The organism is Paracoccus indicus (assembly GCF_003056335.1).
Classification (GTDB): Bacteria; Pseudomonadota; Alphaproteobacteria; order Rhodobacterales; family Rhodobacteraceae; genus Paracoccus; species Paracoccus indicus.
In genome coordinates this window covers 111,676-167,229 of record NZ_PYWA01000004.1, presented here as the reverse complement: position 1 = coordinate 167,229, position 55,554 = coordinate 111,676, and the positions used below count along the sequence as shown (strand labels likewise).

Sequence of the window (55,554 nt, the reverse complement as noted above, 5' to 3'; positions counted from 1 at the left end):
TCGCCAGGTTCCAGACCGAGAAGATCGTCTGCCCGGTCGGCATCACCCCGATCTGGCCTTCGGTGAAATGCCCCGGCGTGGCGATGGTCAGCGGGATGGACCCCGAAAGCCCGCCATGCCAGATCATGAATCCCGAATAGGCCGAGGCGACCAGCAGGCGGTAATCGACGCGGATCTGGCGCGCGACCTCCTTGGCGAAGATCGCGCCGACGACCAGTCCAAAGCCCCAGTTGATCCATGCCGCCGCCAGTGACACCAGCGTGACCAGCACGATGGCCGAACCGCGGCTGCGGGCCAGCCCGGCGATGCGCGACAGGATGCGCCGCACCGGGGGCGAGGATGCCAGAATGAAGCCCGTCACCAGGACCAGCAGCATCTGCATCGCGAATTGCAGCAGCTCCCAGAAGCCGTTGCCCCACATCTGCACCAGTTCGGTGGGGCCGGTGCCTTGGGTCAGCATGGCGGCGGCGGCGGCCACCAGCGTCAGGACGATGACGAAGATGAAGGCGTCGGGCAGCCAACGCTCCATCATGCGGCTGGCGGGCCGGGACAATATTCTCAGCATGGGTTCCTCCTCTTGGTGGGCGCAGGCTGCGCCACCAGGGAAGGGTTGGCAACCGCGCCCGTCAGCTTTCGCGGAAGGCGCGGTTGAAGTAATCGGCCAGCGGTTTCAGCAGATAGGCCATCGGGGTGCGGTCGCCGGTCTGGATATAGACCTCGACCGGCATGCCGGGGACCAGCGCCAGATCGCCCAGCTTCTCGATCTCCTCGGGGGGGATGGACACCTCGGCCCGGTAATAGGAGGTGCGCGTCGCCTCATCCAGCAGCGCATCGGCGGACACGCGGTCCAAGCGCCCATCGATTTCCGGCGTGGTGCGGGATGAAAAGGCGGCGAAGCGCAGGACGACGGGCTGGCCCACCATGACCTCGTCGATATTGATGGTCTGGACGCGCGCGCCGATGACCAGCGGGCGATCCTGCGGGATCAGATAGAGCAGCGGGTCCGCCGGACGGATCACCGAGCGCGGCGTCGTCACTTGCATGTTGTAGACCAGCCCCGAGACCGGGGCGCGGATCTCCAGCCGGCTGATCTGCTCGACCAGGCTGCGGCGGCGTTCGGCCAGTTCCAGTTCCCGATAGCCGAGGTCGCGCAGCTCGGTCTCGGCCTGTTCGCGGCGTTCGGCGGCCAGTCGCAGGCGCTGGATCTCCAGCTCGGTCTGGCGGATCAGGGCGGATGCGCGGTTCGCCTGCAGCGACCCCAGTTCCCCGTCCATGCGCGCGGCCTCCCGCTGCAGGCCCAGCACGCGCGATGCCTGCGCCAAGCCGCGATCCAGCAGGCTCTGCTGGTCGGTCAACTCTTCCCCGATCAGGTCGCGCTGCGTTGCAAGGGCGTCGATCTGGGCGTCGATGCCTGCTATTTCGGATGTGATCTGCTCGCTCTGCTTGCTCAGCTGGTCCAGCGACTGGCGCAGCGTGTCCAACCGGGTGCGGAACAGGCTGGCCTGACCTTCGACCAGATCGGCCAGGGCCTGGTCATTTCCGGCAGCCTCGACCAGTTCGGCAGGGAAGGTGACGCTGTCGCCATCGCCGCGTTCGGCTTCCAGCCGGCCACGGCGGGCCAGAACCTCGAAATACTGACCCTCGACGATGGTGTGTTCGGTGCGCAGCAGCGTGCCGTCCAGCGCCAGCAGCAGGTCGCCCGCCTTGACGTCCGATCCGTCCTTGACGGCGATCGTCTCGACCACGCCGCCGTCGGGATGCTGGACGATCTGGCGCTGCTGTTCGACCTCGACCTGACCCGAGGCGACGACCGCCCCCGAGATCTGGGACATCACCGCCCATGCGATGAAGCCGCCGACCAGGACGATGATGGACAGAACGCCCACGATGACGGGGGTGCGCACGGACCAGCGCGTGTCCTTCCGGTCGGTCATGCGACACCTCCGACGCGGTTGCCCGCCTGCGATTGCATGATCTGGGCCGAGTTCTTGACCATCTGTTGCAGCACCTTGTCGCGCGGGCCGAAGGCGCGGACCGTCCCGCCTTCGAGCACCAGCAGATTTTCGCATTCGTTGATGGCGGCGGGGCGGTGGGCCATGATGACCACGGCACCGTTCTGCGCCTTCAGCCGCCGGATGGCTTGGTTCAGCGCCTCGGACCCCTGGTTGTCCAGGTTCGAGTTCGGCTCGTCCAGGACCAGCAGGACCGGGTCGGGATAGAGCGCGCGGGCCAGTCCGATGCGCTGGATCTGGCCACCCGACAGGCGCCCGGCGGTCTGGCTGATGCGGGTGTCATAGCCCTGCGGCAGGTCCAGGATCATCTGATGGGCGGCGGCGGCCCGCGCGGCCTGCACCACGCGGGCGGGGTCGGGTTCCTTGGCCAGACGGGCGATGTTTTCCGCGATGGTGCCGTCGAACAGCGTCACCTGCTGGGGCAGATAACCGATCAGACCGCCCAGCACGTCGGGGTCGTATTGATCCAGCGTCGCGCCACCAAGCCGGATGAAGCCGCCACCCACCGGCCAAGCGCCGATCAGCGCCCGCGCCAATGTGGACTTGCCCGCGCCCGAAGGCCCGATGACCCCGACCGCGGTGCCCGGCTCGACCTTGAAGGTGATGCCGCGCAGGGTGGCCGTCTGTTCGCCCGGGGGCGCGACCACCAGGTTGCGGACGTCGATTGCAGCCTCGGGGCGGGGCAGGCGGGTGCGCGCGGCCTCGGGGGGGCGGCGGGCCAAGAGGTTCCCCAGCCGTTGCCATCCGTCCTGCGCGGCTTGGATCGCGGGCCATCCGCCGACCAGCTGATCGACGGGCGCCAAGGCGCGACCCATCATGATGGAACTGGCGATCATCGCCCCCGGCGTCAGTTCCTGGCGGAGGACCAGCAGGGCGCCGGTCGCCAGCATGGCGCTTTGCAGGAACAGGCGGAAGCTTCGGGAGAACACGCCGAAGCCGCCCGACAGATCGCCCGCCCGGACGGTGTTGTCCTGGGCATCGCGGCGGAACTTCTGCCAGCGGTCGTGGGTGGCACCGCGCATGCCCAGGGCGCAGATCACCTCGCCCTCGTCGCGATAGAGGTCGGCCATGCGCTGCGCCTGCGCCGAGGCGCGCGCCGATTGCTGCAGCGGCAGCTTGGTCATCGTGCGGTTGGCGATGGTGGCCACGACCAGGATCAGACCGCCCGCCGTCGCGACAAGACCCAGCAGCGGATGGAAGATATAGATCGCACCCAGGAACAGGGGCGCCCATGGCAGATCGAAGAAGGCCAGCATGACCGGCGATCCGATCAGCCGCTGAACCGAATCCAAGTCGCGCATGCCGCTGGCGGTCGCAGCCGATTCGTCGCCCCGGACCGCCCCTTCGCGCAGGGCGGCATTGAAGACGCGCGGCTCGATCCGGTCCTGAAAGCGGGCGGCGACGCGCTGCATCACGCGGTTGCGGATCAGATCGACCACGCCCATCAGCAAAAACAGGAACATCACCAGCACGAAAAGCGCCGTCAGCGTCTCGACCGATCGCGATGCCAGGACGCGGTCGTAGACCTGCAGCATGAACAGCGGTCCGGTCAGCATCAGCAGGTTCACCACGGCCGAGAAGACCGCCACCGCCATGAACAACTGCCAGCCGGTCGCGCGGGCCTGCCGCAATTCGCGCAGCCCGTCATGATTACCAGTTCCTACCGCCATCTTTACGCCTTCGTTTCCCGGTTTCGCAGCCGGGGCTTGCCACATGAACGCGACAACCATATCACCACCCCAAGCTTATGCCAGCCTGTCGCGATGCCCTGTTCCCAAGGTGTCACAGCCCCAGTGGCATCGGATGCGGGGCCATGGTGACACCGAACCGTTAGGATTTCCCTTGCGCCCATTGATCTTGACGGCACTTGCCGCGCTGACCCTGCTCTCCGGCTGCGCCGATGCCCCGGTCCGGCAGGATGGAATCACCATCAACGACCCCTACGAGGCGCAGAACCGCCGCGTCCACGCCTTCAACAAGGGGTTGGACGCCCATGTCATCGGACCCGTCGCCGGTCTGGCGCGCGGCAAGGACGACCCCGATGCCGCCAGCGCGCCCGTGGACCCCGATGCGCCCATCGGGCTGTTGCAGATGGTCATCAACGCCGGGCGCAACCTGTCGCTGCCGGTGAAATCGGTGAACGGGTTGCTGCAGGGGCGGCCGGGGAATGCGGGGCAGAACCTGTCGCGCTTCGCCATCAACTCGACCCTGGGGCTGGGCGGCGTCTTCGATCCGGCCATGGACAACTTCGGCATCTCGGAACGCGACACCGATTTCGGCGAAACGCTGGCGGTCTGGGGCGTCCCCGAGGGGCCCTATCTGGAACTGCCGGTACTTGGCCCCTCGACGCGGCGCGATGCGGCGGGGCAGGTGGTCGATCTGCTGATCGATCCGCTGTATCACCTTCTGCACGGTCAGGATCGCGCGGTGGCCTTCGGGCTGCGCGTCGCCTCAAAAGCCGGTGATCGGGCGCGCTTTGGGGACACGGTGGATGGCATCCTGCAGGGAAGTGCGGATAGCTATGCGCAGACGCGGCTGATCTGGCTGATGAACCGCCGCCATGATTTGGGAGAAGAGCGTGCAGATTACGACCCCTATGACGACGCCGATGTTATCGACCCCTATGCGGACTGACCGCCGGGGCATGCTGGGGCTGCTGGCCTGCTCGGGCTTGGGAACGGTGCTGCCTTTCCACCCGGCACTGGCCCTGGATGCGAACGGCGCACGTGCGCTGATCGACCGGTCCCTGGGCGAGGTCTATCAGGTCATCAACTCGGGTCAGGCGCCCGCCGTGATGTACCAGCAGTTCGAGGCGATCTTCGCCCGCTATGCCGATGTCGACGTGATCGCGCGATCCGCCCTTGGGCCTGCCGCGCGCCAGACCGACCCGGCGACCTTCGCGGCCTACAAGCAGGCGTTCCAAGAGTATATCGGGCGCAAGTACGGCAAGCGGTTCCACGAATTTGTCGGCTCGCGCATCGAGGTCACGGGCGCGCGGCAGCTGAAAAGCTTCTATGCCGTCACCTCGGTCGCCTATCTGAACGGACGGGCCCCGATGGAGGTCGAGTGGCATGTGTCCGATCGTTCGGGCAAGGACCTCTATTTCAACATCATCATCGAGGGCGTGAACATGCTGGCCAGCGAACGCGCCGAGATGGCGGCGATGCTGTCGCGCCGCAGGGGCGACGTGGCCGCGTTGGCCGCGGATCTGCAACAGGCCGGATAGGCAGCCACGGTTGACGGACATGAAAAAGGGCACCCCGCGGGGTGCCCTTTTCCTGTTCCCGGCGCCTGTCAGTTCCCCGACAGGATGCCGTTCAAGGCGCGGCTGAGGGCATCATCCGAACTGGCGCTGCTGCTGTCGCCTGGCGTGGCCGCCGGGTTGCCGCCGCCTTCACCCGGCGCGGTGATCGTGCGGCCACCCTGATCCTGACCGTTCACGCCGTTCATCACGCCTGCCAGCGCGGCGGCCAAGGGATCGTCGGGCGATCCGCTGGTCACGACCTTGGGGGTGGTGCCGCCGCTGGACATGATGATGCCGCTGCCGTCCGGCGAAACCGTCGAGAGGGGCAGCTCGGGCAGGCCGTCGTGGATCTCAGACATCACGCCCTGCCAGATCTCGGCAGGCAGACCGCCGCCGGTCACGCCGGTCAGGGGCTTGTTGTCGTCATTGCCGATCCAGACGCCGGTGACATATTGCTCCGAGAAGCCGACGAACCAGGCATCGCGATAGCTGCTGGTGGTGCCGGTCTTGCCCGCCACCGGGCGCGACCCCAGCTTGGCGCGACCGCCGGTGCCCGAATCGATCACCTGCTGCATCATGTAGATCAGCTGTCCCGCCGCCCGCTGGCTGATGACGCGTTCGCCGAAGCCGCCGGTCTGGCCCATCAACGGGTGATCATCGCCCTGCACGTTCAGTTCCACCAGGCCATAGGGCGCGACCGACGTCCCGCCGTTGCGGATGCCCGCATAGGCGCCCGTCAGTTCCAGAAGCGTCGCCTCGGATGCGCCAAGGCCAAGCGAGGGGCTGCGGGTCAGGTTGCTGACGATGCCGAAATCATGGGCGACGCGGATGACCTCATCGCGGCCGACGACCTCCTGCAGGCGGATGGTGGCGGTGTTCAACGACCGCTTCAGCGCGTCAGTCAGCGTGACCTGACCGTAATAGCGGCGGGTATAGTTCTGGGGCGACCAGTTCTTGCCGCCCGGAATGCGGATGGTCAGGGGGCCGTCCTCGATCCGGTCACTGGGCGAATAGCCTGCCTCGAGCGCGGCCGCATAGACGAAGGGCTTGAAGCTGGACCCCGTCTGGCGCTTGGCCTGAGTGGCGCGGTTGAAGGCGCCGTTCACCGTGGTGTCGCGCCCGCCGATCATGGCGCGCACGGCCCCGTCGGCGGACATGACGACGACGGCGGCCTCGGCGGTCGAGCCGTCCTTGACCTTTTCGTCGAAGACCCGCTTCAGCGCACGTTCCGCCGCGCGCTGGATGCGCTGGTCGAAGGTCGTGGTGATGGTGACATCCTCGGTGGTTTCGCTGGTCAGGAAGCCCGGACCCGATTCCATCAGCCAATCCGCGAAATAGCCCCCCGCGCGGGCCTCGGCTGCCTGTGACAGTTCGGCGGGATTGGCGCGAGCCTGCGCCAGCTGCTCGTCGGTCAGATAGCCTTCCTCGTGCATCAGGCCCAGAACGGTGTCGGCCCGTTCCTGGCTGCGCGCCAGGTTGGCGGTCGGCGCGTAATAGCTGGGCGCGCGCAGCAGGCCCGCCAGCATCGCGGACTGCTGGGCATTCACCTCGCTGGCGGGGCGGTTGAAGTAACGCTGGCTGGCGGCCTCGAAGCCGCGCGCGCCGGCACCCAGATAGGAGCGGTTCATGTAGATGTTGAGGATGTCGTCCTTGCTGTATTTCGCCTCCATGGCGAAGGCATAGGGGACTTCCTTGATCTTGCGCCAGACGCCGCCCGACCGGCAGTCGGCCTCGAACTCGGCCTCGTTCTTGAAGCGGGTGGGATCGAAGGTCTCGCCCAGGCACAGCAGCTTGGCGACCTGCTGGGTGATGGTGGACCCGCCGTTGCCCTCAAGCGGCCCGCGTCCTGCGGCCAGGTTGATCTTGATGGCGCTGGCGATGCCGCGCGGACTGACGCCGAAGTGGCGGAAGAAGCGGCGGTCCTCGGTCGAGATGACGGCCTGCTTCAGCACCGGCGCGATCTTTTCGCTGTTCACGGCGCCGAAGGTCTCGCCGCGCCAGGCGAAGACGCGCTTGTCGCGATCCAGCATGGTGACGCTGCCCCGCGCACGTCCGTCGAACAGGTCGGACGCCTCGGGCAGGGTGACATAGAAATAGGCCGTCGCTGCGCCGATGATCAGCGCGACCACCATGGCCAGCCGCCAGACCGATCCCCAGACGATGCGCCAGACCAGCGTGACCAGCGCCGCGATCCAGCCGAAGATGCCACCCCGACGGGGTTTGCGGTTCTTGTGACGGGTCACCTTGCGGCGCGTGGTTCCGGTCTTGTCGTCCGCCAGGTTGCGCTTGTCGGCAACAGGGCTCTTGCCCGTGCGGGTCGGGGTTCCGGTGGGTCTTTTCATGCCTAGGATGCCTGCGTCTTTGCCATGCCGGTTGATCCGGCCGAGATTGCGCCCAGCCTACAGCATGTTTGCCGACAGGGGAATTGGGGTGACCAATCCGTGATGACGGGGGGCGGAACCCGGCTGCGGTCCGCACATGCGCCTTTGCACAGGGTGAAGGCAGCAGGGGCCTTCATGCGGACACAGACTGCCTTTTTCATGGGCTTTTGCCTGATTCCGCGCCTGCGGAACGGGCAGTGGCGATTTCCCGGCCATCCGACCCTGCGCCAATCTTTGCCGACGCGGCGGAATTGCACATGAAAGGGGCGATGGCAGCCGGACCGGCGGCTGCGGCACGAAGCGAGGTTTAATCACATGAACAAGACCCTTCCGCTCATCGCGACACTTGCGACGCTGGCTGCGTTTCCCGCCGCCGCGCAGGATGCCGCGGCGCCCGCGGAGGCGGCTGCCGCAGTCAGCGCGGATGTCGTCTATATCTTCAACACGCTGCTGTTCCTGATCGGCGGCTTCCTGGTCATGTGGATGGCCGCAGGCTTTGCCATGCTGGAAGCGGGCCTGGTGCGTTCGAAGAGCGTGACGACGCAGCTGTTCAAGAACATCTCTCTGTTCGCGATCGCGGGCATCATGTACTGGGTGATCGGCTACAACCTGATGTATCCGGGCGACTGGACCGTCAACGGCATCATCGGCGAGATCTTCAGCCCCAAGGGGCTCGACGGCGTCGGCGCGGGCGTGGCCGATGACGGCTATTCGGCCGGGTCGGACTTCTTCTTCCAGCTGATGTTCTGCGCCACGACCGCATCCATCGTCTCGGGCACCTTGGCCGAGCGGGTCAAGCTGTGGCCCTTCCTGATCTTCACCGTCATCCTGACCGGCGTGATCTATCCGATCGAGGCCAGCTGGCAGTGGGGCGGCGGCTTCCTGAGCGAGATGGGCTTCTCGGACTTCGCAGGCTCGACCCTGGTCCACGCGGCAGGCGGCTTCGCGGCCCTGGCAGGCGCCATCGTGCTGGGCGCACGCACCGGCAAGTATCGTCCCGACGGCCGCATGCAGCCGATGCCCGGTTCGAACCTGGCGCTGGCGACCTTGGGCACCTTCATCCTGTGGCTGGGTTGGTTCGGCTTCAACGGCGCGTCGCAGCTGGCCATCGGTTCGGTCAATGATGCCGCCGACGTCAGCCGCATCTTCGTCAACACCAACATGGCAGCCTCGGGCGGTGCCGTTGCCGCGATCATCGTGACGCAGCTGCTTTACGGCAAGATCGACCTGACCATGGTGCTGAACGGTGCGCTGGCAGGCCTGGTCGCCATCACCGCCGAGCCGCTGACCCCGACCGTCTTCGCCTCGATCCTGATCGGCGGCGTCGGTGGTGCGCTGGCCGTCTTCGTGGTTCCGATGCTGGACAAGCTGAAGATCGACGACGTCGTCGGCGCCATTCCGGTCCATTTGGTCGCGGGCATCTGGGGCACGATGATCGTTCCCGCCACGAACGACGGCACCAGCTTCGTTACGCAGGCCATCGGTGTCTTCTCGGTCGGTGCCTTCGTCTTCGTCGTCAGCTTCATCGTCTGGACGGTGCTGAAGGTGACCATGGGCATCCGCGTCAGCAAGGAAGCCGAAATCAGCGGCTTGGATATTTCGGAAATGGGCATGGAGGCCTATCCCGACTTCGTCCAGGCCAAGTAATTCAAGGTCTCTTCCCGGAGAGGGGGCGGGTCGCGCAAGCGGCCCGCCCCTTCCGCGTTTCAGTGGACAATGAAAAACGCCCGGACCTTTGCGGGTCCGGGCGTCGAAATTCACTAGGGGCGGCTGTCAAGTGACGCGGCTGACCACGAAATCGGCCAGATCGGTCAGCATATCGCGGATCGGATGTTCCGGCAGCACGCGCAGGGCATCCTTGGCCTTGGCGGCCCAAGCCAGCGCATCGGCGCGGGCGGCATCCATCGCGCCATGGCGGGCCAGCAGGGCCAGTGCCTGTTCCAGATCGCCATCGCGCTGGTCGCCCTTTTCGATGGTCCGCGACCAGAAGGCGCGTTCCAGTTCGTCGGCCTTGGCCACGGCCTTGATGACGGGCAGGGTCAGCTTGCGTTCGCGGAAGTCGTCGCCGACATTCTTGCCGATGGTTTCCGTCGCCCCGCCATAGTCCAGCAGGTCGTCGACGATCTGGAAGGCGATCCCAAGCGCGTCGCCGTAATCGAACAGCGCCTGCACCTGATCGGCGGGGGCACCGGCGATGACGCCGCCAACCTCGGTCGCCGCCGAGAAGAGCGCCGCCGTCTTGCCGCGCACCACCTGGATATAGATGTCTTCGGTCGTTGCCAGATCCTGGGCGGCGGTCAGCTGCAACACCTCGCCCTCGGCGATGGTGGCGCTGGCGTTGGCCAGGATCTCCAGCGTGCGCATGTTGCCGGGTTCGACCATCAGCTGGAAGCTGCGCGCGAAGAGGTAGTCCCCGACCAGCACGCTGGACTTGTTGTCCCACAGCAGGTTCGCCGTCGGACGCCCGCGCCGCTGGCTGCTTTCATCGACCACATCGTCGTGCAGCAGCGTGGCGGTGTGGATGAATTCCACCGTCGCCGCCAGATGGATGTGATAGGGCCCGCCATAGCCGACCATCCGGGCCGCAGCCAGGGTCAGCATTGGGCGCAGGCGCTTGCCGCCGGCCTCGATCAGATGGGCGGTCACCTCGGGGATGCGCGGGGCGTGGCGGCTGGCCATCCGGTCCCGGATCAGGGCGTTCACCGCCCCCATTTCATCGCTCAGCGCTTCCGACAGCCGGTCCAGCGGTTTGCGGACGTTTTCCTGCAAAGTCATGGCATAATCCCGTATCTGCGGCCCTGCATTGCCATGCCATCGACAATTTCGCAACCGCGGCTTAACGTCCCTGCCATGAAAGAGCTTTTTCGCAGCAATGATCCCGTGCGCATGTCCGCAGCCACCAGCCTGCTGGAGGCCGAGGGCATTGTCCCCTTCCAGATGGACCAGCACATGAGCGTGCTGGAAGGCTCGATCGGGATCCTGCCCGCGCGGCTGATGGTCGCGGACCGCGACGAATTCGCAGCCCGCGCGATCCTGCGCGACAACGGGCTTGACGACTGACCCGCGGGTCGGCGGCTTTCCGGATCATCATCGGTATAGAAGGGCAGGGGGATGTCGGCCCGGCCCGACCAAATCGGCTGCGCAGCCCGATCGCCATGCAGATCCTGCGCGAGGCTGCGCTGATCGGCCCGTGAATTGCAAAAGTCCCGTGACAGAATCGACGCGCTGTGCTGCAATCAAGATGTTCGACGAACATATCCAAGGAGGATGTAATGACGGTTGCTTCTCATGTTGAGGAACTTCGCAGGAAACACCAAAACCTCTCCGATGCCGTTGAAAGGGCACAGAAAAGTCCCGGAACTCAGGATCTGGAAATTGCCCAGATGAAACGCCAGAAACTGCGCATCAAGGAAGAGATCACCCGGCTTGCCAATTGATCCCGTTGAACTGAGACCTATTCATGACAAGGCCCGCGCAAAATGCGCGGGCCGCTTTCGTTTCGATGCCCCTTACACGAAGAACTGACCGCCGTTCGCGCTGAGGGTCGAGCCGGTGATGAAGCCTGCATCCTCGGCCGCCAGGAAGACGACGGCGCGGGCGATCTCCTCGGGTTCGCCAAGGCGACCGACGGGGATCTGCGGGATGATGCGTTCGTTCAGGACCTTTTCGGGGATGGCGCGGACCATCTCGGTCCCGATATAGCCGGGGCAGATGGCGTTGACGGTGATGCCCGCGCGCGCACCTTCCTGTGCCAGCGCCTTGGTGAAGCCCAAATCGCCCGCCTTGGCCGCGCTGTAGTTGGCCTGACCCGCCTGGCCCTTCTGCCCGTTGATCGAACTGATGTTGATGACGCGCCCGAACTTGCGATCGCGCATGCCGGTCCAGACAACATGGGTCATGTTGAAGACGCCGGTCAGATTAGTGTCGATGACCTCTTTCCATTGCTGCGGGGTCATCTTGTGGAACATCGCATCACGGGTGATGCCCGCATTGTTGACCAGCACCTCGACCGGGCCAAGCTCGCTCTCGACCTGCGCGATGCCGGCGGCGCAGGCCTCGTAATCGGCGACCGACCACTTGAAGGTCTTGATGCCGGTTTCATCGGTAAAGGCCTTCGCCGCATCGTCGTTGCCGGCATAGTTGGCCGCAACGACATAACCCGCATCCTGCAAGGCCTTGCAGATAGCAGCGCCGATTCCCCGCGATCCCCCAGTGACCAAAGCGACTTTCGACATGGATACCCCCCAGTAGTTACAACAGTTAAAATATTGCTAGCTATTCAATGACCGGCGCGCAAGAAAATTGCGCGCCGATGCTGGCCTCAGCGTTCCAGGCACATGGCGACGCCCATGCCGCCCCCGATGCACAGCGTGGCCAGGCCCTTCTTGGCGTCGCGGCGCTTCATTTCGAACAGCAGGGTGTTCAGCACGCGGCACCCCGAGGCGCCGATCGGATGGCCGATTGCGATCGCGCCGCCGTTCACGTTCACGATGGAGGGGTCCCAGCCCATGTCCTTGTTGACGGCGCAGGCTTGCGCAGCAAAGGCCTCGTTCGCTTCGACCAGGTCCAGATCGCCTACCGACCAGCCGGCCTTTTCCAGCGCCTTGCGGCTGGCAGGGATCGGGCCGGTGCCCATGATGGCCGGGTCCAGACCGGCGGTCGCATAGGAGGCGATGCGGGCCAGCGGCGTCAGGCCGCGGCGGTTCGCTTCCTCTTCCGTCATGACCATCACGGCGGCCGCGCCGTCGTTCAGACCCGAGGCATTGGCGGCCGTCACCGTGCCGTCACGGGTGAAGGCGGGGCGCAGTTTCTGCATCGCGTCCATTGTCGCGCCGTGGCGGATGTATTCGTCCTGATCGACGACAGTCTCGCCCTTGCGGGTCTTCACGGTATAGGGCGCGATCTCATCGGCGAAGCGGCCGGCCTTCTGCGCGGCCTCGGCCTTGTTCTGCGAACCAACAGCGAATTCATCCTGTTGATCGCGGCTGATCGACCAGCGATCCGCGACGTTTTCCGCTGTCTGCCCCATGTGATAGTTGTTGAACGCATCCCACAACCCGTCGCGGATCATGGTGTCGATCATCTGCATGTCGCCCATCTTCTGACCGGCGCGCAGATAGGCGGCGTGCGGGGCCAGCGACATGCTTTCCTGACCGCCGGCCAGCACGATGTTGGCATCGCCAAGAATGACCTGCTGGGCGGCCAAGGCCACGGCACGCAACCCCGAACCACAGACCTGGTTGATGAGCCAGGCGGCGGATTCCTGCGGCAGGCCCGCATTGATATGCGCCTGGCGGGCAGGGTTCTGACCCTGAGCCGTCGTCAGGACCTGGCCCAGGATGGTCTCGCTGATCTCGCAAGGATCGACCCCGGCGCGGGCGACGACCTCCTTCAGGACGGCGGCGCCCAGATCATGGGCCGGGACATTCGCGAATGCGCCCAGAAAGCTGCCGACAGGGGTGCGTGCGGCAGAGACGATGACGGCTTTGGACATGGTAGGCTCCTTCCCAAGGCGGTCGGACGGGCCGACCTTCAGGGGTCAGGATGCTGTTTCGGAACGTAACGTCAAGCGTCGATGCCGCGAACCCTGTCAGCGCGCCGCACGCGAGGGCGGTTTCTTCCAGGGCGGTGCGATGGTCGGCGCACCGAAGTAATAGCCTTGCAGGCAGTCGATCCCCAGATCGATCAGGAAGCTGGCGTCATCGGCGGTCTCGACCGATTCGGCGACGGTGAACATGTCGAAATGATGGGCGATGGATTGCAGTGCCCGCGTCAGGATCTGATTGTCGGGGTTGGCCGCGATGGCGCGGATGAACTGCCCGTCGATCTTGATCATGTCGAAGCAGAAATCGCGCAGATAGCGGAACGAGGTATAGCCCGCGCCGAAATCGTCCAGCGCCAGGCTGATGCCGTAACCCTGCACCTCGGCCATGAAGTGCTGCACCTCGTTCGGCATGCCCATGGCCGAGCTTTCGGTGATTTCCAGGATCAGCCGTTCGCCCACCATCGGGTCGTCCGAAATGCCCCGCCGCAGCGTGTCGATCCAATCCGGATACTGGATCGAGCGGGCCGACATGTTGATCGACAGCCGCAGCGAGGGATCCTCGACCAGTGTCTTCAGGCCAAGCGACAACGACAGGCAATCGATCTTGCGGCCCAGTTCCGTGGTTTCGGCCTGAGGCATGAAGTCGCGCAGCGGCACAAGCCTGCCGCTGTCGTCGATGATGCGGATCAGCCCTTCCCAGAAGGCGGCGGCCTTGGGGCTTTGGGATTGCACGATCGGCTGGAACGCCAGCACCGCGCTGGCCTTTTCCACCGCCGCCGCCACGGCCGAAAGGGTGACGCGATCCTGAAGTCGGATTGCATCTTCCAGCGGCGAACTGTTGTTCTGGTATCTGTCGCTCACGGCGGGCCCCATCTGTCTGCTCTGCTTGCAGTTTGGCCATGATGACTTAATCTGCGGTGAATCGTCAGTGTTTTCTCAACTCAGGGTTAACGGATGCTTGCTCGTTGCAGCTGGTGCGGCAGTGACCCGCTTTACGTCGACTATCACGACACAGACTGGGGCGTGCCAGAACATGACAGCCGCGCGCTGTGGGAAAAACTGGTGCTGGACGGGTTTCAGGCAGGGCTCAGCTGGATCACGATCCTGCGCAAGCGCCCGGCATTTCGACAGGAATTCGACGGCTTCGACCCGGCCCGCGTCGCCCTGTGGGACGAGGCCCGCATCGACCGCGCCCTGACCAATCCCGGCATCGTGCGCCACCGGGGCAAGATCACCTCGACCGTCCGCAGCGCCCGCCTGTTCCTGGACATCGAGGCCGAACAGGGCTTCGCCCCCTGGTTGTGGTCCTTCGTCGGGGGGGCGCCCATCCAGAACGCATGGCCCGACATGGCCAGCGTGCCGACCGCCACCCCCGAATCGACGGCCATGTCGAAGGCGCTGAAGAGGCGGGGCTTCAATTACTGCGGGCCGGTCATCACCTATGCCTTCATGCAGGCGACGGGGATGGTGAACGACCACACCACCCCCTGCCACCGGCATGAGGCGGTCAGGGCGCTGTCAGCTGGGTGATCAGGGTCTTGGCCACATCCGAATCCCATTCGGCATCGCCCAGATAGCGCGCAACTTCGTTGCCATCACGGTCGATCAGCACGCTGACGGGCAGGCCGACGACGCCCATGTCGCGGGCGACCATCTGGCGCGGGTCCAGCAGGATCGGCAGGTTCTCGACCCCGACCTCGTCGAAGAAGGACTGGATGCGGGCGGGCGCGTTGCGCCCCGTGGCGATGGTCACGACCTGGAAATCGTCGCCACCCAGTTCGGCCTGCAGGCGGTCCAGCGCGGGCATTTCCTCGCGGCAAGGCGCGCACCATGTGGCCCAGAAGTTCACCAGCACGACCTTGCCTTCGTAATCCGCCAGGGTGTGGGCGTTGCCCTCGATGTCGGTGAATTCTGTCTGGCTGATCGGCGCGGCATCCTCGGCCACGACCAGTTTCGGCAGCCCGCCGTCCCTGGCGGCCTGCCAGTCGGGGGCCGGGGCGGGGCTTTGGGCGAAGGCGGTGTTTGCACCGAAAACAAGTGCCGTATAAAGCAGGGCGGAACGCAGCATGTGACCTCCGAAGGACTGACATATGACCGACCGGCCCGACAGCACTGATGCCGCCAACAGCATGTGGGGCGGGCGCTTTGCCGCCGGTCCCGATGCGATCATGGAGGCGATCAACGCCTCGATCGGTTTCGACCGACGGCTCTACGCCCAGGATATCGCGGGCAGCCGGGCCCATGCCGCCATGCTGGCAGCACAAGGCATCATCAGCGATAACGATGCGGCGGCCATCAGGGAAGGCCTGCTCACCGTCTTGTCAGAGATCGAGGCCGGAGATTTCCCCTTCAAGACAGCGCTGGAAGACATCCACATGAATGTCGAGGCGCGCCTGAAGGAGATCATCGGCGAACCGGCGGGGCGCCTGCACACGGGCCGGTCCCGCAACGACCAGGTCGCCACCGATTTCCGCCTGTGGGTCCGCGACCAGTGCGACGCCGCCATCGACGGTCTGCGCGCCCTGATCGGATCGGCCATGGGTCAGGCCGAAGCCGGTGCCGATTGGGTCATGCCCGGTTTCACCCATCTGCAGACCGCGCAGCCGGTGACATGGGGCCATCACATGATGGCCTATGTGGAAATGTTCGGCCGCGACCTGTCGCGCTTCCAGGACGCCCGCGCCCGCATGAACGAATCGCCCCTTGGCGCGGCGGCACTGGCCGGGACGGGATATCCCATCGACCGCCACACCACCGCGCAGGCCTTGGGCTTCGACCGTCCCATGGCCAACAGCCTCGACGCCGTCAGCGACCGCGATTTCGCGCTGGAGTTCCTGTCGGCGGCATCCATCTGCGCCGTCCACCTGTCGCGCCTGGCCGAGGAGCTGGTCATCTGGTCCTCCGCCCAGTTCCGCTTCGTGTCCATGTCGGACAAGTGGTCCACGGGTTCGTCGATCATGCCGCAGAAGCGCAACCCCGACGCGGCCGAGCTGATCCGCGCCAAGATCGGCCGCATCCTGGGGGCGAATGTCGCGCTGTTCACGGTGATGAAGGGCCTGCCCTTGGCCTATTCCAAGGACATGCAGGAGGACAAGGAGCAGGTCTTCGACGCCGCCGACCATCTGATGCTGGCCCTGGCCGCCATGTCGGGGATGCTGGCCGACCTGACCGCGAACACCGCCAATCTGGAAGCCGCCGCCGCGACCGGATTTTCCACCGCGACCGATCTGGCCGACTGGCTGGTGCGCGAATTGGGCCTGCCCTTCCGTGATGCCCATCACGTCACCGGATCGCTGGTTGCCATGGCCGAGGGCAAGGGCATCGATCTGCCCGACCTGACGCTGGCCGACATGCAATCGGTCCATGGCGACATCACCGAAAACGTGTTCGGCGTGCTGGGCGTCCACAACTCGGTCGCCTCGCGCCAGAGCTATGGCGGCACCGCACCCGATCAGGTGCGTGCCCAGATCGCCCGCTGGAAGGAGAAACTGGCATGATGATCCGCCTGTCCCTTGTGGCCGTGATGGCGCTGGCCGCCTGCGGCGTCGACGGTCCCCCCGAACGTCCCGCCCAGAAGCCCGCCCAATCCGGCGTGACCATCAGCGGTGATGCCCGCGTCGGCGTCATGGGGCGGATCTGATGGACCATTTCCAGTATCAGAACGGCGAACTGCACGCCGAGGACGTTCCCCTGTCGCGCATTGCCGATCAGGTCGGATCGCCCGTCTACGTCTATTCCGCGGCCACCTTGGCCCGCCATTTCGGCCTGTTCCGGCAGGCGCTGGACTGGACCGATCACCTGGTCTGCTTTGCGGTCAAGTCGAACAGCAACTTGGCCGTGCTGAAGCTGATGGGTGATCTGGGCGCGGGTATGGACGTGGTCTCGGGCGGGGAATATCTGCGCGCCAAGGCGGCGGGCGTGCCGGGCGACCGCATCGTCTTTTCCGGCGTCGGCAAGACCGAGGATGAGATGACCTTGGCCATCCGCGGCGGCATCCGCCAGTTCAACGTCGAATCCGAACCCGAGATGCGCGTCTTGTCGCGCGTGGCCCATGGCCTGGGCGTGACCGTCCCCATCGCCATCCGTGTCAATCCCGATGTCGATGCCAAGACCCATGAAAAGATCGCCACCGGCAAGTCGGAAAACAAGTTCGGCATCCCCATCGCCCGCGCGCGTGAGGTCTATGCCGAGGCCGCGACCCTCCCGGGCCTGCAGGTCGTGGGCGTCGATGTGCATATCGGCAGCCAGTTGACCGATCTGGAACCCTTCCGCGCCGCCTATCTGAAGGTGGCCGAACTGACGCGCGCGCTGCGCGAGGATGGGCACACGATCACGCGCCTGGATCTGGGCGGCGGCTTAGGCATCCCCTATCGCCGCGACAACAACGCGCCGCCCTTGCCCTTGGAATACGGGCAGGTCATCCGCGAGACCGTCGGCGATCTGGGCTGCGAGATTGAGATCGAGCCTGGCCGCAACATCGTTGGCAATGCGGGCGTGCTGCTGTCCAAGGTCATCTATGTCAAGAACGGCGAGGATCGCGACTTCCTGATCGTGGACGCCGCCATGAACGACCTGTTGCGTCCCGCCATGTATGGTGCGCATCATGACATCGTGCCGGTGGTCGAACCCGCCGTGGCCGCACCCGTGCAGCCCTATGACGTGGTCGGCCCGGTCTGCGAATCGGGCGACACCTTCCAGAAGGGCGCGCAGCTGCCCAAGATGGCGGCGGATGATCTGATCGCCTTCCGCTCGGCCGGGGCCTATGGGGCAGTGATGGCCTCGGAATACAATTCCCGGCCCCTGGTCCCCGAGGTTCTGGTCAGCGGGGATCACTTCGCCGTCATCCGCGCACGTCCGACGTTTGAGGAAATGCTGGCCCGGGATAGCATCCCGGAATGGCTTTGATCGGGCGTCAGAAGAAAACCGAACTGCCGGGGACCGATGGTCCCCGGGCCACAGGCGATATCCCCGCAGATCTGGGCGGAACGGTGACCCGCGCCCTGGCCCTGACCCGTTGGGGCATGGTCTGGGAACGCATTGCCGTGGCATTCTGGCCCTTGGCGGCACTGCTGGCGCTTGGCTTTGCCGCATTGGCCCTTGGCGCGGCGCAGGTCGTGCCGTCGGCCCTGCTGCCATGGATCGCCGGCGTCTGGCTGGCGGCGGTCATCGCTGCGGCGGTCGCGGGTGGCATCCACGCGCGGCGCCTTGGGCCGCAGGATGCCATGCTGCGGCTGGACCGCAGCCTGCCCGGACGCCCGCTGACGGCCCTGTCGGACCGCGCGGCCATCGGCAGCGAAGGCGCGCTGTGGCAGGCGCATCTGGCGCAGATGCGGCAGGCGGCGCAATCGGCGCGCGCGGTGGCCCCCGACGCCCAACTGGCACGCCGCGATCCGCTGGCCCTGCGGCTGGTCGCGTTGTTGGCGCTGGTCATGGCGCTGATCTTCGGCGGCCTGGGGCAGCTGGGGCAGGGGATCGGCGCGATCGCCGCCACCGTCGCCCCGCGCATGGCTCCGCAACAGACCGCCCAGACCGCCCCCGCGTGGGAAGGATGGGCCGAGCCGCCCGCCTATACCCGCCGCCCGACGATCTATCTGAACGCCCTGCGCGAGGACGCGCTGGAACTTCCCAAGGGCAGCCTTGTGCAGCTTCGTCTGTATGGCGAAGACCAGCCGCTGGAACAGGACATCGGCCCGCGTCAGGGCGACGACCCGCAACAGGTGGTCATCCGGGCCGAGACCTCGGGGGCTCTGCAGGTCGCGGACCGGCGGTTCGACATCACGGTCCTGCCCGATCTGCCGCCCAGCATCGCGCTGGGACAGGCAGCCGCGCGCCGCGCCGATGGGCGGATGATGCAGGATTTCACCGCCAGCGACGATCATGGGATTGCCACCGCGCAGGCGGTGATCGCGCTGGACATGGGCCGCGTGGACCGCCGCTTCGGTCTGGCTGTCGATCCCGACCCGCGCGATCCGATCCGGCTGGAGCTGCCGCTGCCCTCGCGCGATCGCCGCGATGTCTCGGGGCAGCTGGTGCAGGACCTGTCCCGTCACCCTTGGGCGAACCTGCCGGTCACTCTGACCCTGCAGGCGCAGGACGGGATCGATCAGACGGGCCGGTCGGACCCGCAAACGACCCCGCTGCCGGGGCGGCGGTTCTTCAACCCGCTGGCGGCATCGCTGATCGAGATGCGCCGAGACCTACTGTGGGCGCGGGCCAATGCCCCCCGCAGCGCCGAGATCCTGCGCGCCCTGACCTGGCAGCCCGAAGGTTTCGTCGAAGACGCGCTATACGATGAATTGCGCGGCGCCGTCGGTCTGCTGGAGGCGCCGGAATTCTCGGTCCAGACCCGCGACCGCCTTGCCGAGGCCCTGTGGGAGGCCGCCGTCCAGCTTGAGGATGGCGGTCTGTCGGATGCGCTGCAGGCCATGCGCGACGCGCAGGAAAAGCTGTCCGAGGCCATCCGCAACGGCGCCAGCCCGGACGAAATACAGCAGCTGATGGACCAACTGCGCGAGGCGACGCAGGATTACACCCGCATGCTGGCAGAACAAAGCGAGGCACCCGAGGCCGACAGCCCCGACCAGGGCCAGGAACAGGGTCAGCAGATCACCGGCGACCAGATCCAGCAGATGATGGAGGAGATCCAGCGCCTGATGAACGAAGGCCGCATGGCCGAGGCCGAGCAATTGCTGGAACAGTTCAACCGCATGATGGAAAACCTGCAGGTGCGCCAGTCCAAGGGTCAGCAGGGCGAAGGATCGCAGGGCAGTCAGCCGATGAACCGGCTGGCAGACACCCTGCGCGACCAGCAGCAGCTGTCGGACGAAGCCTTCCGCGAGGCGCAGCGCCAGTTCCGCGAAGGGCAGCCGGGCGATACCGGCGAATTGGCCGACCGCCAGCGCGCCCTGCGCGAGGATCTTGACCGCCAGCGCGAATTGCTGCCCGGTCAGGGCTCGGAACGCGGCGATCAGGCCCGCGACCGTCTGGACGACGCCGGTCGCGCCATGGAGGAAGCCGAGCAGGCCCTGCGCGATGGCGACACCGGCACCGCGATGCAGCGGCAGGCCGATGCCATCCAGTCGATGCGCGAAGGGATGCAATCCATGGGCGACATGCTGGCCGAACAGGGTCAGCAGGGCCAGCGCAGCGAAGACGGGCAGCAGGGCCAGACCGGCGGCGCGAATGGCAGCGGTCGGGCGGGCGGCGATCCGGGGACCGACCCGCTTGGCCGCCAGCAGCCGACCGGCACCAACCAGATCACCGGAGAGGGCGTCGATGGCCCGGGTCAGAACCCCGCCGCGCGTGCCAAGGACCTGCTGGATGAAATTCGCCGCCGGATGGGCGATCCCGGGCGTTCCGCTGCCGAGCTGGACTATCTGGACCGGCTTGGCGACCGGTTCTAGGGTGCCGGGCTCCGCGCCCTCAGCGTGGGATCAGCGTCGCCGACAACCATTGGCGGGCCTGATCGACCTCGGCGCGAAACCCGCTCAGCTGGTCGGACAGGGGCAGCCCCTTGGCGGCCATCAACGGGGTCGCGACATAAAGCGCCAGCAATGCCGCCGTCGCCAGCATCGAGATCGCGAAGCCGGTCCCGTATCCCCGCGTCGTGCGACGGGCGGGCACCGGGGGGAGGGGCGCTGGCCGGGCCTCCTCCGCGTCGGACTTCTGCGCGACCGGCTCCGGTCTGGGTGCCGGGGCCGGGGCAGGCTTTGGCGCGGGTTTGGGGGCCTGCCTGCGAGGCGGCGAATGCCGGATGACCGTCGGTGTGGCGGAAGGTTTGTCCCTTGGCTTGTCGGTTTCCTGCGCGGGCAGGGTCACGGTGGTGGCCGGCCAATCGCTGTCGGACATGGCAGCTTGCGGCACGGTGAGGCGGGGGGCTTCGGGGTCTTCCTCGGCGGCGCGCAGGCTGCGTTCGTATTCCACCTCGTCGCGCAGGATGTCGAGGATGTCGGGCGACAGCCGCTTGCTGGCCGGTGGCAGCGGTGGGGGCGCCTGTTCCCCGGGCAGATGGGCGGTGAAATCGGCAAGGTCCAGCGGTCGCGCGGGGTCCTTGGGTCGCTGCGCCTGCCAGACGCGTTCGCAGCGGCTGCATTCGACCTCGCGGCCGGCGGTGGGGATCGCATCCTGCGGCACGACATATTCCGCGCCGCAGCCCGGACAGTTCAACCTAAATTCAGCCATGCCACCCTCGCAATCGTCCTGCGGCTGTTCTATCAAGCGCAGGTCCGGCTTCCAAGACGCGCCGGATGCAAATGCCCCGCGAAAGACGGGCTGAAACGGAAAAGAGGTGGCGCTTGATCGAGATGCGGGATGTCGGGTTCGGCTATCACGGCAGGGCCGAACTGCTGTCGGGGATGACGCTCAGTCTGCAGCCGGGGATGTTCCATTTCCTGACCGGACCGTCGGGGTCGGGAAAGACCACCCTGTTGCGCCTGTGCTATGCCGATCTGCTGCCGACGGCGGGCCAGATGACGGCCTTCGGCCATGAGTTGCGCGACCTGTCGCGCGACGATATCGCGGACCTGCGCCGCCGCGTGGGCGTCGTCCACCAGGAACCCCAGTTCCTGGATCACCTGCCCGTCGCCGAAAACGTCGCCCTGCCGCTGAGTGTCGCGCATGAGCCGGTGGACATGGACGCCCTGCGCGACCTTCTGGGCTGGGTTCAGCTGTCGCAGCACGCGCGTGCGCTGCCGCCGTCCCTGTCGGGGGGCGAACGCCAACGCGCGGCCCTGGCGCGGGCGGTCATCCTGTCGCCGGACCTGATCCTGGCGGATGAGCCGACGGGCAACCTCGATTGGGACATGTCCATGCGCCTGATGCAGCTGCTGATCGAGCTGAACAAATCTGGCAAGACCGTGCTGGTCGCGACCCATGACCTGAACCTGATCCGCGCCACTAAGGCGCAGGTGACGGCGCGGGTGCTGCGCATCTCGGGCGGGAACCTTCAACTGGCGGGGGCGGATCTGTGAGAGGCGGCAAATCCTTGGGATTGAACCTGATGACCCTTGTCAGGGGATTGTTGCGCGATGAGGGCGGCAAGGGCGACCGCATCGTCCCGCCGACCGGTTTCACCGCGCAGTTGACGTTGTTTTCCGCAGGGGCGATGGCCTTTCTGGCGGTCTTTGCGCTTGCGCTTGCCTTGGCGACGGGGCGGCTGGCCGATCATTGGTCCACCCAGCTTGCGGGCTCGGTCACGGTGCGCATCAGCGCCCCCGCCGATCAGCAGGAGGGGCAGGTCCAGACCGCCCTGCAACTGCTGCGCACCACCCCCGGCACGGGCGAACCGCGCCAGCTGCCGCAAGACGAACTGGCCAAGCTGCTGGAACCCTGGTTCGGCCCCGACATGCCGGTCGATGCCCTGCCGGTCCCCGCGCTGATCGACCTGCCGATCCGAGGCGACGATTTCGACGCCGAAGGGCTGCGCCTGCGGCTGGAGGCCGAGGTGCCGGGCGCTATCCTGGACGATCACACCGAATGGCGCCGCCCGCTGGTGTCGGCGGCCAAGCGGTTGCGGATGCTGGGGATCGTGTCGCTGTTGCTGATCACGGCGGCCTCGGCGGCGATGATCACGCTGGCGGCCAAGGCGGCGCTGGCGGCCAATGGTCAGGTTATCCGCGTGCTGCGCCTGATCGGGGCGCGCGATTTGACCATCGCCACGGCCTTCGTGCGGCGCTTTACCCGTCGCGCGGCCATCGGTTCGGCCATCGGCACGGTGCTGGGCGTGGGGGCGGTCTCGATCCTGCCGGACGCCAGCGCGGCAGGCGGCTTCCTGACCGGCCTTGGGTTTCAGGGCTGGGACTGGCTGATGCCGCTGTCGATCCCGCTGGTCGCGGCGGCGGTCGGCTTTCTGGCCACCCGTTGGGCGGCGCTGAACATGCTGGAGGCCGTCCGTTGACCGATCGCGCCGTACCCGCGCCCCTGGGGCCTTGGCAATACATCCAGAACATCCTCTATTACCTGCATGTCGCGCTGGCCACGGTAGTGATCGGGCTGATCGGGCTGCCGCAGATGCGTCACGGGCGTGCGGGGGCGAACCGGGTGGCGACGCGCTGGATCGGCTATATGATCTGGGCCGCCAAGCTGCACCTTGGCCTGACCTGCGAGATCCGCGGCACGCCGCCCACCGGCGATTGCATCATCGCCGCCAAGCACCAAAGCTTCTGGGACATCCTGGTCATCGCCCATGCCGTTCCGCGTCGTGCCTTCATCATGAAGCGCGAGGTGATGCGCGTCCCCGTGATGGGCTGGTATGCTTGGAAGGTCGGCTGCATCCCCATCGACCGGGGCAGGGGCCGCGATGCGATGGCCGTCATGTCGGCCGAGGTCAAGGACCGCATGGCGGGCGAGGGCGTCGGCCAGCTGATCATCTATCCCGAAGGCACGCGCACCCTGCCGGGGCAGCGCAAGCCCTATAAGCACGGGGTCGCGTCCTTGCGGGCGGGGACCGGGCTGCCGGTCGTGCCGGTCGCGGTCAATGCTGGCATGTTCTGGCCGCGCAGTGGCTGGGGCATCCGTCGTGGTCGCGCCGTCATCGAATTCCTGCCCGCCATCGAACCGGACGCGCCGCAGGCGGGGCTGATGAAGCAGCTGGAAAGCCGGATCGAGACCGCCTCGGACCGCCTGATGGCCGAGGCGGGCCTAGCTGTCGCGGCACTGGCGGACGGCACCGATGATGCCGCCCGCCCCTGATCAGCGCAATTCGTAGTATTTCGGGACATGGGGCGGTGCCGGGGGCAGCCCGATGTCGCGCCGCATGTGCGGGCTGAGGTGATAGGCGTCGGGCGGCCTCGGTCTTTTCCGCCGCCTGATCATCAGCGCCCGGAACAGGGCGAATGTCACCGCCGTCGCACCGTGACGGGCGATCAGGCGATGCAGGGCGGGACGCAGGGCAGGGGGCCTGCGGCGTCATATGGGCAATCATCATTGCAGTCCTTTGCAAGTCGGACATGGCAGTGCCACGACCGGAAAACGGGTTGGTTGAGGATGGAATGATGCCATGCGGACGGCCCGCGCGAAGGCGGTCGGTCAGGTCAGGGCATCGGTCTGGGTTTGCCTGTTCGGGCGGTCAGCGGCGGCTTTGTCGCGACTGTCGGCCGACATGCAGGAACAGGGCGATTGCGGTGACATTGGTCATATGTGCGGCCCCTCCTTCGTTTGTGCATGATACGGGCAAGGCGGAAGCTGCCCGATTCGCTGCAGTTTGCGCAAGTCCGCAAATGCCGACAGCCGCCCATGACGGGCGGCTGTGGCGAAACGGTCACAATGGCGTGTGGATCAGGCGGCCAGCGAATGGGCACCCATGGCGCGGAACTTCTGGCGACGGTCCGCGATCAGATCGGCGGGGGCCTTGCCCTCCAGCTCGGCGAGCATCGCGGCGATTTCCGTGCCGACCTTGGCGATCGCCTCGGCGGGGACGCGCTGTGCGCCGCCCATCGGTTCGGGAATGACGCTGTCGATGACGCCCAGCTTCTTCAGATCCTGCGCGGTCAGGCGCAGCGCCTCGGCGGCGTCGCGCATCTTGTCGCTGTCCTTCCAAAGGATCGAGGCGCAGCCCTCGGGCGAGATCACCGAATAGATCGAGTGTTCCAGCATGGCGATGCGGTTCGCGGTGGCAAAGGCCACGGCACCGCCAGATCCGCCTTCGCCGATGACGACGCTGACCAGCGGCACGCCGATCTCCAGGCATTTCATGGTGCAGCGGGCGATCGCCTCGGATTGGCCGCGTTCCTCGGCGCCCTTGCCGGGATAGGCGCCGGGCGTATCGACCAGCGTGATGACCGGCAGGCCGAAGCGATGCGCCATGTCCATCAGGCGGATCGCCTTGCGATAACCCTCGGGGCGGGCCATGCCGAAGTTGTGGTGGATGCGCGACTTGGTGTCGTTGCCCTTCTCATGGCCGATCACAACACAGGGCGCGTCGTTGAACCGCGCAAGACCGCCCATCACCGCATGGTCGTCGCCGAAGGCCCGGTCGCCCGCCAGCGGGGTATAGTCGGTGAACAGCGCCTCGATATACTGGCTGCAATGGGGGCGGTCGGGATGGCGCGCCACCTGCGTCTTCCGCCAGGGCGAGAGGTTGCGATACATCTCTTTCAGAAGATCGCCCGCCTTCTTGTCCAGGGCGGCGGCCTCTTTCTCGACGTCGACGCCATCGCCCTTGCGGGCCATCGCGCGAAGTTCCTCGGCCTTGCCCTCGATGTCGGCAAGCGGTTTCTCGAAATCCAGATAGACCATGGGTGATGCTCCGGGCGTTCGGTTTTGGGCTGTATATGCGGGGTTGCGGGCGGTTGCAACGCGGCCCTATTGCAGATCGGCAAAGGCGTCTTGCAACCGCCGGACCGCCTTTTCGACCAGCGCCCGCGGCGTGGCGATGTTGAAACGCAGGTAATTCTGCCCGCCGCTGCCGAAGGTCGCGCCGTGGTTGGCGGCGATCTTCGCGCCATCCTGAACGCGGGCGGTGAATTCATCGGGGCTCATGCCGGTGCCCGAACAATCGACCCATGACAGATAGGTGGCCTGCAGCGGCATCGACCGAAGCCCTGGAATGGCATTCACGCCCGCGTCGAAGATCCGGCGGTTGCCGTCCAGATATTCGACGAGCGCATCGACCCAGTCCGCCCCTTCGGGCGAATAGGCCGCTGCCACCATGTCCATCCCGAAGATCCCCGGCGATATTCCCGCCGCTATCAGCGCCGCCCTGAAGCGCGCGCGCAGGTCGTCATCGGCGATGATCGCATTGCCGATATGGGCGCCCGCGATGTTGAAGGTCTTGGTGGCCGCGGTCAGCGTGATCAGCCGGTCACTGATGTCGGGGGCGACGGTGGCCATCATCCGGTGGCGGGGGCTGCCCGGCAGGACCAGGTCGCAATGGATGTCATCGGAGACCAGGATCAGGTCGTGGCGCTTGCAGAAATCGGCGACCTGGCGCAGTTCGTCCTCGGACCAGACGCGACCGCCGGGGTTGTGGGGCGAACAGAGGATCAGCAGCTTCTCGTGGCCCTTCAGCATCGGCTCCCACGCGTCCCAATCCATGCGGTACTGGCCGTCCTGCAGGGCCAGCGGCAGTTCCACCAGATCGCGGTCCTGGGCGCGGATGATGCGGGCGAAGGCGTGATAGACCGGCGACATCACGATCACCCCGTCGCCCTTGTCCGTGAAGGCGTTCAGTGCCATGCCCACCGCATTGACCAGCCCCGCGCAGGTCAGCACCCATTCGGGCCGGATCTGCCAGCCGTGGCGGTTTTCCATCCACCAGCAGATTGCCTGCAGATAGGGCCGATGCGCGCCGGGATAGCCATAGATCCCGTGGTCCGCCACGCGCTGCACCGCGTCCTGCACGGCCTGCGGCGGGCGGAAATCCATGTCGGCCACCCACATCGCCAGCCCGTCATCGGGGTCCACGCCGTAAGCCGCCTGCATGTCGTCCCACTTGCTGCAATGCGTCCCCTTGCGGTCGATGATCTGGTCGAAATCGGGCTGGCTCATGGGATCCTCGCGATTTTCGCGTTTCACACTGCATACGCCTGTTGTTGCTTATGGTGAAGCCATGCCCTAAATCGCCAAGCATGAGCCTGAGAACCATCCTGATCCATCCCGATCCCCGCCTGAAGAAGGTGGCCGAGCCGATCGCGCGCATCACGCCCGAGATCGAGACCCTGGCTGCCGACATGCTGGCCACCATGTATGACGCGCCCGGCATCGGCCTGGCCGCGCCGCAGATCGGCGTGGGCGCGCGGATCTTCGTCATGGATGCCACCCGCGACCCCGAGGCCGAGCGCGCCCCCATCGTCATGGTCAACCCGCAGATCACCTGGACGTCCGAGGCGCTGAACACCTACGACGAGGGCTGCCTCTCGATCCCCGACCAATATGCCGATGTGACCCGCCCCGCCGAGCTGCGGATGGAGTGGCTGGGCCTCGACGGCAAGACCCACGAACAGGATTTTGACGGCCTCTGGGCCACCTGCGCCCAGCACGAGCTGGACCATCTGGACGGCATTCTGTTCATCGACCATCTTTCCGCCATCAAGCGCCAGATGATCACGCGCAAGATGGTCAAGCTGAAACGAGAGCAGGCCCGTGGCTGACACACCCTTTCCCGCAACGCCGATCCCCCCTGTGCTGACAGGCGATCTGGCTGCGGGAAAGCTGCGTGTGATCCTGCGCCATCCCGACCCGGTGCTGACCACGCGTTGCGATGCCGCCGGCTATCTTTCCCAGCCTGAACTGCGCGAACTGGCCGCCGATCTGCTGGCGACCATGTATGCCACCGGCGGGCGCGGGCTTGCCGCCCCTCAGGTCGGCATATCGCGTCGGATCTTCGTCATGGACGCCGGTTGGAAGGATGGCCTGCCCGATCCGCTGGTCATGCTGGACCCCGAGATCCTGTGGCGTTCAAGCCAGACCGGCACCGAGGTCGAGACCTGCCTCTCGGCCCCCGGCCATCCGGTGTCGGTGACCCGGCCCGTCGCAATCACCATCGGCTGGTACGACCTGCAGGGCTGTCACCATGTCCGGCAGATGTCGGGACCGGCTGCCCGCATCGCCCAGCACGAGGCCGACCATCTGGACGGCCGCCTGATCCTGAAGGACATTCCCCCCGCATGACCGTTCGACCCTTTCTGCCCTATGCCGATCCGCGCCTGCACCGCGCGGCCGATCCCGTCGAGGCGATCACCGATGAGATCCGCTCGATCTGGGCCGACATGATCGACACCATGGACGCCATGCCGGGGGTGGGGCTGGCCGCGCCGCAAATCGGCGTGATGCTGCGTCTGGCGGTGGTCGATGCATCCGAGGCGCGCGGCCAGGCCATCCGCATGGCCAATCCCGAAATCCTGCACCTCAGCGGCAAGTTCCGCGACCATGACGAGGCCAGCCCGAACCTGCCCGGAGTCCACGCCACGATCAGCCGCCCGCGTGCGCTGACGGTGCGCTTCCTGAACGCCGACGGCCAAATCGAGGATCGCGATTTCGTCAACCTCTGGGCCACCAGCGTCCAGCATCAGATCGACCATCTGGACGGCAGGATGTATGTCGACCACCTGTCCCCGCTGCGCCGCAAGATGCTGGTGCAGAAATCGGCCAAGCTGGCCCGCCGCTGATCCAAAAACGGAAAGGGTTCCGCCATGCGCGTGATCTTCATGGGAACGCCCGACTTCTCGGTGCCTGCATTGCGGGCCATCGCCGACCGCCACGATGTCGTCGCCGTCTATACCCAGCCCCCGCGTGCGGCGGGCCGAGGGCAAAAGCCGCGCCTGTCGCCGGTGCATCAGGCAGCGCTCGACCTGGGTCTGGACGTGCTGCACCCCGAAAAGCTGCGCGATCCTGCCGATCAGGACCGCTTCGCCGCCCACCACGCCGATGTCGCGGTCGTGGTGGCCTACGGGTTGATCCTGCCCCAAGCGGTTCTGGACGCGCCGCGGCTCGGCTGCGTGAACATCCACGCCTCGCTGCTGCCGCGCTGGCGCGGAGCCGCGCCAATCCACCGCGCGATCCTGGCGGGGGACGAGGCTTCGGGCGTGGCGATCATGCAGATGGAGGCGGGGCTGGATACCGGTCCTGTGCTGGCCGAGACGCGCACTCCCATCGGCCCGCAGGACACGACTGCCGACCTGCACGACCGCCTGTCCCGTATGGGGGCTGATCTGATCGTGGATGTCCTTGATCGGCTGCCGCTGACGGCACCCCCCCAGCCCGAGGACGGTGTCACCTATGCCGCCAAGATCGAAAAATCCGAGGCGCGCATCGATTGGAGCCAACCTGCGGCTCAGATCGATCGCCAGATCCGCGGCTTGTCACCCTTCCCGGGCGCCTGGTGCGACATCGAAGGCGAACGCGTCAAGCTGCTGCGCAGCCGGTTGGCGCAGGGGGCGGGCGAACCCGGTCAGGTCCTGCCCGGTTTCACCATCGCCTGCGGCGAGGGTGCCATTCAGGTGCTGACGGCGCAAAGATCGGGGAAAAAGCCGATGGCGGCGGATGACCTGCTGCGCGGTTGGCAACTGCCCGCGCGGATAAACTAGGACCGCAACGCGGTCCTTCGCCGCCTGGCGTGGTGGGGGCAGGGCCCCCGCCCGCAGGGGGCGAATGCGGTCGCGGGACGCAAGGGTCCCGCGCCCACCTCAGATGGCGCCGTGGCAGTGCTTGAACTTGTTGCCCGACCCACAGGGACACAGTTCGTTCCGCGACGGGTTGCCCCAGGTCGAGGGATCGTTCTCGTCAAAGCCCTCGACGGCAGGCAGCGGCGTTTCGGGGCTGGCATTGCTGACGTCCTCGTCGCCATGTTCCATCGTCATGTCGTCCTGCGCGGCCTTCTGCTGGGCCGTCATCTGGTTCAGCATCTCCTGGCGTTCTTCGTCCGTCAGCGGACGGATCTGCGCCAACCGCTGCGTGACGTCGAAGCGCAGCCCGTCAAGCAGAGCCTCGAACAGCTGGAAGGCCTCGGTCTTGTATTCCGACAGCGGATCGCGCTGCGCATAACCGCGGAAACCCACGACCGAGCGCAGGTGGTCCAGCGTCATCAGATGCTCGCGCCATTTCTGGTCGATCATCTGCAGCAGGACCTGCTTCTCGATCTGAGCCATGTTCTCGGGGCCGAAACCGGCGGCCTTTTCGGCCATGTAGGTGTCGGTCGCCTCGGTGATCCGCTCGCGCATGACCTCCTGGTCGACGCCTTCCTCGGCGGCCCATTCGGTGACAGGCAGGTTCATGTTCAACCGCTCGCGCACGGCGGTCTTCAGACCCTCGGCGTCCCATTGGTCGGCATAGCTGCGCGCCGGCATGAAATCCTCGACCAGATCGTCGATGACCTGGTGGCGCATGTCGGCGGTGATCTCACCCACTTCCTCGCTGTCCATGATCTCGCGGCGCTGGCTGAAGATCGCCTTGCGCTGGTCGTTCATCACGTCGTCGAACTTCAGCAGTTGCTTGCGGATGTCGAAGTTGCGGCCTTCGACCTTGGCCTGTGCACGTTCCAGCGACTTGTTCACCCAAGGGTGCACGATCGCCTCGCCTTCCTTCATGCCAAGCGAGGACAGGACCTTGTCCAGACGCTCGGACCCGAAGATCCGCATCAGGTCGTCGTCCAGCGACAGGAAGAACAGCGAACGACCGGGGTCGCCCTGACGGCCCGAACGGCCGCGCAGCTGGTTGTCGATGCGGCGGCTTTCGTGGCGTTCGGTGCCCAGAACGAACAACCCGCCGGCGGCCAGGACGGCCTCCTTCTCGGCGGCATGTTCGGCTTCGATGCGGGCGCGCAATTCGTCGGGATTTGCCTCGGGGTCGGCGCCAAGCGCCTCCATCACCTTCATCTCGACGTTGCCGCCCAGCTGGATGTCGGTGCCGCGGCCGGCCATGTTGGTGGCGATGGTCACGACGCCACGCTTGCCGGCATCGGCGACGATCTGGGCCTCTGCCTCGTGCTGGCGGGCGTTCAGGACGTTGTGCGGGACGCCGTCCTTCTTCAGCAGTTCGGACAGCATCTCGGATTTCTCGATGCTGGTGGTGCCGACCAAGGTGGGCTGGCCCTTGGCGTGGGCTTCCTTGATCGCCTCGATCACGGCGGCGTATTTCTCGGCGGCGGTGCGATAGACGCGGTCATGTTCGTCGATCCGCGCGATGCCGCGGTTGGTCGGCACCTCGACCACGCCCAGCTTGTAGATCTCGGCGAATTCCTCGGCCTCGGTACTGGCGGTGCCGGTCATGCCCGACAGACGGTCGTAAAGGCGGAAGTAGTTCTGGAAGGTGACACTGGCCAGCGTCACGTTCTCAGGTTGGATCTCGACGCCTTCCTTGGCCTCGATCGCCTGATGCAGACCGTCCGACAGGCGGCGGCCCTTCATCATGCGCCCGGTGAATTCGTCGATCAGCGCAACCTCGCCGTCGCGGATCATGTAGTGCTGGTCCTTCAGGAACAGCTTGTGCGCGCGCAGGGCTTGGTTGGCGTGGTGGACGATGGTGGTCGATTCCGGATCATAAAGCGTCTGACCCTCGGGCAGGACGCCATCGGCCTGCAGGCGCTGTTCCAGGAACTCGTTGCCCTCTTCGGTGAAGGTGGCGTTGCGGGCCTTTTCGTCCAGCTTGTAATGTTCCTCGGTCAGCAGGGGAACATAGCCGTTCAGCACGCGATAGAGGTCCGAGCGGTCCTGCGAGGGGCCACTGATGATCAGCGGCGTGCGGGCCTCGTCGATCAGGATGCTGTCGACCTCGTCGACGATGGCGAAGTTGTGGCCGCGCTGGACCATTTCCGCGACGCTGCCCTTCATGTTGTCGCGAAGGTAATCGAAGCCCAGCTCGTTGTTGGTCGCATAGGTGACATCGGCGGCATAGGCCTGGCGCTTCTCATCCTCGGGCTGGAAGGGGACGACGACGCCGCAGGTCAGGCCCAATTGGGCAAAGACCTTGGACATCCATTCCGCATCGCGCTTGGCCAGATAGTCGTTGACCGTGACGACATGGACGCCCTTGCCCGACAACGCGTTCAGATAGGCCGGGAAGGTGGCGACAAGGGTCTTGCCCTCGCCCGTCTTCATCTCGGCGATATTGCCCTGATGCAGGAAGATCCCGCCCATCAGCTGCACGTCGAAGGCCCGCAGGCCAAGGGCGCGGCGCGCGCCTTCGCGGCAGTTGGCGAAGGCCTCGGGCAGGATGGCGTCAAGGCTTTCGCCCTTGGCCACGCGTGCTTGGAATTCGCGGGTCTTGTCGATCAGCTGCTGATCGTCCAGCGCCTTGAAGTCGTCCTCGAGTGCGTTGATGCGCGCCACCAGCGGGCGCGTCCCTTTGACCATGCGGTCGTTGGGAGTCCCAAAAACCATCTTTGCCAGATTTCCGATGCCGAGCATGTTACCTTCGCAATCACGTTGTTGGGAAAGACGAGTGACCGCGGCCCACTTGCCCGTACCGACCCCATTGCCGTATCAGGGTCCGGAACGAACGCGGCGGCGGTGCCTTCCACGGAGTTGCTTCGGGATGTAGGCCCCGACCGCCTGACTGTCAATGTTGGCCCGGTCCCGTCAGGGGATGCGCGCCATGATGTGCAAAGGATCTTCCATGTTCAGACCGAACCTGCTGGCCGTCGCCCTTGTCGCGGCGCCGATGCTGTCCGCCCCTGCCGCATGGGCACAGGACCAGGATGCCGACACGGTCGTGGCGACCGTCAGCGGTCAGGACATCACCCTGGGCCAGATGATCGTCATGAAGCAGTCCGTGCAGGACCCCAACATGGCGAACCTGCCCGATCAGGCGCTGTGGGACATGATGCTGGACCAGCTGATCCGCCAGACCGCCGTGGCCGCTTCGGGCAAGGAAACCGCGCTGGTGCGTGCGCAGGTCGAACTGCAGCGTCGCAATGCGATGGCCACCGCCGCCGTCACCGACATCGCCGAGGCCGAGCTGTCGGACGAGGAACTGCAGGCGGCCTATGACAAGATGTTCGCCGATGCCGGCGAGACCAAGGAATTCAACGCCGCCCATATCTTGGTCGAGACCGAGGAAGAGGCCAAGGACATCAAGGCCGAACTGGACGGTGGCGCCGATTTCGGCGAGATGGCCGAACAGCATTCGACCGGACCTTCCGGCCCCAACAAGGGCGATCTGGGCTGGTTCGCCGCCGACCAGATGGTCGCCCCCTTCAGCGAAGCCGTCGCGGGCATGGAAAAGGGCGCCGTTTCGGACCCGGTCAAGACCGAGTTCGGTTGGCACCTGATCAAGCTGAACGACACCCGCATGCGCGAGGCCCCCAAGCTGGACGAGGTGCGCGACCAGCTGTCCCAGATGATCCGCCGCGACAAGGTCGAGGCCGAGATCGAGCGTCTGGTGGCCGAGGCCGACATCAAGAAGACCGAAGGCGTCGATCCCGCGCTGCTGAACAACACCGATCTGTTGGAGGCCGAATAATGGGCAAGGCCGGTCTTCCGGTCTCGCCTCTGGCGCCCGCCGGTTTCCCCGACCTGCCGGTGATCGAGGGCGTCGAATTCGCCAGCGCCGCCGCGGGCGTGAAATACCAGGGCCGCACCGACGTGACGCTGATCCGCGTCGCGCCGGGGGCCTCGGTGGCGGGCGCCTTCACGCGGTCCTCGACCCGTGCGGCCTGCGTGCTGGATTGCCAGTCCAAGCTGGCCGCGACCGAGGATGACGGCGCGGGAGCCGCGATCATCGTCAATTCCGGCAATGCCAATGCCTTCACCGGCGCGCGGGGCCAGGAATCGGTCGATGCCGTCACCGGGGCCGTCGCGCAGGCGCTGGACCTGCCGATCGGGCGGGTGTTTTCGTCGTCCACCGGTGTGATCGGCGAACCGCTGCCGCACGACCGCATCGTCGCAGTCATCGGCGATCTGGCCGCAGGGCTGGACAAGGGCGGGGTGGCCGATGCTGCCCGCGCCATCATGACGACCGACACCTTCCCCAAGGGCGCATCCGCGACCGTCGCGGGGCAGGGGGGCGACATCAGGATCGCCGGCATCGCAAAAGGCTCGGGGATGATCGCACCCGACATGGCGACGATGCTGGTCTATATCTTCACCGATGCCTCCATTCCTGCGCCCCTGTTGCAGCAGGCGCTGAGCGGCGGGTTGGACGCGACCTTCAACGCGATTACGGTGGACAGCGACACCTCGACCTCGGATGCGTTGATCCTGGCCGCGACGGGCCGCAGCGCCGCCGCACCGATCACCGATCTGGAAAGCGAGGATGGCCGCGCCTTCACCGCCGCCCTGCACGGCGTGATGCGCGAATTGGCGCATCTGGTCGTGCGTGACGGCGAAGGCGCCACCAAATTCGTCGAGATCGCCGTGACCGGTGCCGTCGATGACGCCGATGCCCATAAGATCGGCATGGCCATCGCGAACTCGCCTTTGGTCAAGACCGCCATCGCCGGTCAGGACGCCAACTGGGGGCGCATCGTCGCCGCCATCGGCAAATCCGGCGGACAGGCCGATCGCGACCGCCTGCGCATCAGCTTCGGCGACATGGTGCTGGCCGAGAACGGCTGGCGGGCACCCGATTACGACGAGGCCAAGGCCAGCGCCTATATGCAGAACGCCGAACTGCGGATCGGGGTCGACATGGGGCTGGGGCAGGGCGCGCGGACCGTCTGGACCTGCGATCTGACCCACGGCTATATCGACATCAACGCGGATTACCGGTCGTGAAGACGGTCCTGGTCTCGGCTGTTGCCCTGATCGACCCCGACGGGCGCGTGCTTCTGGCACAGCGCCCGCCGGGCAAATCCATGGCGGGTCTGTGGGAATTTCCCGGCGGCAAGGTCGAGCCGGGCGAAACCCCCGAGGCAGCCCTGATCCGAGAGCTGGACGAAGAGTTGGGCATCCAGACCTGGAACAGCTGCCTGGCTCCCCTGACCTTCGCCAGCCACAGCTATGACGATTTCCACCTGCTGATGCCGGTCTTTGCCTGTCGCCGCTGGCAGGGGGTGGTGCAACCCCGCGAAGGGCAGTCGCTGGCTTGGGTGCGGGCGAACAAACTGCGTGATTACCCCATGCCTGCTGCCGATATTCCGTTGATCCCTGCGCTTCAGATGTGGCTTTGATGACAATTGTCGGCACGTAACATTTGCCAAACTGCCTAAAAAAGTCTTAGATAGCGATGTTGTGTATGCTTTTTTAACCATTTCATGACTACTCTGAGGACTGGGAGCACAAGAGGTATTGACATGATTCGCACCATTTCGGTTGGAAGCTACATCTCGATTCAGGGTCTTTTCGAAGGCTCTACCACTGGCGGCAACATTCTGGTTCGGGTGGGGAACCGGACCTATGAAGGCAAGCCCGTCAGCAACTGAGCGTCTCCGGCGCAAGGAGGAGCGCTGCGCCGTCGAAGAACGCGAACGAAGGGGTGACCGAAAGGTCGCCCCTTTTTTGCATCTGCGGGAACGCCGAGCGGAGCAGGCAGGCAACGAAAAAGGGCGGCCCTTGCGGGACCGCCCTTCTGCACTTCGGTGGTGCATCCCTTACAGGGTGCGCTCGACCTCTTCACGCTCGAAGATCTCGATGACGTCGCCGGGACGGATGTCTTCGTAGTTCTCGAAGGCCATGCCGCATTCCTGACCGGATTGCACTTCCTTGACCTCGTCCTTGAAGCGCTTCAGCGTCTTCAGCGTGCCTTCGTGGATCACCACGTTGTCGCGCAGCAGGCGCACACCGGCCGAACGGCGGGCGACACCTTCGGTGACCAGACAGCCGGCGACCTTGCCGATGCCCGTGACCTTGAAGACTTCCTTGATCGAGGCATAGCCGATGAAGTTCTCGCGGACTTCGGCCGACAGCAGACCCGATGCGGCAGCTTTGATGTCATCCACCAGATCGTAGATGATCGAGTAGTAGCGGATCTCGACACCCTTCTGGTTGGCGGCATTGCGCGCCGGAGAGTTGGCACGGACGTTGAAGCCGATGACCGGCGCACCCGAGGCTTCGGCCAGGCCGATGTCGGATTCGGTGATGGCACCGACGCCGTAATGCAGCACGCGGACGCGGACCTCGTCGTTGCCGACCTTTTCCAACGCCTGGACGATGGCTTCGGCCGAGCCCTGCACGTCGGCCTTCACGACCACCGGCAGTTCCGCGACGTTCACATCGGCCTTGGCCTTGGCCATCAGCTGTTCCAGCGTGGTGGCGGCACCGGCTGCGGCGCGCTTGTCCTTGGCCTGCTGCATGCGGAATTCCGCAATCTCGCGGGCCTGCGCTTCAGTGTCAACGACGTTCAGGACGTCACCGGCCTCGGGCGTGCCGTTCAGACCCAGAACCTCGACCGGAACCGAGGGGCCTGCTTCTTCGACGCGCTCGCCCTTGTCGTTGATCAGGGCGCGGACCTTGCCCCACTGTTCGCCGACGACGAAGATGTCGCCGCGCTTCAGCGTGCCGTGCTGAACCAGCACGGTGGCAACGGGGCCACGACCCACGTCCAGCTGAGCCTCGATCACGGCGCCTTGGGCGTCGCGGTTCGGGTTCGCCTTCAGTTCCAGGATCTCGGCCTGCAGGGCGATGGCTTCCAGCAGTTGGTCGATGCCGAGGCCCGTCTTGGCCGAAACCTCGACGTCCTGCACATCGCCGGACATCGCCTCGACGACGACCTCGTGCTGCAACAGGTCCGTGCGGACCTTGTTCACGTCGGCGGCAGGCTTGTCGACCTTGTTGATCGCCACGATCATCGGCACACCGGCGGCCTTGGCGTGATTGATCGCCTCGACCGTCTGCGGCATCACGGCGTCATCGGCGGCAACCACCAAGACGACGATGTCGGTCACATGCGCACCGCGGGCACGCATCGAGGTGAAGGCCGCGTGGCCCGGCGTGTCCAGGAAGGACAGGACCGCGCCGCTTTCGGTCGTCACCTGATAGGCGCCGATGTGCTGGGTGATGCCACCGGCCTCGCCCGAGACGACGTTCGCCTTGCGGATCACGTCCAGCAGCGAGGTCTTGCCGTGGTCGACGTGGCCCATGATCGTGATGATCGGGGGACGCGGACGCAGATCGGCCTCGTCGTCGTCGATGGTGTTGATGACCTGCTCGACGTCGGCATCGCTGACGCGCACGGCCTTGTGGCCGAATTCGTCGATTACCAGTTCGGCGGTCTCGGCGTCGATGGCCTGGTTCATGCTGACCATCATGCCCATCTTCATCAGGGCCTTGACCACGTCGGCGGCGCGTTCCGCCATCCGGTTGGCCAGTTCCTGCACGACGATGGTTTCGGGCAGCTGGACGTCACGCACCTGCTTTTCGGCACGCTGGTGACCACCCATCGCCTTCTGACGGGTCTTTTCCTGCTTGCGCTTCATCGCGGCCATGCTGCGCTGGCGGCCGCCTTCGCCGTTCAGCGCCTGGTTCAGCGACAGCTTGCCCGAGCGGCGGTTGTCGTCGCGGGCGTTCTTGTTGTTCTTGTCGCGATCGACCTTTTCACGGTCGGTCTTGCGCGGTGCGCTGGTCGAGACGCCCTTGGTCTCGGCGCGCGACGCGGCGGCCTCGATCGCGGCCTGATCGGGGGCGGCGGGCTTGGCTGCGGCTGCGGGCTTCGCACGCTCCTGCTTGGGGGCGTCCTTGCGCTTGGCGGCTTCCTCGGCCTCGCGGGCCGCGCGGGCTTCCTCTTCGGCCTTGGCCTTGAGGGCTTCCTCGCGCTGACGCTCTTCCTCGGCCTTCGCCTCGATCTCGGCGCGGCGGCGGGCGCGGTCTTCCTCGCGCTGCTTTTCCTGCGCCGCACGTTCGGCAGCGTCGCTGGCCTCGCGCGCCTTGGCGGCGGCAAGAGCCTTCAGGCGACGCTCCATCTCGACATCCGAGATGCCTGCCGGGCGCTTGGAGGGATCACCCGCCATGCGCGCGGTCAGCGGATTCTTGGCCTTGTCGGCAGCGGATTGCGCCGGGCTGGATTTCGGGACCACGACGCGCTTGCGTTTGGTTTCCACGACCACGCTTTTCGTGCGGCCATGGCTGAAGCTCTGCTTGACCTGACCCGAGCGGCCAGCGCCGCCAAGTCCCAGGGGCTTTTTATCGTCTTTATCGCTCATCTGCGTCTTATTCCTTCCCGACAGCCGTATTGCCGTCGTCATGCCCGCGCAGACCCGTCAGTCTGCCGGCTTCCAAGATCACCCTGTCCGTCAGGCCACCCGCCGCAAGCGCGCCGTGTATGACATGATCACGCCCAAAGGACAAACCCAATTCTGAGGCCGTCAGGCAACCGAACCAGCGTCCGCCGGTGGGCGTCCACAGCTTGCCCTTGCCGCGTTCCGACCCGTCGCTGGCCTGCAGAAGCACTTTCGCGCGCCCCTCGGCCAACCAGCCCTTAACCTTTTCGAAACCGGCGACGGCACGGCCCGACTTGCGGGTCATGGACACCAGTTCGACCAGACGACGGGCGACGCCCGCCTCGGTCAGCGCACCCAGATCGTCGGGTGCGGAAACGGGGGCACGGGCGGCGCGGGAAAACAGACCCTTCGCCGCCGCCTTGTCGATCGCCGCGCGATCGGCCGTGACCCAGATGCCCCGTCCGGGCAGCTTTTCGGCCAGATCGGGAACGACCTGGCCTTCGGGGCCGATCACGAAACGGATCAGCCCACGTTTGGGTTGCGCATCGCCGGTGACGATGCATTTGCGTTCCGGATCGGTCCGGTCCTTGTCACGTCCACCACGGCTCAAGCTGTGCACAGTACCGGGGCGATCAGGCCCCGGCCTCCTCGTCATCGTTGTCATCTTCTTCGGCTTCGACCTCATCGCCTTCCAGCTCGGTCGGATCGACCCAGCCCAGAAGGACGCGCGCGGTCATCACCATGCCCTGCGCTTCCTCCAGCGAGATGTCGAAGGGCTCCAGCAGGCCTTCGTCCTTGACGCGCGCGCCGTTCACCGTGGTCCAGCCACCGGCCAGTTCCCAGTCCGCGCAAGTGGCAAAGTCTTCCAGCGTCTTGATGCCGTCCTTTGCCAGCGCCTCTATCATCTGGGGCGTCAGGCCCTCGAATTCAACAAGGCTGTCCTCGACGCCCAGTTCGCGGGCGCGATCCAGCGCGGCCTTGTTCTTGGCCTCCAGCACGTCGCGGGCACGGGCCTGCAGTTCGGATGCCGTGCTTTCGTCCACCCCGTCTATGGTCAGCAGTTCGTCGGTATCGACGAAGGCGACCTCCTCAAGGTTGGTGAAGCCCTCGGCCACCAGCAGCTGGGCGAAGAATTCGTCCAGGTCCAGCGTTTCCATGAACAGGGCGGTGCGGGTGTTGAACTCGGCCTGACGACGCTTGGATTCCTCCTCATCCGTCAGGATGTCGATGTCCAGACCGGTCAGCTGGCTTGCCAGGCGGACGTTCTGACCGCGGCGGCCGATGGCCAGCGACAGCTGTTCGTCGGGAACCACGACCTCGATCTTGTTGGCTTCCTCGTCGAAGACGACCTTGCTGACCTCGGCGGGCTGCAGGGCGTTGACCAGGAAGGTGGCCTGATCCTCGTTCCACGGGATGATGTCGATCTTTTCGCCCTGCAGCTCACCCACGACGGCTTGGACGCGGCTGCCGCGCATGCCGACGCAGGCGCCAACCGGATCGATCGAGCCGTCATAGCTGATCACCGCGATCTTGGCGCGCGAACCCGGATCACGGGCCACGGCCTTGATCTCGATGACGCCGTCATAGATTTCCGGCACTTCCATCTTGAACAGCTCGGCCATGAACTGCGGGTCGGTGCGCGACAGGAAGATCTGCGGGCCGCGGGTCTCGCGGCGGACGTCCTTGACGAAGGCGCGGATGCGGTCGTTCGGGCGATAGCTTTCGCGGCCGATCTTCTCGTTGCGGCGCAGGATCGCTTCGCCACGGCCCACGTCGACGATGATGTTGCCGTATTCCTCGCGCTTGACGACACCGTTGATAATGGTGCCTGCGCGATCCTTGAATTCCTCGTACTGGCGGTCGCGTTCGGCTTCGCGCACGCGCTGCAGAATGACCTGCTTGGCGGATTGCGCGGCGATGCGGCCCAGTTCGACGGGGGGAACCTGATCGATGATCTCGTCGCCGACCTTGGGGTCGTCCAGATAGGGGCGTGCCTGCTCGACGGTCAGTTCGGCCTGATAGTTCTCGACCGCGTCATCCTCGACGACCGTGCGGACACGGGTGAAGGTGGCGTTGCCGGTCTTGCGGTCGATGGACACGCGGATGTCCATCTCGGCGCCGTAACGCGACTTGGCGGCACGCGCCAGGCTGTCTTCCATCGCTTCGATGACCAGCTCGGGCTCGATCATCTTCTCGCGGGCGACGGCTTCGGCCGTCTGCAACAGTTCAAGCTGGTTGGCAGATGTGATCGCCATCAACTCACTCCTTGGTAGCGGCGCCGTCGGCACCTTCGTTGTCGTCGGTTTCGATCTCGTCGAAGGCGGTTTCGTCCAGGTTGTCGATCTCGACCCCGGCTTCCTTCTTCTGACGCAGCATTTCCTTGATCAGCTCATCCGTCAGGACCAGCTTGGCATCGGCCAAGAGGTCGAAGTCCAGGCCGATCGTGTGGGTCGCGCCCTGATCCTCGATGTTGATCAGAACCTCGGTGCCCTCGGTCCCGGCCAGCGTGCCCTTGAAGCGCTTGCGGCCGTCGATGGGCTGGTTCAGGTCCAGACGCGCCTCGTAGCCCTCGAAGGATTCGAAATCTTTCATCCGGGTCAGGGGGCGGTCGATCCCGGGCGAGGAGACCTCGAGGTGATAGTTGTCCTCGATGGGGTCCTGGACATCCAGCGTGGCGCTGACGGCGGTCGAGATCTCGGCGCAGTCATCGACGTTGATGCCGCCTTCGGGGCGGTCCGCCATGATCTGCAGCGTGGCGGTCTTGCCGCCCTGCAGGCGCACGCGGACCAGCTCGAAGCCCAGATCCTCGATCACGGGCGTGATGATTTCGGCCAGGCGACGGTCAATGGCCGTCTTGGCGATCAGGTCGTTCGACATGGGATCCTTTCGGACATGAAAAAGGGGCCGTCAGCGGGCCCCATGCGGAAGTTCCGGTGGGCAGGGTTTGGACCCCTGCACCGCTGTTGCAATGCCATATAGCGCCAACCCACGCCGATTGCAAGCTGCCTTAGGCGGCCCCCGCGCCGGGGTTGTCGCGCCAGACCCGCCAGTTCAGCGCCGCCGCCACGCAAAGCCAGGCCAGATAAGGCAGCAGCATCAGCCCCGACCGCCAGTCGATCATCCAGAACTGCACGACCATTCCCGCGACCACGACCCACAGCGTCGCCATCACCCCCATCGCCAGCGCCATGCGACGCGCACCGAAGAACGTCGGCGTCCACAGCGTGTTCAGCGCGATCTGCGCCGCCCAGAGCGCCAGCGCCAGCCCCGCACCCGGCAGCAGCGCCACCCGCGCGGCGGCAATCGCCGACAGCAGATAGATGGTGCTCCATGCGACGGGGAAGGCCCATTTCGGCGGCGTGAAGGACGGCTTGCGTAACCCATCGTACCAGCTGCCGGGGCGAAAGATGATGCCCGTAGCGGCGGCGGCGGCGCTGGCCACCATGAAGATCAGGAAGAGGTTCAAGCTCATGTGCGGGACGTCCGGTTCTTGATGCGGTCCTCGTCGCGGATGGTGTCCATGACGGTGACCAGTTCGGCGGTTATGCGGGGTTCCGACAGCGCATGCCCAGATGCGGGCACGAAGCGCAGCTGGCACCCCTGCCAGCCCTGCGCCAAGGCATAGGCGCCGGAGGGCGGGCAGACCATGTCATAGCGGCCTTGGACGATGACGGCGGGCAGATGCTTGATCCGGTGCCGGTCGCGCAGCAGCTGGCCTTCTTCCAGAAAGCACTTGTTGGTGAAGAAATAATTCTCCAGCCGCGCGAAGGCCCGCGCATATTCCGGCGGCGCGAACCCCGAGGCCGAGGATTGCAGCCCCGCCAGCGCGTTTTCCCACATCAGCCAAGGCTGGGCGAAACGCGTCTGCCTCCCGGTGTCGTCGTCGAACAGGCGCCGATGGTAGGCGGCGATCATGTCGCCCCGCTCGGCCTGCGGAATGGGTTCCTGGAACTGGTCCCACAACTCGGGGAAGAAGCGCGCCGCCCCGCCGCCATAGAACCAGTCCAGCTCCGACTGCATCCCCAGGAAGACGCCGCGCAAAATCAGCCCGCTACAGTGATCGGGGTGGGCCTGCGCATAGGCCAGGGCCAGCGTCGCCCCCCAGCTGCCGCCGAACAGCAGCCATTGATCCACACCCAGATGGTCGCGGATCAGCGCGATGTCGTCGATCAGGTGCTGCGTGGTATTGGCCTGCACCGATGCCGTGGGCCGCGACCGGCCGCAGCCGCGTTGATCGAATAGGACGATGCGGAAGTGATCGGGATCGAAGAAGCGCCGCATGAAGGGGCTGCATCCGCCGCCCGGCCCGCCGTGCAGCACGATGACGGGACGGCCCTTCGGGTTGCCGCATTCCTCGACATAGAGCGTGTGGCCTTCGCCCACATCCAACGTGTGTCGCGCATAGGGTTCGACCGCCGGATGAAGGCGGCCATGTGACGCGGAGATTTGTCCTGCCAATCGGTCCATGCTGATACTATAAGGCCTGTTCAGCCCGCCTGCCAGAAGGACCACTGAAAATGACCAGCATCGACCCCGCCGAAATCGCCAAGTTCGAGGCGATGGCCGCCGAATGGTGGGACCCGAACGGCAAGTTCCGCCCGCTGCACCTGATGAACCCGCTGCGGCTGGATTACATCGCCGAACAGATCGCCATCGAGTTTGGCCGCGACCGCACCGGTCCCGCGCCTTTTGAAGGGTTGCGCATTCTGGATATCGGCTGCGGCGGCGGCCTAGTCGCCGAACCGATGGCGCGTCTTGGGGCGACGGTCACGGGGGCCGATGCCACGCAGGTCAATATCGACGTGGCCCAGACCCATGCCGACCAGCAGGGGCTGAACATCGACTATCGCGCCACCACCGCCGAGGCGATGGCCGATGCCGGCGAGGTCTTCGACGTCGTCCTGGCGCTTGAGATCGTGGAACATGTCGCCGACCCCAAGGCCTTCATCGCCACCTGTCAGCGGCTGGTGCGTCCGGGGGGGCTGGTGATCATCTCGACCCTGAACCGCACGGTGCGCAGCTTTGGCGCGGCGATCCTGGGGGCTGAATGGATCCTGCGCTGGCTGCCGCGCGGCACGCATGACTGGCAGCGGTTCATCACGCCGGACGAGCTGACCGCCATGGCCGGGGCCGCCGATCTGGATACGGTCGACCGGCGCGGTATGGTCTTCAACCCGATCACGCATGGCTGGCGGCTGTCGGATCGCGACATGTCGGTGAACTACATCCTGACGGCGCGAAAAGCCTAGTCGCTGCCTTCCAGCTGAACGCGCATCTCGCGCAGGACGGGCAGGGCGCTGCGCACGCGCTCGGCCCCGATCTTGCGCACAACGCCCGCGATCAGCGGCATGAAGGCGGCCAGCGCATTGTCGCGCGCCGCCCGACCCGCCGGGCTGAGAGAGACGAACTTGCGCCGCGCATCGTCCCAATCGGGGCGGATATGCACATGCCCCGCCCATTCCAGCCGCGACAGCGTGTTCGTCATCGCCCCGCGCGTGACGTGAAAGGCGCGGGCCAGTTGGGCGGGGGTGCGTTCCTCGTTCACATGAGCCAGCAAGTTCAGCACCGAGAAATGCGAGATCTGCATGCCACCGGGCAGCGCCTTGCTGATCAGGTTGCGCGACAGCTGTTCGGCAATCAGCACCTCGGCGAACAGGCTGGCGGCCAGTCGGTCGGTGCTAGGGTCAGTGTCGGTCGCGCGCAGGGTCATGGGGTTCCGGGGCCGCGAAGGGCCGATCATGGGTCAGGGACGGGATAGAGGACCGTGCCCTGTCGATGGCCGTAAGGTCAAGGGAAACAAAGGATATACCCGGCGTCACACCTGCATCCGACAGCACCTTGCCCCAAGGATCCACCACCAGGCTGTGCCCGTGGCTGCGGCGTGCGGGGCGGTCGGGACTGTGCGGCGCAGGATGGGTGCCGCATTGCGCGGGCGCCAGCACGAAGCATCCCGTCTCGATCGCGCGGGCGCGCAGCAGCGTTTCCCAATGCGCCTCGCCTGTGACCGGGTTGAAGGCCGAGGGCACCGTCAGGATCCGCGCGCCCGCCTGCGCCAGCTGCCGGTAAAGATGCGGAAAGCGCAGGTCATAGCAGATGGTCATGCCGATGGGCACACCCGCCGCCTGCGTCAGCACGGCCCGATCGCCCGGACGATAGGCGGCGCTTTCGCGATAGGATTCGGTCTTGCTGATGGTCACGTCGAACATGTGCAGCTTGTCGTATCGCGCGACGATCTGACCCTGAGGGTCGATCAGCAGGCTGCGGTTGGCAAAACGCCCGTCTGCATCCTCGGTCGCCAGCGCCAGCGAGCCGATCAGCAGCCAGATGCCATGGGCCTTCGCCTCGGACCGCAGGGCGGCCAGCGTGGCGTCCTGAGCCTCGGGGCGCAGGGTGCGGCGTTGCCATTCGCGGTCGGGCGACAGCATGTTCGTGGCCTCGGGGGTCAGGACCAGCTGCGCACCTTCGGCGGCAGCCTGTCGGATCAGTGGGATGGTCTGTTCCAGATTGGTCAGCGGTGCGTCGCCGACCGTCAGCTGGATCAGCCCCACGGTCAGCGACGCGGGCGACATCAGGCGGCGCCCTTCAGCATCGGGTCCAGCTTGCCGGCGCGGTCCAGGGCGAACAGCTCGTCGCAGCCGCCGACATGCGTGTCGCCGATGAAGATCTGCGGGACGCTGCGCTTGCCACCGGCGCGCTTGGTCATGGTGTCACGCTTGGAGGCATCGGCCCCGACATCGGTTTCGTCGAATTTCGCGCCTTTCTGATCCAGCAGCGCCTTGGCGCGGATGCAGAAGGGGCAGGTGCGGGTGGTATAGATCTGAATTTTCGGCTGTGCCATGTCGGTCCTTTCGGGTGGTTCGGACCTTATCTAGTGATCCTTGACCGCCCGTGCCAGAACCGCAACCGAAACTGGCCCCGATCCTGCCTGCAACAGCGCCATCGCCGCCGTGGTGATCGTCGCCCCCGAGGCCATGACGTCATCGACCAGCAGCACCGGGCGCCCCTGCAGGGACGCCGCGCGACGCGGGTTCACCGCCAGCGCATCGGCCATGTTGGCAAAGCGGTCCTGCGCGTCGCGGTGATCCTGCGCGGGCGTGTGACGGGTGCGGACCAGCAGGTCGGGTTGATGGGCCAGCCCCAGATCGCGGGCCAGCCGTGCGCTGACATGGGCAGACTGGTTGTATTTGCGCTTCATCAGGCGGCGCAGGTGCAGGGGGATGGGACAGACGATTTGGTCCTGCATCACCAGCGGACGCGCCGCCCGCGCCAGCCATCCCGCCATCGCGGGCGCCAGATCCAGCCGGTCGCCATGCTTCAGCGCCAGGATCAGCTTGCGGGCGGTGCCGTCATAGACCATTGCCGCCCGCCCCCTCGACCAAGGCCGCACGGCGGTCAGGCAGTCGTCGCAGACAAGCACCTGCTCGGTTCCCGTGCCGTCATCGGGCAGGGGCACCCCGCAGCAATCGCACATCGCGCCGGTGATGAACTGCGCGTCCATCCAGCAACTGGCGCAAAGGTGAACGGCCCCCGCACCGCCATCCGCCACGCCCGCGCCGCAGGACAGGCATTGCGGCGGATAAAGGACGTGCAGCGCGACTTTCATCGCCCCCGAAAGCACCCTATGTTCCAGTCCCATGAAGATCCCCCAAGATAGCACGCGCCCCGCTCTGACCGACACGGATGCCCTGCTGCGCCAGCGTGACCGCGCGCGGCGTGCGGGGTTTGTCGACCTGTTCCACCAGATCGCCGCCGATGAGATCGACGATAGGCTGATCGAGGTTAACAGAACCTTTACGTCCCCCGCCGTCGTCACCGGCTTTCCCGAAATCTGGGGGCCGCGCTTTCCGCAGGCCCGCCCAGTCGCCGACGATCCGGTGATCGATCTTGAACCCGGCGCGCATGACCTGGTGATCCACGCCATGTCGCTGCACTGGGCCGAGGATCCGATCGGCCAGATCGCCCAATGCCGCCGCGCCCTGCGCGAGGACGGGCTGTTCATCGGCGTCTGTTTCGGCAACCAGACGCTGGCGGAACTGCGCGCCGCCCTGGCCCAGGCCGAGGCCGAGATCACCGGCGGCCTGTCGCCCCGCGTCCTGCCGATGGGCGAGATCCGCGACATGGGCGGGCTGCTGCAACGGGCGGGGCTGGCGCTGCCGGTGGCGGATTTGCTGTCGCAGCGCGTCAGCTATCGCGACCTGGCCCATCTGGGGCGCGACCTGCGGGCCATGGGCGAGGGCAACGCCATGGCAGCCCGCCTGCGCCGACCCACCCGCCGCGATGTCATTGGCCGTGCCAGCGCCATCCTTGCCACCCATCACCCCGACCGCGACGATCCGTCCCGTATCAACGTTGGCTTCGATCTGGTCTTTCTGACCGGATGGGCGCCTTCGGACAGTCAGCCCAAGCCCCTGCGTCCGGGCAGCGCAAAGACCGCGCTTTCCGACGCCTTGAACGCCATCAGGAAACAGAACCCATGACGCCAGATCACGCGCCTGCCGACCACCCCAAGATCAAGCCCGCAAAGACCGGCATCCTGATTGCCAACCTTGGCACGCCCGACGGCTATGGCTATTGGCCAATGCGCCGCTATCTGAACGAATTCCTGTCCGACAAGCGTGTCGTGGACCTGCCCAACTGGAAATGGCAGCCGCTGCTGCAGGGCATCATCCTGACCTTCCGTCCGCGCAGCTCGGGCAAGAACTACAAGCTGATCTGGAACAACGAGGCGAACGAAAGCCCGCTGATGACGATCACCAAGGCGCAGACCGCCGCCCTGCGCGAGGCCGCCCATGTCGAATGGGGCGATCAGGTGATGGTCGAATTCTGCATGCGCTATGGCAACCCCTCGACCCATGACGTGCTGCAGAAGATGGTGGACGCCGGATGCCGCCGTATCGTCTTCCTGCCGCTTTACCCGCAATACGCGGGGCCGACCTCGGCCACGGCCAACGACCAGCTGTTCCGGGCGCTGATGGAGCAGACCTGGCAACCCGCCGTCCGCACCTGCGAGCCCTATGTGAACCGTCCCGATTACATCAAGGCGCTGGCCGACAGCGTGCGCCGCGCCTTGGGCGGCAAGGTGCCGAAGAAGCTGGTGGCCAGCTATCATGGCATGCCGAAACGCTATCTGATGCAGGGCGATCCCTATCACTGCCAGTGCCAGAAGACGTCCCGCCTGCTGCGCGAGGAGCTGGGCTGGCCCGAGGGCATCATCGACACCACCTTCCAGTCGGTCTTCGGCCGCGAGGAGTGGCTGCGCCCCTATACCGTCGAGCATGTGGCTGAACTGGCGAAACAGGGCCATACCGACATCGCCGTCATCTCGCCTGCCTTCTCATCCGATTGCATCGAGACGCTGGAGGAGATCAACGGCGAAATCCGCGAGGCCTTCGAGGAGGCCGGCGGCCATGAATTCCAGTACATTCCCTGCCTGAACGACGATCCGGCGCATATCCAGGTCATGCTGGAGGTGATCCGCGACAATATCGGCGGATGGGTCGAACCGGTCGCCTGATGCGAAAAGGGGGCCGCGCGGCCCCCTTTCCTTAAAGGATCAGAACCTGCGTCCCGATCTTTGCCAAGCCGAACAGCTGGGCGATGTGTTCGTTGTAAAGCCCGATGCAGCCGTTCGAGGATTTGCGCCCGATCTTGCGCGTGTCATGCGTGCCGTGGATGCGGTAATATTGCCACGACAGCCACAGCGCATGCGTCCCAAGCGGATTGTCGGGACCCGCGGGCACAAAATCGGGCCATTCCGGGTTGCTGGCCTTCATCGAGGGCGTGGGGGCCCATGTGGGGCCATCGACCTTCTTGATGATCTCGGTTCGGCCCCTGCGGGTCAGCTCGGCGCTGACCGGGATCGAGGAGGGGTAGACGTGATAGGTGGTCCCGTCCTCGGACCAGAAATGCACGGCGCGCGATGTCAGGTCACACAGGATCGCGCCATTGGTCAGATTGTCGAAATGCGGGCGCCAGTCCTGCATCCGGAAGCTCGAGATGTTATGCTGGGGGCCGGTGTTGCCGGTCGGCGCCTCCTGCGCGAAGGCGGGCATCGCCAGTCCTGCGGCTGCGGTGCCCAGAAAGGCCCGCCGGTTGAAGTTGAAACGCGTGCTCATCTGCTCATGTCCTCGGGGTTCGGATCACCGCTCTTGAGGGGCGGGCTTCGATGATGAAATCATATCCCCTGCGCCACGGGGCGGCAAATCAAACCGGCGATGACGATGGACGCGCGATCCGATTTGGCGTCTCACGCAGAGTTGCGTTTGAACAGCATCGCCCGCTTCGATAGACCAAGACCAGATCACACAGAGGGAGCCTGCACGTTGAGGAATATCAGGTCGATCGGGGTTCTTGCCGTTCTTGCGTTGACAGCATGCGCGCCGCGCTATCTGCAACAGCAGCCGATGCCCATGCCTCAGGATATGCCCATCCAGGCCCCCGCACCTGTCGATGACAACGCCGCGATCGCGGGTCGGGTGTTGCAGCAGATCAACACCCTGCGCGGGAATCTGGGGCTGACGGCGTTGACGCCCAGCAGCCAGCTGGATGCCGCCGCCCTGGCCCATTCGCGCGACATGTCGGCGCAGAATCGGGCGTGGCACTGGGGGTCGGACGGCTCTTCGCCCCTCGACCGGGTTCGGCGTCAGGGCTTCAACGGCACGCTGATCGGCGAGAACATCTCGGAAAGCTACGAGAACGAGATCGAGACGCTGAGCGCCTGGATGACCACCCGCGACACGCGCGACGTGATCATGGACCCTTCCGCGAAGCTGCTGGGTTTCGCTTGGTACAAGGAGCCTTCGGGCAAGCTGTGGTGGACATTGCTGACGGCATCGCAGTGACATGACAAGGCCCCGATCATGGCGATCGGGGCCGTTTCAGTTCCGCAGCGGGCGCGGCGTCCTTACGGATAGATGACGACCTGCGTTCCGGGGCGGATCATGGCATAGATCTCCTCGATCTCCTCGTCGGACACGGCGATGCAGCCTGCGGTCCAATCGCGCTGACGGGGGAACAGGTTGTTGCCGTCGGGGCCACGGCCGTGGATGAAGATGTCCCCGCCCGGCTTGCGTCCATGCGCCTCGGCAAAGGCGCGGTCCTGCGCGTTGGGATAGGACACCCCGACCGACAGGTGATAGGCGCTGCGCGGGTTGAAGCGGTCGACGAAATAGACGCCCTCGGGGGTCTTGCCGTCGCCTTCGAACTGCTTGTGTCCGACGGGCACGTTCCCAAGGCTGATGTCATAGGATTTCACGACCGTGCTGCCGCTGAACAGATGCATGCGCCGCTGGCCCTTGTTGATCTGCACCTGCGTCACGGGCGGGCCGAAATAGCGCACGAAATTCGGCTTTTCCTCCTGCGGCTTGCCACAGGCGGCCAGCACGGCCAACATCGAAATCGTGAACGCCCGACGGGTCGTTTTGCTCATCACTGCCTCTGACGGTTTCTTGTTATATGGGTCCGGAATATCACATCTAGCGTGATGCTGCCTAGCAAAGCGTTAATGCGGCAACCATTTCGACGTGGGGTGAGAAGCGGAACTGGTCGACAACCCACAGCCGGTCCAGACGGTATCCGGCATCAACCAGAATCCGCAAATCCTTGGCGAAATTAACCGGGTCGCAGGCCACCTGGGCCACCACGGGCACCCGCGCGGTGGCGATCTGGCGCATCTGCGCCTCGGCCCCGTTGCGCGGCGGATCAATCACGATTGCGTCAAATTCCGCCAGCTCGTCCGGCAGCAGGGGGCGGCGGGCGATATCGCGCACCTGCGTGGTGACCCGGTTCAACCCCGGCGTCTGACGCCATGCCGAATCAAGGGCCTGCAGTGGCGCGGCCAGCCCCTCGACGGCATGGACCCGCGCGGTTTCCGCCAAGGGCAGGGTGAAGGTCCCGCAGCCTGCGAACAGGTCCAGCACGCGGGTTGCATCGCCCACAGTGGCGCGGACGGCGGACAGCAGCGCGGCCTCGCCTTCGGCGGTGGCCTGCAGGAAGGCACCGGGGGGCGGGACGACCTGCGCGCGGCCCATCGGCAGCTGCGCGGGGCGGCGGGTGATGGTCTGGCCATCCCAATCCAGCCGCGCCAGATCGCCTTCGCGCGCCAAGGCGGCCATGGTCTGCAGCAGGTCGGGGTCCATCGGCTTGCCGCCGCGCACCGCCACGTCCAGCCCGGCAGGCCCGTGGATGACGGTGAAGGTCAGCTCGGCCTGGCGCGAGGCCCCGGCGACGGTGATCCGGCGCAGCAGCGGCAGGGCGGCAGTGATCTGCGGGCGCATGACGTGGCACTCGGCCAGATCCACGATCACCTCGGATGCGCGGGCATGAAAGCCCACCAGCGCCCCCTTCTTGGTGCGCTTGCCCGACAGCACCGCCCGTCGCCGCGATTTCAGGGGCGAGACATGCACCAGCGGCGCGGGCGCTTGAATGCCCTGCGCGGCCAGCGCGGTTTCCACCACCTGCCGCTTCCAGGCGGTTGTGAAGCCATCGCTGGCATGCATCAGCGAACAGCCCCCGCAGGCGCGAAAATGCGTGCAGATCGGGCGCACCCGCTGATCCGAAGGCGTGACGATGCGCGGCGCGGCGATGCGGCCATCCTCGGGGGTGCCCTCGATCACCTCGCCCGGCAGGGTCAGGGCGGCCAGCGCGCGTTCATCGCCACGAACGGCAACGCCGTCGCCCTTGCGGCCAAGCCGTTCGATCGTCCAGGTGGTCATTCGGCGGCCTCATCCGTTCCCAGGAAGCCGCCCGACTGGCGCATCCAGTATCTTGCATAAGTGCCGTTCCGGGCCAGCAGCGCGTCATGCGTGCCCTGTTCGACGATGCGTCCATCCTCGATCACAAGGATGCGGTCAAGTTCCACGATGGTCGACAGGCGGTGGGCGATGGCCAGTACCGTCTTGCCGTCCATGGCGCGGGTCAGGGCGTCCTGCACTTGCGCTTCGATTTCGCTGTCCAAGGCGCTGGTCGCCTCGTCCAGGACCAGGATCGGGGCATCCTTCAGGAAGGCGCGGGCTAGGGCGATCCGCTGGCGCTGGCCACCCGACAGCTTGACCCCGCGTTCGCCCAGATGCGCGTCATAGCCCGTGCGCCCGGCATGATCCTGCAACGACAGGATGAAATCATGCGCCTCGGCCGCCTTTGCCGCCGCGACGATCTGGTCCTGCGTGGCATCGGGCCGCCCATAGAGGATGTTGTCGCGGGCCGAGCGGTTGAACATCGCCGTCTCCTGCGTGACCATCGCGATCTGGCGGCGCAGGCTTTCCTGCGTGACGTGGCGCAGGTCGTGGCCGTCCAGCAGCACCGCCCCGCGTTCGACGTCATAAAGCCGCAGCAGCAGCGCCACCAGCGTCGACTTTCCCGCCCCCGAGGCACCGACGATGCCGACCTTTTCTCCGGCGGCGATGGTCAGGTCCAGATCCTCAATCCCGCCCTCGTCCCGGCCATAGGCGAAGCCGACGTGGTCGAAGCGGATCCGGCCCTGCACCCGGTCCAGCGTGACGGCATCGGGGGCATCGGTCAGCCCGTGCGGGGGCGACAGGGTGCGCATGCCGTCCTCGACCTCGCCGATGTTGCCCCACATGCCCATCAGCGCCATGCTGACCCATCCGGTCATCTGCGACAGGCGCATGGCGATGGCGCCCGATGCCGCGACATCGCCCACCGTGGCCGCGCCCTGACGCCACAGGAGGATGGTGCCGCCCACCAGGATGACCGGCAGGATGCCCGCCACGATCATCAGCGACAGGCGGAACCAGGTGCTGACGACGCCGAAGTCCAGCGCGCGTTCGCGGAAACCGGCCATGGCGCCCAAGGCGACCTGATCCTCGTGCCGGTCATGGGCGAACAGCTTGACGGTCTTGATGTTGGTGATGGTATCGACGACCTGCCCCGTCACATTGGCCCGCGCCGAGGCCCGCGCCCCCGATTTCGCCCGGATGCGCGGCAGGAAGAAGCGGATCAGCGCGAAATAGGCCACCAGCCAGACCAGCAGCGCCACCGCCCCCCAGCCATCCACCGCCAGCAGGAAGGCAGCCGACCCGATGACCGAGGCCAGCGCGAAGGCCACCACGTTCACCACCTCGCTGGCGACATCGGTGACGGCGCGCGCGGTCTGCATCTGCTTCTGCGCCAGCCGGCCCGCGAAATCGTTGTCGAAGAAGTCGATCGCATGGCCCATCGTCCAGCGATGCAAGCGCGACAGTACAAGGGGCAGGACGTTCGGCCCGATGATGACGTTGGAGCTGGCCGTCGACAGGCCGAAGATTGCGGGCCGCAGGATCAGGAAGAAGCCCGCAAAGATGGCGACCAGTCCCCAGTTTTCCGTCCAGAAGGTTCCGGGGCTGCTGCCGGTGACCGCATCGACGACCATACCCAGCAGCATCGCCGAAACCACATCCGCCGCACCCCCCATCGCCGATGTCAGCGCCGCGAAACCAAGCCCCTTCCACGCGCCCGACAGGCACCAGCGGAAGAAGGCCATCAGGCTGCGCGGGGGCGCGCCATCGGCGGGGCGGAAGGCATCGACCATGCGGCCGAAGCGGGCGTGCAGGCTCATGTGGGCTCTTTTCCGGCCAGATTGGCCATGTCGATCAGGGCAGGGGCGGGCAGCGCGAAGCCCGAAGCGATCCAGGCCGCCTCGGCGGTTTTCAGGGCGTGGCCAAGGGCTGGGCCCTGTAGGTCGGGCAGATCGGCAGCTTTCAGCGGAAAGCGGGCTTCCGCGGCCTGTTGGATCTGCGCCTGCCAGTCGGGCGGCAGCACCTTGCCCCGCGCGGCCATCAGGATCGCATGATCGCAGCCGATCTCGGCCCCAAGCCGATAGGCGGCGCGGTCCAGCGACCAGTCCTCCCGAAGGGCGGTTTGCAGAACGGCTTGGTTCTTGGTTTCGGTTTTGGACAGGCGCAATGCGGCGGCGGGTTCGGGGTGCAGTGCCGCCAGCCGACGCGGCCATGACGGAGGGAGGTCGCCCTCATGCGCCAACAGCGCTTCCAAAGCCGCGGGATCGGCGCCGGGCAGCAGCAGGTCCAGAACCCCCGTATCCGCCATCAGCGCGACCGAGGGTGCCGGATCGGTCGCGGCCAGCAGCTTGCGCATTTCCGCCCCGATGCGTTCACGGGCGATGCCGGTCAGCCCGTCCTTATGCGCGGCGCAGGCGGCGACCGCGTCAGGGTCTGCATGCTGACCATAACGTGCGAAGAAACGGAAGAAGCGCAGGATGCGCAGGTAATCCTCGCGGATGCGCTGGGCCGGGTCGCCCACGAAGCGCAGGCGGCGGGCGGTCAGATCGGCCAGCCCGCCCATCGGGTCGATGACCTGCCCATCGACATCGGCATAGAGCGCGTTCATGGTGAAGTCGCGACGGGCGGCATCCTGGGCCATGTCTTCCGTGAAGGCCACGACGGCATGGCGGCCATCGGTTTCGACATCGCGGCGGAAAGTCGTGACCTCATACCCGCGACCGTCATGGACCAGCGTGACGGTGCCATGATCGATGCCCGTGGGCACCGCACGAAGACCCGCCGCCTGGGCCAGCGCCATGACCCGATCCGGCGTGGCATCGGTGGCGATGTCTATGTCGTCGACCGGCTGACCCAGCAGAGCGTTGCGCACGACGCCGCCGACCAGAAATGCATGGTCCCCCTGCGCATGCAGCGCCCGCATCACGCGGATCAGGCCGGGATCGGCCATGATCTGGTCGGGTATCCGCATCACGCCCTGAACCCCTGGGCCAGGTTCAGCAGGATACGGGCGGTCGCCCCCCAGAGGTAATAGGGCCCGAACGGCGCGGCATGAAAGCTGCGCCAACCGCCGCGCCACCGCCGCCTTTCAATGCGATAGCTGGCGGCGTTGGCGATATGGCGGAAGGGCAGGGTGAAGGCCTCCTGCACCTCGCCCTCTTCGGGGATGGGGGTGAAGGGGCCATCGATGATGGCGATGACGGGGGTGATCTGAAAGCCGGTCACGGTGCGATGGGGCGGCAGGCATCCCAGCACGCGGGCCTGTGCGGGGGCAAGGCCGACCTCTTCATGCGCCTCGCGCAGGGCGGCGGCCACGGCATCCGCGTCGCCGGGATCGACCTTGCCGCCGGGCAGGGCGATCTGCCCCGGATGGTGGCGCAGGCCGGATGCGCGCTTGGTCAGGACCAGCCGCCCGTCGTCGGCATGAAAGGCTGCCAGCACGCCCGCGGGCCGCAATGGTGTATCGGGCGGCGCCACGCCGGGGTTCAGATCAAAGTCCGAACTTGCCCCCGCCGCATTGCGCAGCGCTTGGGACAAGCGTTTTTCGGACCACTCGACGCTCACTCGGCGGCCTTGTCCTTGGGCGGCAGGGGATTGCCCTCGGCGTCGATCTCGGCCTCGAAACCCAACGAGCGCGGGTCGAAGACGTAATGCGCGCCGCAGAACTGGCAATCGGCGGTGACGGTGCCTTCCTCGGTGGTCATATGCGTGATGTCCTTGGCCGAATAGATCGACAGAGTGTCACGCACGCGGTCGGCCGTGCAGGAACAGCCGAACTTGACCGGCTGGGGTTCATGCACGCGAGGGGTTTCCTCGTGGAACAGGCGCAGCAGCAGGTCGGTGGGGCCGACGGTCGGGCCGATCAGCTCCAGCGTCTCGACCGTGTCCAGCAAGATGTTGGCGCGGTTCCAGTTTTCCGATTCGGCGCCCTGCAGGATGTCGGCAGCCTCGATCAGGCCGCCTTCGCCGCTGCCGCCATCGGCCACGTTCATCTGCTGGGCGGGCAGGGTCTGCAGCATGACGCCGCCCGCCCGCCAGCCGGCCGTCTGACCGCTGGATTGCGACAGCCCCGAGGCCAGCTGGAAGCGCGTCGGCAGCTGTTCGGACTGCGCGAAATAGGTCTGCGCACAGGCCGACAGCGACCCGCCCGCCAAGGGCGTGATGCCCTGATAGGGGGTGCTGCCCGAACCCTGGTCGATCAGGATGGCGAAATACCCCTCGCCGATCTGGTCGAAGGCGGGACGGTTGTCCAGGCGGTCGGCATCGAAGCTGGCCCAGGCACGGATGCGGGCGGGCTGGCCGTCGGCCGCGGGGGCAAAGTAGTCGGCGGCGATGGTGCGCACGGCGCCATTGCCGCGGACCTGCAGGCTCAGCTTCCAGCGCAGCTTGACGGTCGGGCCGATCAGCGCGGCCAGCAGGGCGACCTCGGCCACCAGGGCGCTGACGACGGGCGGATAGTCGTGGCGCGTCAGGATATGGTCCAGCACCCCGTCAAGACGCGCGACGCGCCCCCGGATGTCCGAGCGGTCCAACTGGAATGGCAAAATCGTGTCGTCCCAGGCTATCTGGTTGATGTCGTTCATCATTGATCCTTGAAGTGGCAGCGGCGCCGCCCATGGCGGGCCCGGTTGCGCCCAATATAGGGGTTTTTGCGCCGATCCCAAGGGGGCGACTTTCGCCCGTCGCCGTTGCAGGATACGCGCGACAGGCAACAGACAGGTGAACGATGATTCCGCGTTTCGGAAAGCCGCCCATCCCCGGCATCCGCTATCGCCGCCGCCCCGGTGCCTATGGCATTCTGGTCCGCAACGGGCTGATGCTGCTGACATTCCAGCGCGCGCCGGTGCCGGAATACCAGCTGCCGGGCGGGGGCGTGGATGCGGGCGAATCATCCATCGCCGCCCTGCACCGCGAGGTCTTCGAGGAGACGGGTTGGGGCATCGCCGCGCCCCGTCACCTCTGCGACTATCGGCGCTTCTGCTGGATGCCGGACTATGATTTCCACGCCGAAAAGTTGTGTTCGATCTGGCAGGGGCGACCGACGTTGCAGCGCGGCCAGCCGTCCGAGCCGGGCCACAGCGCGCATTGGGTCACGCCCGCGCGCGCGCTGGA

At 66.1% G+C, this 55,554-nt stretch carries 57 protein-coding genes (2 of these 57 cut by a window edge); 26 read left to right on the top strand and 31 right to left on the bottom strand.

Going from position 1 to position 55,554, the window contains the following annotated elements:
• From DDE75_RS08215 to DDE75_RS08205, 3 genes are all read right to left on the bottom strand, one after another.
• Positions 1-565, bottom strand: the 5' end (the start) of a protein-coding gene (locus DDE75_RS08215) for a short-chain fatty acid transporter (RefSeq protein ID WP_108501890.1). 746 nt of this gene lie to the left of the window's left edge; the window shows 565 of its 1,311 coding nt (coding positions 1-565); the start codon lies at positions 563-565; its stop codon lies beyond the left edge, outside the window.
• Between the two features lie 61 nt (positions 566-626).
• The gene (locus DDE75_RS08210) at positions 627-1,934 is read right to left on the bottom strand and encodes an HlyD family type I secretion periplasmic adaptor subunit (RefSeq protein WP_108501889.1); all 1,308 of its coding nucleotides are present in this window, start codon (positions 1,932-1,934) and stop codon (positions 627-629) included.
• Positions 1,931-3,682 (bottom strand): type I secretion system permease/ATPase, encoded by a 1,752-nt coding sequence (locus DDE75_RS08205; RefSeq protein WP_108502085.1) that lies wholly within the window; start codon positions 3,680-3,682, stop codon positions 1,931-1,933. Before DDE75_RS08205 ends, DDE75_RS08210 begins: the two co-directional genes overlap by 4 nt.
• Positions 3,683-3,854: 172 nt before the next feature.
• Here DDE75_RS08205 and DDE75_RS08200 point away from each other — a divergent pair, with 172 nt between their 5' ends.
• Positions 3,855-4,646, top strand: coding sequence for an MlaA family lipoprotein (locus tag DDE75_RS08200; protein WP_245894667.1), 792 nt, complete (start codon positions 3,855-3,857; stop codon positions 4,644-4,646).
• Positions 4,636-5,238 carry an MlaC/ttg2D family ABC transporter substrate-binding protein gene (locus tag DDE75_RS08195; RefSeq protein WP_245894666.1) on the top strand — a complete coding sequence of 201 codons (603 nt, stop codon included), beginning with the start codon at positions 4,636-4,638 and terminating at the stop codon, positions 5,236-5,238. Before DDE75_RS08200 ends, DDE75_RS08195 begins: the two co-directional genes overlap by 11 nt.
• Before the next feature lie 68 nt (positions 5,239-5,306).
• On the opposite strand, the gene DDE75_RS08190 is transcribed toward DDE75_RS08195, so the two are convergent.
• Positions 5,307-7,598: a transglycosylase domain-containing protein gene (locus tag DDE75_RS08190; RefSeq protein ID WP_108501887.1), complete on the bottom strand. Its 2,292-nt coding sequence runs from the start codon at positions 7,596-7,598 to the stop codon at positions 5,307-5,309.
• A 354-nt stretch (positions 7,599-7,952) separates the two neighbouring features.
• Here DDE75_RS08190 and DDE75_RS08185 point away from each other — a divergent pair, with 354 nt between their 5' ends.
• A complete protein-coding gene (locus tag DDE75_RS08185; RefSeq protein ID WP_108501886.1) occupies positions 7,953-9,284 on the top strand; it encodes an ammonium transporter in 1,332 nt (443 codons plus the stop codon).
• A 126-nt stretch (positions 9,285-9,410) separates the two neighbouring features.
• Here DDE75_RS08185 and DDE75_RS08180 read toward each other — a convergent pair whose 3' ends face one another.
• On the bottom strand, positions 9,411-10,412 hold the full coding sequence (locus DDE75_RS08180) for a polyprenyl synthetase family protein (protein ID WP_108501885.1): 1,002 nt from the start codon (positions 10,410-10,412) through the stop codon (positions 9,411-9,413).
• A 111-nt stretch (positions 10,413-10,523) separates the two neighbouring features.
• Between DDE75_RS08180 and DDE75_RS08175 the strand changes: the two genes are divergently transcribed.
• Positions 10,524-10,697, top strand: a complete 174-nt coding sequence (locus DDE75_RS08175) for a putative signal transducing protein (RefSeq protein WP_418304178.1) — start codon at positions 10,524-10,526, stop codon at positions 10,695-10,697.
• A gap of 212 nt (positions 10,698-10,909) precedes the next feature.
• Entirely contained in the window at positions 10,910-11,074 is a 165-nt protein-coding gene (locus DDE75_RS08170) for a YdcH family protein (RefSeq protein WP_108501883.1), read from the top strand.
• Between the two features lie 72 nt (positions 11,075-11,146).
• Here DDE75_RS08170 and phbB read toward each other — a convergent pair whose 3' ends face one another.
• From phbB to DDE75_RS08155, 3 genes are all read right to left on the bottom strand, one after another.
• Positions 11,147-11,872: a beta-ketoacyl-ACP reductase gene (phbB, locus tag DDE75_RS08165; protein WP_108501882.1), complete on the bottom strand. Its 726-nt coding sequence runs from the start codon at positions 11,870-11,872 to the stop codon at positions 11,147-11,149.
• Positions 11,873-11,958: 86 nt separating this feature from the next.
• Positions 11,959-13,131, bottom strand: a complete 1,173-nt coding sequence (locus tag DDE75_RS08160; protein WP_108501881.1) for an acetyl-CoA C-acetyltransferase — start codon at positions 13,129-13,131, stop codon at positions 11,959-11,961.
• A 96-nt stretch (positions 13,132-13,227) separates the two neighbouring features.
• Positions 13,228-14,043: an EAL domain-containing protein gene (locus DDE75_RS08155; protein ID WP_245894665.1), complete on the bottom strand. Its 816-nt coding sequence runs from the start codon at positions 14,041-14,043 to the stop codon at positions 13,228-13,230.
• 93 nt (positions 14,044-14,136) lie between these two features.
• Between DDE75_RS08155 and DDE75_RS08150 the strand changes: the two genes are divergently transcribed.
• The gene (locus DDE75_RS08150; RefSeq protein WP_108501879.1) at positions 14,137-14,712 is read left to right on the top strand and encodes a DNA-3-methyladenine glycosylase I; all 576 of its coding nucleotides are present in this window, start codon (positions 14,137-14,139) and stop codon (positions 14,710-14,712) included.
• Here the strand turns inward: DDE75_RS08150 and DDE75_RS08145 are convergent.
• Positions 14,690-15,250 carry a TlpA disulfide reductase family protein gene (locus DDE75_RS08145; protein ID WP_245894664.1) on the bottom strand — a complete coding sequence of 187 codons (561 nt, stop codon included), beginning with the start codon at positions 15,248-15,250 and terminating at the stop codon, positions 14,690-14,692. The two genes, DDE75_RS08150 and DDE75_RS08145, sit on opposite strands and share 23 nt — an antisense overlap.
• A gap of 22 nt (positions 15,251-15,272) precedes the next feature.
• Here DDE75_RS08145 and argH point away from each other — a divergent pair, with 22 nt between their 5' ends.
• The 4 genes from argH to DDE75_RS08130 are packed head-to-tail and all read left to right on the top strand — an operon-like array spanning position 15,273 to position 20,585.
• The gene (gene argH, locus DDE75_RS08140) at positions 15,273-16,679 is read left to right on the top strand and encodes an argininosuccinate lyase (RefSeq protein WP_108501878.1); all 1,407 of its coding nucleotides are present in this window, start codon (positions 15,273-15,275) and stop codon (positions 16,677-16,679) included.
• Positions 16,676-16,822: a hypothetical protein gene (locus tag DDE75_RS17250; RefSeq protein ID WP_162798943.1), complete on the top strand. Its 147-nt coding sequence runs from the start codon at positions 16,676-16,678 to the stop codon at positions 16,820-16,822. Before argH ends, DDE75_RS17250 begins: the two co-directional genes overlap by 4 nt.
• Complete coding sequence (lysA, locus tag DDE75_RS08135; RefSeq protein ID WP_108501877.1) at positions 16,822-18,087, top strand: diaminopimelate decarboxylase; 1,266 nt, start codon at positions 16,822-16,824, stop codon at positions 18,085-18,087. Before DDE75_RS17250 ends, lysA begins: the two co-directional genes overlap by 1 nt.
• The gene (locus DDE75_RS08130; protein WP_245894663.1) at positions 18,078-20,585 is read left to right on the top strand and encodes a DUF4175 domain-containing protein; all 2,508 of its coding nucleotides are present in this window, start codon (positions 18,078-18,080) and stop codon (positions 20,583-20,585) included. The genes lysA and DDE75_RS08130 overlap by 10 nt, the downstream gene beginning before the upstream one ends.
• A gap of 19 nt (positions 20,586-20,604) precedes the next feature.
• Here the strand turns inward: DDE75_RS08130 and DDE75_RS08125 are convergent, their stop codons facing one another.
• A complete protein-coding gene (locus tag DDE75_RS08125; RefSeq protein WP_108501876.1) occupies positions 20,605-21,363 on the bottom strand; it encodes an MJ0042-type zinc finger domain-containing protein in 759 nt (252 codons plus the stop codon).
• A 113-nt stretch (positions 21,364-21,476) separates the two neighbouring features.
• Here DDE75_RS08125 and DDE75_RS08120 point away from each other — a divergent pair, with 113 nt between their 5' ends.
• From DDE75_RS08120 to DDE75_RS08110, 3 genes are read left to right on the top strand one after another with little or no spacing between them, the layout of a single operon-like run.
• Positions 21,477-22,151 (top strand): cell division ATP-binding protein FtsE, encoded by a 675-nt coding sequence (locus DDE75_RS08120; RefSeq protein ID WP_108502081.1) that lies wholly within the window; start codon positions 21,477-21,479, stop codon positions 22,149-22,151.
• Between the two features lie 29 nt (positions 22,152-22,180).
• A complete protein-coding gene (locus DDE75_RS08115) occupies positions 22,181-23,077 on the top strand; it encodes a cell division protein FtsX (RefSeq protein ID WP_108502080.1) in 897 nt (298 codons plus the stop codon).
• Positions 23,074-23,871, top strand: coding sequence for a lysophospholipid acyltransferase family protein (locus tag DDE75_RS08110; protein ID WP_245894662.1), 798 nt, complete (start codon positions 23,074-23,076; stop codon positions 23,869-23,871). Before DDE75_RS08115 ends, DDE75_RS08110 begins: the two co-directional genes overlap by 4 nt.
• On the opposite strand, the gene DDE75_RS17245 is transcribed toward DDE75_RS08110, so the two are convergent.
• From DDE75_RS17245 to DDE75_RS08100, 3 genes are all read right to left on the bottom strand, one after another.
• The gene (locus tag DDE75_RS17245; RefSeq protein WP_162798950.1) at positions 23,872-24,021 is read right to left on the bottom strand and encodes a hypothetical protein; all 150 of its coding nucleotides are present in this window, start codon (positions 24,019-24,021) and stop codon (positions 23,872-23,874) included. It abuts the gene before it with no gap.
• Between the two features lie 435 nt (positions 24,022-24,456).
• A complete protein-coding gene (locus DDE75_RS08105) occupies positions 24,457-25,416 on the bottom strand; it encodes an acetyl-CoA carboxylase carboxyltransferase subunit alpha (protein ID WP_108501875.1) in 960 nt (319 codons plus the stop codon).
• A 66-nt stretch (positions 25,417-25,482) separates the two neighbouring features.
• Positions 25,483-26,667: a MalY/PatB family protein gene (locus DDE75_RS08100; RefSeq protein WP_108502078.1), complete on the bottom strand. Its 1,185-nt coding sequence runs from the start codon at positions 26,665-26,667 to the stop codon at positions 25,483-25,485.
• Positions 26,668-26,747: 80 nt separating this feature from the next.
• Between DDE75_RS08100 and def (DDE75_RS08095) the strand changes: the two genes are divergently transcribed.
• Genes def (DDE75_RS08095) through fmt form a run of 4 tightly spaced genes read left to right on the top strand, consistent with a single transcriptional unit; the run spans position 26,748 to position 29,204 of the window.
• Positions 26,748-27,269 (top strand): peptide deformylase, encoded by a 522-nt coding sequence (gene def, locus DDE75_RS08095; RefSeq protein ID WP_108501874.1) that lies wholly within the window; start codon positions 26,748-26,750, stop codon positions 27,267-27,269.
• Positions 27,262-27,789, top strand: a complete 528-nt coding sequence (locus DDE75_RS08090) for a peptide deformylase (RefSeq protein ID WP_245894661.1) — start codon at positions 27,262-27,264, stop codon at positions 27,787-27,789. Before def (DDE75_RS08095) ends, DDE75_RS08090 begins: the two co-directional genes overlap by 8 nt.
• Entirely contained in the window at positions 27,786-28,286 is a 501-nt protein-coding gene (def, locus tag DDE75_RS08085; protein ID WP_108501873.1) for a peptide deformylase, read from the top strand. Before DDE75_RS08090 ends, def (DDE75_RS08085) begins: the two co-directional genes overlap by 4 nt.
• A 24-nt stretch (positions 28,287-28,310) precedes the next feature.
• Positions 28,311-29,204, top strand: a complete 894-nt coding sequence (gene fmt / locus DDE75_RS08080; RefSeq protein WP_108501872.1) for a methionyl-tRNA formyltransferase — start codon at positions 28,311-28,313, stop codon at positions 29,202-29,204.
• A 99-nt stretch (positions 29,205-29,303) separates the two neighbouring features.
• Here the strand turns inward: fmt and secA are convergent, their stop codons facing one another.
• Complete coding sequence (gene secA / locus DDE75_RS08075; RefSeq protein WP_108501871.1) at positions 29,304-32,021, bottom strand: preprotein translocase subunit SecA; 2,718 nt, start codon at positions 32,019-32,021, stop codon at positions 29,304-29,306.
• A 208-nt stretch (positions 32,022-32,229) separates the two neighbouring features.
• Between secA and DDE75_RS08070 the strand changes: the two genes are divergently transcribed.
• From DDE75_RS08070 to DDE75_RS17755, 4 genes are all read left to right on the top strand, one after another.
• Positions 32,230-33,075, top strand: coding sequence for a peptidylprolyl isomerase (locus DDE75_RS08070; protein ID WP_108501870.1), 846 nt, complete (start codon positions 32,230-32,232; stop codon positions 33,073-33,075).
• Positions 33,075-34,328, top strand: a complete 1,254-nt coding sequence (gene argJ, locus DDE75_RS08065; RefSeq protein ID WP_108501869.1) for a bifunctional glutamate N-acetyltransferase/amino-acid acetyltransferase ArgJ — start codon at positions 33,075-33,077, stop codon at positions 34,326-34,328. The genes DDE75_RS08070 and argJ overlap by 1 nt, the downstream gene beginning before the upstream one ends.
• On the top strand, positions 34,325-34,723 hold the full coding sequence (locus DDE75_RS08060) for a (deoxy)nucleoside triphosphate pyrophosphohydrolase (RefSeq protein ID WP_108501868.1): 399 nt from the start codon (positions 34,325-34,327) through the stop codon (positions 34,721-34,723). Before argJ ends, DDE75_RS08060 begins: the two co-directional genes overlap by 4 nt.
• 123 nt (positions 34,724-34,846) lie before the next feature.
• Complete coding sequence (locus DDE75_RS17755) at positions 34,847-34,975, top strand: hypothetical protein (protein WP_272482567.1); 129 nt, start codon at positions 34,847-34,849, stop codon at positions 34,973-34,975.
• A 168-nt stretch (positions 34,976-35,143) separates the two neighbouring features.
• On the opposite strand, the gene infB is transcribed toward DDE75_RS17755, so the two are convergent.
• From infB to pip, 6 genes are all read right to left on the bottom strand, one after another.
• Positions 35,144-37,690 carry a translation initiation factor IF-2 gene (gene infB / locus DDE75_RS08055; RefSeq protein ID WP_108501867.1) on the bottom strand — a complete coding sequence of 849 codons (2,547 nt, stop codon included), beginning with the start codon at positions 37,688-37,690 and terminating at the stop codon, positions 35,144-35,146.
• A gap of 7 nt (positions 37,691-37,697) precedes the next feature.
• Positions 37,698-38,318: an RNA-binding protein gene (locus DDE75_RS08050; protein ID WP_108502076.1), complete on the bottom strand. Its 621-nt coding sequence runs from the start codon at positions 38,316-38,318 to the stop codon at positions 37,698-37,700.
• Between the two features lie 22 nt (positions 38,319-38,340).
• Positions 38,341-39,963: a transcription termination factor NusA gene (gene nusA / locus DDE75_RS08045; RefSeq protein WP_108502075.1), complete on the bottom strand. Its 1,623-nt coding sequence runs from the start codon at positions 39,961-39,963 to the stop codon at positions 38,341-38,343.
• Positions 39,964-39,967: 4 nt separating this feature from the next.
• On the bottom strand, positions 39,968-40,585 hold the full coding sequence (gene rimP / locus DDE75_RS08040; RefSeq protein ID WP_108501866.1) for a ribosome maturation factor RimP: 618 nt from the start codon (positions 40,583-40,585) through the stop codon (positions 39,968-39,970).
• A gap of 130 nt (positions 40,586-40,715) precedes the next feature.
• The gene (gene tspO / locus DDE75_RS08035; protein WP_108501865.1) at positions 40,716-41,180 is read right to left on the bottom strand and encodes a tryptophan-rich sensory protein TspO; all 465 of its coding nucleotides are present in this window, start codon (positions 41,178-41,180) and stop codon (positions 40,716-40,718) included.
• Positions 41,177-42,175 carry a prolyl aminopeptidase gene (gene pip / locus DDE75_RS08030; protein ID WP_108501864.1) on the bottom strand — a complete coding sequence of 333 codons (999 nt, stop codon included), beginning with the start codon at positions 42,173-42,175 and terminating at the stop codon, positions 41,177-41,179. The genes tspO and pip overlap by 4 nt, the downstream gene beginning before the upstream one ends.
• Positions 42,176-42,225: 50 nt before the next feature.
• Between pip and ubiG the strand changes: the two genes are divergently transcribed.
• Positions 42,226-42,957: a bifunctional 2-polyprenyl-6-hydroxyphenol methylase/3-demethylubiquinol 3-O-methyltransferase UbiG gene (ubiG, locus tag DDE75_RS08025; protein ID WP_108501863.1), complete on the top strand. Its 732-nt coding sequence runs from the start codon at positions 42,226-42,228 to the stop codon at positions 42,955-42,957.
• On the opposite strand, the gene DDE75_RS08020 is transcribed toward ubiG, so the two are convergent.
• Genes DDE75_RS08020 through DDE75_RS08005 form a run of 4 tightly spaced genes read right to left on the bottom strand, consistent with a single transcriptional unit; the run spans position 42,954 to position 45,311 of the window.
• A complete protein-coding gene (locus DDE75_RS08020; protein ID WP_108501862.1) occupies positions 42,954-43,418 on the bottom strand; it encodes a MarR family winged helix-turn-helix transcriptional regulator in 465 nt (154 codons plus the stop codon). The genes ubiG and DDE75_RS08020 overlap by 4 nt on opposite strands.
• The gene (locus DDE75_RS08015) at positions 43,393-44,277 is read right to left on the bottom strand and encodes a carbon-nitrogen hydrolase family protein (protein ID WP_418304177.1); all 885 of its coding nucleotides are present in this window, start codon (positions 44,275-44,277) and stop codon (positions 43,393-43,395) included. Before DDE75_RS08015 ends, DDE75_RS08020 begins: the two co-directional genes overlap by 26 nt.
• Positions 44,277-44,546 (bottom strand): glutaredoxin 3, encoded by a 270-nt coding sequence (grxC, locus tag DDE75_RS08010; protein WP_108501861.1) that lies wholly within the window; start codon positions 44,544-44,546, stop codon positions 44,277-44,279. The genes DDE75_RS08015 and grxC overlap by 1 nt, the downstream gene beginning before the upstream one ends.
• Before the next feature lie 30 nt (positions 44,547-44,576).
• Entirely contained in the window at positions 44,577-45,311 is a 735-nt protein-coding gene (locus DDE75_RS08005; RefSeq protein WP_108501860.1) for a ComF family protein, read from the bottom strand.
• 31 nt (positions 45,312-45,342) lie between these two features.
• On the opposite strand from DDE75_RS08005, the gene DDE75_RS08000 reads away from it, so the two are divergent.
• Together DDE75_RS08000 and hemH are read left to right on the top strand one after the other, a co-directional pair.
• Positions 45,343-46,185 (top strand): methyltransferase domain-containing protein, encoded by an 843-nt coding sequence (locus tag DDE75_RS08000; protein ID WP_108501859.1) that lies wholly within the window; start codon positions 45,343-45,345, stop codon positions 46,183-46,185.
• Complete coding sequence (gene hemH / locus DDE75_RS07995; protein ID WP_108501858.1) at positions 46,182-47,222, top strand: ferrochelatase; 1,041 nt, start codon at positions 46,182-46,184, stop codon at positions 47,220-47,222. The genes DDE75_RS08000 and hemH overlap by 4 nt, the downstream gene beginning before the upstream one ends.
• A 31-nt stretch (positions 47,223-47,253) precedes the next feature.
• On the opposite strand, the gene DDE75_RS07990 is transcribed toward hemH, so the two are convergent.
• The gene (locus DDE75_RS07990; RefSeq protein WP_108501857.1) at positions 47,254-47,823 is read right to left on the bottom strand and encodes a L,D-transpeptidase; all 570 of its coding nucleotides are present in this window, start codon (positions 47,821-47,823) and stop codon (positions 47,254-47,256) included.
• Positions 47,824-48,030: 207 nt separating this feature from the next.
• Here DDE75_RS07990 and dalA point away from each other — a divergent pair, with 207 nt between their 5' ends.
• Entirely contained in the window at positions 48,031-48,549 is a 519-nt protein-coding gene (gene dalA, locus DDE75_RS07985) for a divisome-associated lipoprotein DalA (RefSeq protein WP_472462634.1), read from the top strand.
• Between the two features lie 62 nt (positions 48,550-48,611).
• On the opposite strand, the gene DDE75_RS07980 is transcribed toward dalA, so the two are convergent.
• The 6 genes from DDE75_RS07980 to hslO all read right to left on the bottom strand — a co-directional run bounded on the left by DDE75_RS07980 (position 48,612) and on the right by hslO (position 55,025).
• Entirely contained in the window at positions 48,612-49,100 is a 489-nt protein-coding gene (locus tag DDE75_RS07980) for a L,D-transpeptidase family protein (protein ID WP_245894659.1), read from the bottom strand.
• A 97-nt stretch (positions 49,101-49,197) separates the two neighbouring features.
• Positions 49,198-50,421 (bottom strand): class I SAM-dependent RNA methyltransferase, encoded by a 1,224-nt coding sequence (locus tag DDE75_RS07975; RefSeq protein WP_108501854.1) that lies wholly within the window; start codon positions 50,419-50,421, stop codon positions 49,198-49,200.
• Positions 50,418-52,262, bottom strand: coding sequence for an ABC transporter ATP-binding protein (locus DDE75_RS07970; protein WP_108501853.1), 1,845 nt, complete (start codon positions 52,260-52,262; stop codon positions 50,418-50,420). Before DDE75_RS07970 ends, DDE75_RS07975 begins: the two co-directional genes overlap by 4 nt.
• On the bottom strand, positions 52,259-53,413 hold the full coding sequence (locus DDE75_RS07965) for a CCA tRNA nucleotidyltransferase (RefSeq protein WP_108501852.1): 1,155 nt from the start codon (positions 53,411-53,413) through the stop codon (positions 52,259-52,261). The genes DDE75_RS07970 and DDE75_RS07965 overlap by 4 nt, the downstream gene beginning before the upstream one ends.
• A complete protein-coding gene (locus tag DDE75_RS07960) occupies positions 53,413-54,006 on the bottom strand; it encodes an NUDIX hydrolase (RefSeq protein WP_108501851.1) in 594 nt (197 codons plus the stop codon). The genes DDE75_RS07965 and DDE75_RS07960 overlap by 1 nt, the downstream gene beginning before the upstream one ends.
• Positions 54,003-55,025 (bottom strand): Hsp33 family molecular chaperone HslO, encoded by a 1,023-nt coding sequence (gene hslO, locus DDE75_RS07955; RefSeq protein WP_108502073.1) that lies wholly within the window; start codon positions 55,023-55,025, stop codon positions 54,003-54,005. The genes DDE75_RS07960 and hslO overlap by 4 nt, the downstream gene beginning before the upstream one ends.
• 143 nt (positions 55,026-55,168) lie before the next feature.
• Here hslO and DDE75_RS07950 point away from each other — a divergent pair, with 143 nt between their 5' ends.
• A protein-coding gene (locus DDE75_RS07950; RefSeq protein WP_108501850.1) for an NUDIX domain-containing protein crosses the window boundary here: on the top strand, positions 55,169-55,554 show its 5' portion. It continues 67 nt past the right edge of the window; the window shows 386 of its 453 coding nt (coding positions 1-386); its start codon is at positions 55,169-55,171; the stop codon falls past the right edge of the window.

Bases quoted from the DNA above. Each gene is read 5' to 3' on its own strand.
- DDE75_RS08210 (WP_108501889.1), bottom strand. From the start codon at position 1,934: ATGACCGACCGGAAGGACACGCGCTGGTCCGTGCGCACCCCCGTCATC.
- DDE75_RS08205 (WP_108502085.1), bottom strand. From the start codon at position 3,682: ATGGCGGTAGGAACTGGTAATCATGACGGGCTGCGCGAATTGCGGCAG.
- DDE75_RS08195 (WP_245894666.1), top strand. From the start codon at position 4,636: ATGCGGACTGACCGCCGGGGCATGCTGGGGCTGCTGGCCTGCTCGGGC.
- DDE75_RS08190 (WP_108501887.1), bottom strand. From the start codon at position 7,598: ATGAAAAGACCCACCGGAACCCCGACCCGCACGGGCAAGAGCCCTGTT.
- DDE75_RS08185 (WP_108501886.1), top strand. From the start codon at position 7,953: ATGAACAAGACCCTTCCGCTCATCGCGACACTTGCGACGCTGGCTGCG.
- DDE75_RS08180 (WP_108501885.1), bottom strand. From the start codon at position 10,412: ATGACTTTGCAGGAAAACGTCCGCAAACCGCTGGACCGGCTGTCGGAA.
- DDE75_RS08175 (WP_418304178.1), top strand. From the start codon at position 10,524: ATGTCCGCAGCCACCAGCCTGCTGGAGGCCGAGGGCATTGTCCCCTTC.
- DDE75_RS08170 (WP_108501883.1), top strand. From the start codon at position 10,910: ATGACGGTTGCTTCTCATGTTGAGGAACTTCGCAGGAAACACCAAAAC.
- phbB (WP_108501882.1), bottom strand. From the start codon at position 11,872: ATGTCGAAAGTCGCTTTGGTCACTGGGGGATCGCGGGGAATCGGCGCT.
- DDE75_RS08160 (WP_108501881.1), bottom strand. From the start codon at position 13,131: ATGTCCAAAGCCGTCATCGTCTCTGCCGCACGCACCCCTGTCGGCAGC.
- DDE75_RS08150 (WP_108501879.1), top strand. From the start codon at position 14,137: ATGCTTGCTCGTTGCAGCTGGTGCGGCAGTGACCCGCTTTACGTCGAC.
- DDE75_RS08145 (WP_245894664.1), bottom strand. From the start codon at position 15,250: ATGCTGCGTTCCGCCCTGCTTTATACGGCACTTGTTTTCGGTGCAAAC.
- argH (WP_108501878.1), top strand. From the start codon at position 15,273: ATGACCGACCGGCCCGACAGCACTGATGCCGCCAACAGCATGTGGGGC.
- DDE75_RS17250 (WP_162798943.1), top strand. From the start codon at position 16,676: ATGATGATCCGCCTGTCCCTTGTGGCCGTGATGGCGCTGGCCGCCTGC.
- lysA (WP_108501877.1), top strand. From the start codon at position 16,822: ATGGACCATTTCCAGTATCAGAACGGCGAACTGCACGCCGAGGACGTT.
- DDE75_RS08130 (WP_245894663.1), top strand. From the start codon at position 18,078: ATGGCTTTGATCGGGCGTCAGAAGAAAACCGAACTGCCGGGGACCGAT.
- DDE75_RS08125 (WP_108501876.1), bottom strand. From the start codon at position 21,363: ATGGCTGAATTTAGGTTGAACTGTCCGGGCTGCGGCGCGGAATATGTC.
- DDE75_RS08115 (WP_108502080.1), top strand. From the start codon at position 22,181: ATGACCCTTGTCAGGGGATTGTTGCGCGATGAGGGCGGCAAGGGCGAC.
- DDE75_RS08105 (WP_108501875.1), bottom strand. From the start codon at position 25,416: ATGGTCTATCTGGATTTCGAGAAACCGCTTGCCGACATCGAGGGCAAG.
- DDE75_RS08100 (WP_108502078.1), bottom strand. From the start codon at position 26,667: ATGAGCCAGCCCGATTTCGACCAGATCATCGACCGCAAGGGGACGCAT.
- def (WP_108501874.1), top strand. From the start codon at position 26,748: ATGAGCCTGAGAACCATCCTGATCCATCCCGATCCCCGCCTGAAGAAG.
- def (WP_108501873.1), top strand. From the start codon at position 27,786: ATGACCGTTCGACCCTTTCTGCCCTATGCCGATCCGCGCCTGCACCGC.
- fmt (WP_108501872.1), top strand. From the start codon at position 28,311: ATGCGCGTGATCTTCATGGGAACGCCCGACTTCTCGGTGCCTGCATTG.
- secA (WP_108501871.1), bottom strand. From the start codon at position 32,021: ATGCTCGGCATCGGAAATCTGGCAAAGATGGTTTTTGGGACTCCCAAC.
- DDE75_RS08070 (WP_108501870.1), top strand. From the start codon at position 32,230: ATGTTCAGACCGAACCTGCTGGCCGTCGCCCTTGTCGCGGCGCCGATG.
- argJ (WP_108501869.1), top strand. From the start codon at position 33,075: ATGGGCAAGGCCGGTCTTCCGGTCTCGCCTCTGGCGCCCGCCGGTTTC.
- DDE75_RS17755 (WP_272482567.1), top strand. From the start codon at position 34,847: ATGATTCGCACCATTTCGGTTGGAAGCTACATCTCGATTCAGGGTCTT.
- infB (WP_108501867.1), bottom strand. From the start codon at position 37,690: ATGAGCGATAAAGACGATAAAAAGCCCCTGGGACTTGGCGGCGCTGGC.
- nusA (WP_108502075.1), bottom strand. From the start codon at position 39,963: ATGGCGATCACATCTGCCAACCAGCTTGAACTGTTGCAGACGGCCGAA.
- rimP (WP_108501866.1), bottom strand. From the start codon at position 40,585: ATGTCGAACGACCTGATCGCCAAGACGGCCATTGACCGTCGCCTGGCC.
- tspO (WP_108501865.1), bottom strand. From the start codon at position 41,180: ATGAGCTTGAACCTCTTCCTGATCTTCATGGTGGCCAGCGCCGCCGCC.
- pip (WP_108501864.1), bottom strand. From the start codon at position 42,175: ATGGACCGATTGGCAGGACAAATCTCCGCGTCACATGGCCGCCTTCAT.
- ubiG (WP_108501863.1), top strand. From the start codon at position 42,226: ATGACCAGCATCGACCCCGCCGAAATCGCCAAGTTCGAGGCGATGGCC.
- DDE75_RS08020 (WP_108501862.1), bottom strand. From the start codon at position 43,418: ATGACCCTGCGCGCGACCGACACTGACCCTAGCACCGACCGACTGGCC.
- DDE75_RS08015 (WP_418304177.1), bottom strand. From the start codon at position 44,277: ATGTCGCCCGCGTCGCTGACCGTGGGGCTGATCCAGCTGACGGTCGGC.
- grxC (WP_108501861.1), bottom strand. From the start codon at position 44,546: ATGGCACAGCCGAAAATTCAGATCTATACCACCCGCACCTGCCCCTTC.
- DDE75_RS08005 (WP_108501860.1), bottom strand. From the start codon at position 45,311: ATGAAAGTCGCGCTGCACGTCCTTTATCCGCCGCAATGCCTGTCCTGC.
- DDE75_RS08000 (WP_108501859.1), top strand. From the start codon at position 45,343: ATGAAGATCCCCCAAGATAGCACGCGCCCCGCTCTGACCGACACGGAT.
- hemH (WP_108501858.1), top strand. From the start codon at position 46,182: ATGACGCCAGATCACGCGCCTGCCGACCACCCCAAGATCAAGCCCGCA.
- DDE75_RS07990 (WP_108501857.1), bottom strand. From the start codon at position 47,823: ATGAGCACGCGTTTCAACTTCAACCGGCGGGCCTTTCTGGGCACCGCA.
- DDE75_RS07980 (WP_245894659.1), bottom strand. From the start codon at position 49,100: ATGTTGGCCGTGCTGGCCGCCTGTGGCAAGCCGCAGGAGGAAAAGCCG.
- DDE75_RS07975 (WP_108501854.1), bottom strand. From the start codon at position 50,421: ATGACCACCTGGACGATCGAACGGCTTGGCCGCAAGGGCGACGGCGTT.
- DDE75_RS07970 (WP_108501853.1), bottom strand. From the start codon at position 52,262: ATGAGCCTGCACGCCCGCTTCGGCCGCATGGTCGATGCCTTCCGCCCC.
- DDE75_RS07965 (WP_108501852.1), bottom strand. From the start codon at position 53,413: ATGCGGATACCCGACCAGATCATGGCCGATCCCGGCCTGATCCGCGTG.
- hslO (WP_108502073.1), bottom strand. From the start codon at position 55,025: ATGAACGACATCAACCAGATAGCCTGGGACGACACGATTTTGCCATTC.